Origin of the sequence: Catellatospora vulcania (assembly GCF_009720385.1) — a bacterium.
Classification (GTDB): Bacteria; Actinomycetota; Actinomycetes; order Mycobacteriales; family Micromonosporaceae; genus Catellatospora; species Catellatospora vulcania.
This window is the reverse complement of the sequence record NZ_ML769311.1, coordinates 101,178-151,038: the sequence shown is the minus strand read 5'-3', so window position 1 is coordinate 151,038 and position 49,861 is coordinate 101,178. Positions and strand designations below refer to the sequence as shown.

General features: G+C 71.5%; 50 protein-coding genes and 1 pseudogene. 26 read left to right on the top strand and 25 right to left on the bottom strand.

Annotation, left to right across the window (positions count from 1 at the left end):
* Positions 1-124 precede the first annotated feature (124 nt).
* Positions 125-1,387 carry an FAD-binding protein gene (locus F6W97_RS19250; RefSeq protein WP_155371759.1) on the top strand — a complete coding sequence of 421 codons (1,263 nt, stop codon included), beginning with the start codon at positions 125-127 and terminating at the stop codon, positions 1,385-1,387.
* A 51-nt stretch (positions 1,388-1,438) separates the two neighbouring features.
* On the opposite strand, the gene F6W97_RS19245 is transcribed toward F6W97_RS19250, so the two are convergent.
* A complete protein-coding gene (locus F6W97_RS19245) occupies positions 1,439-2,305 on the bottom strand; it encodes an NAD-dependent protein deacetylase (RefSeq protein WP_196279231.1) in 867 nt (288 codons plus the stop codon).
* A gap of 230 nt (positions 2,306-2,535) precedes the next feature.
* On the opposite strand from F6W97_RS19245, the gene F6W97_RS19240 reads away from it, so the two are divergent.
* The 3 genes from F6W97_RS19240 (at position 2,536) to F6W97_RS19230 (ending at position 5,988) form a co-directional block, all read left to right on the top strand.
* Complete coding sequence (locus F6W97_RS19240) at positions 2,536-4,215, top strand: glycosyl hydrolase family 18 protein (protein ID WP_155371757.1); 1,680 nt, start codon at positions 2,536-2,538, stop codon at positions 4,213-4,215.
* A 154-nt stretch (positions 4,216-4,369) separates the two neighbouring features.
* On the top strand, positions 4,370-4,789 hold the full coding sequence (locus tag F6W97_RS19235) for a hypothetical protein (RefSeq protein WP_155371756.1): 420 nt from the start codon (positions 4,370-4,372) through the stop codon (positions 4,787-4,789).
* 329 nt (positions 4,790-5,118) lie between these two features.
* Positions 5,119-5,988 carry a flagellar basal body-associated FliL family protein gene (locus F6W97_RS19230; protein ID WP_155371754.1) on the top strand — a complete coding sequence of 290 codons (870 nt, stop codon included), beginning with the start codon at positions 5,119-5,121 and terminating at the stop codon, positions 5,986-5,988.
* A 70-nt stretch (positions 5,989-6,058) separates the two neighbouring features.
* Here F6W97_RS19230 and F6W97_RS19225 read toward each other — a convergent pair whose 3' ends face one another.
* Both F6W97_RS19225 and F6W97_RS19220 read right to left on the bottom strand, forming a co-directional pair.
* On the bottom strand, positions 6,059-6,802 hold the full coding sequence (locus tag F6W97_RS19225; RefSeq protein WP_155371752.1) for an alpha/beta hydrolase: 744 nt from the start codon (positions 6,800-6,802) through the stop codon (positions 6,059-6,061).
* Between the two features lie 54 nt (positions 6,803-6,856).
* On the bottom strand, positions 6,857-7,831 hold the full coding sequence (locus tag F6W97_RS19220; protein WP_155371749.1) for a GlxA family transcriptional regulator: 975 nt from the start codon (positions 7,829-7,831) through the stop codon (positions 6,857-6,859).
* A gap of 71 nt (positions 7,832-7,902) precedes the next feature.
* Here F6W97_RS19220 and F6W97_RS19215 point away from each other — a divergent pair, with 71 nt between their 5' ends.
* Entirely contained in the window at positions 7,903-9,198 is a 1,296-nt protein-coding gene (locus F6W97_RS19215; RefSeq protein WP_155371747.1) for an APC family permease, read from the top strand.
* Positions 9,199-9,356: 158 nt separating this feature from the next.
* On the opposite strand, the gene F6W97_RS19210 is transcribed toward F6W97_RS19215, so the two are convergent.
* The 4 genes from F6W97_RS19210 to F6W97_RS19195 all read right to left on the bottom strand — a co-directional run bounded on the left by F6W97_RS19210 (position 9,357) and on the right by F6W97_RS19195 (position 12,702).
* The gene (locus F6W97_RS19210) at positions 9,357-10,199 is read right to left on the bottom strand and encodes a hypothetical protein (protein ID WP_230686807.1); all 843 of its coding nucleotides are present in this window, start codon (positions 10,197-10,199) and stop codon (positions 9,357-9,359) included.
* Positions 10,200-10,301: 102 nt separating this feature from the next.
* Positions 10,302-10,793 (bottom strand): ribonuclease FAU-1 family protein, encoded by a 492-nt coding sequence (locus F6W97_RS19205; protein ID WP_155371744.1) that lies wholly within the window; start codon positions 10,791-10,793, stop codon positions 10,302-10,304.
* Between the two features lie 102 nt (positions 10,794-10,895).
* Positions 10,896-11,855: a hypothetical protein gene (locus F6W97_RS19200; RefSeq protein ID WP_155371743.1), complete on the bottom strand. Its 960-nt coding sequence runs from the start codon at positions 11,853-11,855 to the stop codon at positions 10,896-10,898.
* Positions 11,856-11,919: 64 nt separating this feature from the next.
* The gene (locus F6W97_RS19195; protein ID WP_155371742.1) at positions 11,920-12,702 is read right to left on the bottom strand and encodes an SGNH/GDSL hydrolase family protein; all 783 of its coding nucleotides are present in this window, start codon (positions 12,700-12,702) and stop codon (positions 11,920-11,922) included.
* A 156-nt stretch (positions 12,703-12,858) separates the two neighbouring features.
* Here F6W97_RS19195 and F6W97_RS19190 point away from each other — a divergent pair, with 156 nt between their 5' ends.
* On the top strand, positions 12,859-13,458 hold the full coding sequence (locus F6W97_RS19190; RefSeq protein WP_155371741.1) for a putative glycolipid-binding domain-containing protein: 600 nt from the start codon (positions 12,859-12,861) through the stop codon (positions 13,456-13,458).
* A 1-nt stretch (position 13,459) separates the two neighbouring features.
* On the opposite strand, the gene rnhA is transcribed toward F6W97_RS19190, so the two are convergent.
* Both rnhA and F6W97_RS19180 read right to left on the bottom strand, forming a co-directional pair.
* On the bottom strand, positions 13,460-13,924 hold the full coding sequence (gene rnhA, locus F6W97_RS19185) for a ribonuclease HI (RefSeq protein WP_155371740.1): 465 nt from the start codon (positions 13,922-13,924) through the stop codon (positions 13,460-13,462).
* Between the two features lie 167 nt (positions 13,925-14,091).
* The gene (locus F6W97_RS19180) at positions 14,092-14,544 is read right to left on the bottom strand and encodes a DoxX family protein (RefSeq protein WP_155371739.1); all 453 of its coding nucleotides are present in this window, start codon (positions 14,542-14,544) and stop codon (positions 14,092-14,094) included.
* Between the two features lie 287 nt (positions 14,545-14,831).
* Here F6W97_RS19180 and F6W97_RS19175 point away from each other — a divergent pair, with 287 nt between their 5' ends.
* Together F6W97_RS19175 and F6W97_RS19170 are read left to right on the top strand one after the other, a co-directional pair.
* Positions 14,832-15,110 (top strand): hypothetical protein, encoded by a 279-nt coding sequence (locus F6W97_RS19175; protein WP_155371738.1) that lies wholly within the window; start codon positions 14,832-14,834, stop codon positions 15,108-15,110.
* Between the two features lie 112 nt (positions 15,111-15,222).
* A pseudogene (locus F6W97_RS19170) lies at positions 15,223-18,447 on the top strand (S8 family serine peptidase); the annotation flags it as partial.
* 1,011 nt (positions 18,448-19,458) lie between these two features.
* On the opposite strand, the gene F6W97_RS19165 reads toward F6W97_RS19170, so the two are convergent.
* From F6W97_RS19165 to F6W97_RS19135, 7 genes are all read right to left on the bottom strand, one after another.
* Complete coding sequence (locus tag F6W97_RS19165; protein WP_155371781.1) at positions 19,459-20,784, bottom strand: wax ester/triacylglycerol synthase family O-acyltransferase; 1,326 nt, start codon at positions 20,782-20,784, stop codon at positions 19,459-19,461.
* Positions 20,785-20,969: 185 nt separating this feature from the next.
* Entirely contained in the window at positions 20,970-21,206 is a 237-nt protein-coding gene (locus F6W97_RS19160) for a CsbD family protein (RefSeq protein WP_155371736.1), read from the bottom strand.
* Between the two features lie 71 nt (positions 21,207-21,277).
* Positions 21,278-21,703, bottom strand: coding sequence for a cytochrome c oxidase subunit 4 (locus F6W97_RS19155; protein WP_155371735.1), 426 nt, complete (start codon positions 21,701-21,703; stop codon positions 21,278-21,280).
* Between the two features lie 95 nt (positions 21,704-21,798).
* Positions 21,799-22,164 carry a hypothetical protein gene (locus tag F6W97_RS19150; RefSeq protein ID WP_155371734.1) on the bottom strand — a complete coding sequence of 122 codons (366 nt, stop codon included), beginning with the start codon at positions 22,162-22,164 and terminating at the stop codon, positions 21,799-21,801.
* 15 nt (positions 22,165-22,179) lie between these two features.
* Positions 22,180-22,962: a metallophosphoesterase family protein gene (locus tag F6W97_RS19145; protein WP_155371733.1), complete on the bottom strand. Its 783-nt coding sequence runs from the start codon at positions 22,960-22,962 to the stop codon at positions 22,180-22,182.
* Positions 22,959-23,219: a BON domain-containing protein gene (locus F6W97_RS19140; RefSeq protein WP_407924588.1), complete on the bottom strand. Its 261-nt coding sequence runs from the start codon at positions 23,217-23,219 to the stop codon at positions 22,959-22,961. The genes F6W97_RS19145 and F6W97_RS19140 overlap by 4 nt, the downstream gene beginning before the upstream one ends.
* Positions 23,216-23,866, bottom strand: coding sequence for a nucleotidyltransferase family protein (locus F6W97_RS19135; RefSeq protein WP_230686806.1), 651 nt, complete (start codon positions 23,864-23,866; stop codon positions 23,216-23,218). The genes F6W97_RS19140 and F6W97_RS19135 overlap by 4 nt, the downstream gene beginning before the upstream one ends.
* Before the next feature lie 62 nt (positions 23,867-23,928).
* On the opposite strand from F6W97_RS19135, the gene F6W97_RS19130 reads away from it, so the two are divergent.
* From F6W97_RS19130 to F6W97_RS19100, 7 genes are all read left to right on the top strand, one after another.
* A complete protein-coding gene (locus tag F6W97_RS19130; protein ID WP_230686805.1) occupies positions 23,929-24,609 on the top strand; it encodes an NAD(P)H-binding protein in 681 nt (226 codons plus the stop codon).
* Positions 24,610-24,707: 98 nt separating this feature from the next.
* A complete protein-coding gene (locus F6W97_RS19125) occupies positions 24,708-25,163 on the top strand; it encodes a GNAT family N-acetyltransferase (RefSeq protein WP_155371731.1) in 456 nt (151 codons plus the stop codon).
* Positions 25,164-25,200: 37 nt separating this feature from the next.
* Positions 25,201-25,776 carry a YdeI/OmpD-associated family protein gene (locus tag F6W97_RS19120; RefSeq protein ID WP_155371730.1) on the top strand — a complete coding sequence of 192 codons (576 nt, stop codon included), beginning with the start codon at positions 25,201-25,203 and terminating at the stop codon, positions 25,774-25,776.
* Positions 25,777-25,837: 61 nt separating this feature from the next.
* Positions 25,838-26,239, top strand: coding sequence for an OsmC family protein (locus F6W97_RS19115; RefSeq protein WP_155371729.1), 402 nt, complete (start codon positions 25,838-25,840; stop codon positions 26,237-26,239).
* Positions 26,240-26,447: 208 nt separating this feature from the next.
* Positions 26,448-26,855, top strand: coding sequence for a DUF1622 domain-containing protein (locus F6W97_RS19110; protein ID WP_155371728.1), 408 nt, complete (start codon positions 26,448-26,450; stop codon positions 26,853-26,855).
* Entirely contained in the window at positions 26,852-27,130 is a 279-nt protein-coding gene (locus tag F6W97_RS19105) for a DUF1622 domain-containing protein (RefSeq protein WP_155371727.1), read from the top strand. The genes F6W97_RS19110 and F6W97_RS19105 overlap by 4 nt, the downstream gene beginning before the upstream one ends.
* Before the next feature lie 45 nt (positions 27,131-27,175).
* Positions 27,176-27,712, top strand: coding sequence for a hypothetical protein (locus tag F6W97_RS19100; RefSeq protein WP_155371726.1), 537 nt, complete (start codon positions 27,176-27,178; stop codon positions 27,710-27,712).
* Positions 27,713-27,798: 86 nt separating this feature from the next.
* Here the strand turns inward: F6W97_RS19100 and F6W97_RS19095 are convergent, their stop codons facing one another.
* Positions 27,799-30,540: a glycoside hydrolase family 3 N-terminal domain-containing protein gene (locus F6W97_RS19095; RefSeq protein ID WP_155371725.1), complete on the bottom strand. Its 2,742-nt coding sequence runs from the start codon at positions 30,538-30,540 to the stop codon at positions 27,799-27,801.
* A 199-nt stretch (positions 30,541-30,739) separates the two neighbouring features.
* On the opposite strand from F6W97_RS19095, the gene F6W97_RS19090 reads away from it, so the two are divergent.
* The 7 genes from F6W97_RS19090 to F6W97_RS41280 all read left to right on the top strand — a co-directional run bounded on the left by F6W97_RS19090 (position 30,740) and on the right by F6W97_RS41280 (position 37,621).
* Complete coding sequence (locus F6W97_RS19090; protein WP_230686804.1) at positions 30,740-31,792, top strand: Dyp-type peroxidase; 1,053 nt, start codon at positions 30,740-30,742, stop codon at positions 31,790-31,792.
* Positions 31,793-31,944: 152 nt separating this feature from the next.
* On the top strand, positions 31,945-32,754 hold the full coding sequence (locus F6W97_RS19085; protein WP_155371723.1) for an SDR family NAD(P)-dependent oxidoreductase: 810 nt from the start codon (positions 31,945-31,947) through the stop codon (positions 32,752-32,754).
* Positions 32,732-33,130 (top strand): hypothetical protein, encoded by a 399-nt coding sequence (locus tag F6W97_RS19080; protein WP_155371722.1) that lies wholly within the window; start codon positions 32,732-32,734, stop codon positions 33,128-33,130. The genes F6W97_RS19085 and F6W97_RS19080 overlap by 23 nt, the downstream gene beginning before the upstream one ends.
* 68 nt (positions 33,131-33,198) lie before the next feature.
* Complete coding sequence (locus tag F6W97_RS19075) at positions 33,199-33,708, top strand: SigE family RNA polymerase sigma factor (RefSeq protein ID WP_230686803.1); 510 nt, start codon at positions 33,199-33,201, stop codon at positions 33,706-33,708.
* Positions 33,695-34,882, top strand: a complete 1,188-nt coding sequence (locus F6W97_RS19070; protein ID WP_155371720.1) for a hypothetical protein — start codon at positions 33,695-33,697, stop codon at positions 34,880-34,882. The genes F6W97_RS19075 and F6W97_RS19070 overlap by 14 nt, the downstream gene beginning before the upstream one ends.
* Positions 34,883-35,096: 214 nt before the next feature.
* Positions 35,097-36,491: a family 2B encapsulin nanocompartment shell protein gene (locus tag F6W97_RS19065; protein ID WP_330164978.1), complete on the top strand. Its 1,395-nt coding sequence runs from the start codon at positions 35,097-35,099 to the stop codon at positions 36,489-36,491.
* Between the two features lie 92 nt (positions 36,492-36,583).
* Positions 36,584-37,621 (top strand): family 2 encapsulin nanocompartment cargo protein polyprenyl transferase, encoded by a 1,038-nt coding sequence (locus tag F6W97_RS41280; protein ID WP_155371718.1) that lies wholly within the window; start codon positions 36,584-36,586, stop codon positions 37,619-37,621.
* 125 nt (positions 37,622-37,746) lie between these two features.
* Here the strand turns inward: F6W97_RS41280 and F6W97_RS19055 are convergent, their stop codons facing one another.
* The 5 genes from F6W97_RS19055 to F6W97_RS19035 all read right to left on the bottom strand — a co-directional run bounded on the left by F6W97_RS19055 (position 37,747) and on the right by F6W97_RS19035 (position 42,262).
* Positions 37,747-38,286 carry a DUF1697 domain-containing protein gene (locus tag F6W97_RS19055; RefSeq protein ID WP_196279230.1) on the bottom strand — a complete coding sequence of 180 codons (540 nt, stop codon included), beginning with the start codon at positions 38,284-38,286 and terminating at the stop codon, positions 37,747-37,749.
* Positions 38,283-39,095, bottom strand: coding sequence for an Fpg/Nei family DNA glycosylase (locus tag F6W97_RS19050; protein ID WP_155371716.1), 813 nt, complete (start codon positions 39,093-39,095; stop codon positions 38,283-38,285). The genes F6W97_RS19055 and F6W97_RS19050 overlap by 4 nt, the downstream gene beginning before the upstream one ends.
* A 72-nt stretch (positions 39,096-39,167) precedes the next feature.
* Positions 39,168-40,400 (bottom strand): acyltransferase family protein, encoded by a 1,233-nt coding sequence (locus F6W97_RS19045; protein ID WP_155371715.1) that lies wholly within the window; start codon positions 40,398-40,400, stop codon positions 39,168-39,170.
* Positions 40,390-41,709, bottom strand: coding sequence for a glycosyltransferase 87 family protein (locus F6W97_RS19040; RefSeq protein ID WP_155371714.1), 1,320 nt, complete (start codon positions 41,707-41,709; stop codon positions 40,390-40,392). The genes F6W97_RS19045 and F6W97_RS19040 overlap by 11 nt, the downstream gene beginning before the upstream one ends.
* Positions 41,710-41,800: 91 nt before the next feature.
* Positions 41,801-42,262 carry a MarR family winged helix-turn-helix transcriptional regulator gene (locus F6W97_RS19035; protein WP_155371713.1) on the bottom strand — a complete coding sequence of 154 codons (462 nt, stop codon included), beginning with the start codon at positions 42,260-42,262 and terminating at the stop codon, positions 41,801-41,803.
* 92 nt (positions 42,263-42,354) lie between these two features.
* Here F6W97_RS19035 and F6W97_RS19030 point away from each other — a divergent pair, with 92 nt between their 5' ends.
* The 4 genes from F6W97_RS19030 (at position 42,355) to F6W97_RS19015 (ending at position 46,162) form a co-directional block, all read left to right on the top strand.
* The gene (locus F6W97_RS19030) at positions 42,355-43,131 is read left to right on the top strand and encodes a pirin family protein (protein WP_155371712.1); all 777 of its coding nucleotides are present in this window, start codon (positions 42,355-42,357) and stop codon (positions 43,129-43,131) included.
* 180 nt (positions 43,132-43,311) lie between these two features.
* A complete protein-coding gene (locus F6W97_RS19025) occupies positions 43,312-44,568 on the top strand; it encodes a GDSL-type esterase/lipase family protein (RefSeq protein ID WP_155371711.1) in 1,257 nt (418 codons plus the stop codon).
* Between the two features lie 383 nt (positions 44,569-44,951).
* On the top strand, positions 44,952-45,701 hold the full coding sequence (locus F6W97_RS19020; RefSeq protein WP_155371710.1) for a DUF2071 domain-containing protein: 750 nt from the start codon (positions 44,952-44,954) through the stop codon (positions 45,699-45,701).
* 113 nt (positions 45,702-45,814) lie between these two features.
* Positions 45,815-46,162 (top strand): MazG nucleotide pyrophosphohydrolase domain-containing protein, encoded by a 348-nt coding sequence (locus tag F6W97_RS19015; RefSeq protein WP_155371709.1) that lies wholly within the window; start codon positions 45,815-45,817, stop codon positions 46,160-46,162.
* A 209-nt stretch (positions 46,163-46,371) separates the two neighbouring features.
* Here F6W97_RS19015 and F6W97_RS19010 read toward each other — a convergent pair whose 3' ends face one another.
* Genes F6W97_RS19010 through F6W97_RS19000 form a run of 3 tightly spaced genes read right to left on the bottom strand, consistent with a single transcriptional unit; the run spans position 46,372 to position 49,727 of the window.
* Entirely contained in the window at positions 46,372-47,823 is a 1,452-nt protein-coding gene (locus tag F6W97_RS19010) for an MGH1-like glycoside hydrolase domain-containing protein (protein ID WP_155371708.1), read from the bottom strand.
* The gene (locus F6W97_RS19005) at positions 47,820-48,731 is read right to left on the bottom strand and encodes a carbohydrate ABC transporter permease (protein ID WP_155371707.1); all 912 of its coding nucleotides are present in this window, start codon (positions 48,729-48,731) and stop codon (positions 47,820-47,822) included. Before F6W97_RS19005 ends, F6W97_RS19010 begins: the two co-directional genes overlap by 4 nt.
* A 27-nt stretch (positions 48,732-48,758) precedes the next feature.
* Complete coding sequence (locus F6W97_RS19000) at positions 48,759-49,727, bottom strand: carbohydrate ABC transporter permease (protein ID WP_155371706.1); 969 nt, start codon at positions 49,725-49,727, stop codon at positions 48,759-48,761.
* Between the last annotated feature and the right edge of the window lie 134 nt (positions 49,728-49,861).

Sequence of the window (49,861 nt, the reverse complement as noted above, 5' to 3'; positions counted from 1 at the left end):
CGCGCCATCAGGGGCGTCCTGATGGCGCGACTCTTTAAGAGTTGCGCCGGGGGGGTCGCGGGGTGGGGGCCGGATGTGGGCGGACGTTCACGGGGGCGGGGGATGTGATCTAGGCTCACGTGTCATGGCCACCGACGGGACCAACTGGGCCGGCAACGTCACCTTCAGCGCGGCGCGGCTGCACCGCCCGTCCACGGTGGACGAGCTGCGCGCTGTCGTGGCGGGGGCCCGTCAGGTGCGGGCGCTGGGCACCGGGCACTCGTTCAACCGCATCGCGGACACACCCCACGACCTGGTCACCGTCGCTCGGCTGCCGCGGGTGGCGGAGCTGGACCGCGAGCGCTCGACGGTGCGGGTCTCGGCGGGCACCCGCTACGGCGAGCTCGCGCCGTACCTGCACCGGCACGGGTACGCGCTGCACAATCTGGGGTCGCTGCCGCACATCTCGATCGCCGGGGCGGTCGCCACGGGTACGCACGGTTCCGGGGACCGCAACGGCAACCTGGCCACCGCCGTACGCGGTCTCGAACTCGTCACCGCCGACGGTGACCTGATCACGGTGGACGCGGCCGACCTGCCGGGCAGCGTGGTGTCGCTGGGCGCGCTGGGTGTCGTCACCGCGCTGACGCTCGACGTGGTGCCGACGTTCGACGTGCGGCAACACGTGTACGAGGGCCTGTCCCGCGCCGCGCTGGAGGAGCACTTCGACGAGGTGTTCGGGGCGGCGTACAGCGTCAGCCTGTTCACCCGCTGGCGCGGGCCGGACATCGAGCAGGTGTGGCTCAAGCAGCGCGCCGACGCCTCACCGCTCGGCGCGGACCTGTTCGGGGCGCGGCCCGCCGACGGGGCGCGGCACCCGATCGTCACCATGTCGCCGGTGCACTGCACGGCACAGCAGGGACAGCCCGGCCCGTGGCATGAGCGGTTGCCGCATTTCCGGCTCGACTTCACCCCGAGCGCGGGCGACGAGTTGCAGTCGGAGTACTTCGTGCCGCGCTCGCAGGCCCTGGCCGCGTTCGCCGCGCTGGACGAGATCGCCGACCGGATCGCGCTGGTCGTGCAGGTGTCGGAGGTCCGCAGCATCGCCGCGGACGAGCTGTGGCTCAGCCCCGCCTATGGCCGGGACAGCATCGCGTTCCACTTCACCTGGATCGCCGACGAGGCGGCAGTCGCGCCGGTCGTCGGCGCCGTCGAGGACCGACTTGTCCCCCTGGGCGCCCGCCCGCACTGGGGCAAGGTCTTCGGCGTCGAACCGGATCTGATCGGCGCCCAGTACCCCCGCCTGCCCGACTTCACCGCCCTGGCCACCCGCCTGGACCCCGCGGGCAGGTTCCGCAACCGCTTCCTCGACCGCCACCTCCCGCAGACCGGCTCCCCCTTGCGCTGATCATGAAGTTGTGGACATGACACACCGCTGACCCGTGCCATAAGTTCATGATCAACCCGAGAGGGCGGTTTCGGTGAGGCGGCGGCCCGCCAGGTGGTGGACGAGGGTGGGGAGGACCTGGCCGAGGGGGGCGTCGAGGGTGAGGGTGGCCTGGTCGTCGGAGCGGGTGGTGCCGCGGTTGACGATGGCCACGGGGATGCCGAGTTTGACGGCGCGGATGACGAAGCGGCGGCCGGACATCACGGTCAGGGATGAGCCGAGGACCAGCAGGAGGCGGGATCTTTCGACCAGGTCGAAGCATTGCTGTACGCGGGCGGCCGGCACTGTCTCGCCGAAGAAGACGACGTCGGGTTTGAGCATGCCGCCGGCGCAGCCGGTGCAGTCGACGGTGCCGAAGCCGGCCAGCTCGTCGTCGCCGAACTCGACGTCGCCGTCGGGGTGCACGGCGGTGATCCGGGCGGAGAAGCCGGGGTTGGCGCGGTGCAGGCGGCGGTGCAGGTCGGCGCGGGGGGTGATCTCGCCGCAGCCGAGGCAGATCACGCGGTCCAGGCTGCCGTGCAGCTCGATCACGCCGTCGGCGCCCGCGGCCTGGTGCAGGCCGTCGACGTTCTGGGTGACGATGCCGGAGAGCAGGCCGTGGCGCTGGAGCGCGGCGACCGCCTGGTGGCCGTTGTTGGGCGAGGCGCGGGCGATGGTCCGCCAGCCGAGGTGGCTGCGCGCCCAGTAGCGCACCCGGGACTGCGGCTCGCGGGTGAAGGCCTGATAGGTCATGGGCGCGTGGCGGCGCTGCACGCCGTCCGGGCCGCGGTAGTCGGGGATGCCGGACTCGGTGGACAGCCCGGCGCCGCTGAGCACGGCGACGCCGCCCTCGGCCATCATCGCGGCGAGCTCCGCGACGCGCTCGTTCAACGCTTGCACCCTGTCATGCTGCCCTGTCCGGGCAGCCGATGACCACTGTCGATCACTGCACGGCGGACGCAGCGTAATGAATCATTGAAGGCCATATTTACTATTAGGTTTCTTTAATTTATGTTGGCGATTACATGAAGTCAGCCTGCACCCCCCAAGGTAGGTGGTAGCTCATGAAACGCCCAGTTCAGAGCCTTCGCACCCGGATACTCGCGGCCACGGCCGCCACCGTTGTCGCGATGGGCGCATCCTTGGCCATTTCCACCGCCGCCTCGGCGGCCAACCTGATCGCCAACCCGGGTCTGGAGACCGGCAGCCTGTCCCCGTGGACCTGCAGCGCCGGGCTCGGCAGCGTCGTCACCACCCCCGTGCATGCCGGCGCCCGGGCCCTGCAGGGCGCGCCCAGCGCCGGCAACCACGCCCAGTGCAGCCAGACCGTCACCGTGCTGCCCAACACCGCGTACGTGCTCAGCGCCTGGGTACGCGGCGGCGGCGGCTACGTGTACCTCGGCTACACCGGCGGCACCGAGACCTGGAACCCCGCCGCGGCCAACGCCTGGACCAAGCTCAGCCTCAACCTGACCACGGCCGCCGGGCAGACCTCGCTGACCGTCAACGTGCACGGCTGGTACGGCCTGTCCGCCTACCAGGCCGACGACTTCTCCCTGGACGGCCCCGGCACCCCGCCGAGCAACCCGCCGACCCCGTCGGCGTCGCCCAGCTCGCCGCGGCCCAGCGCCTCCCCCAGCTCGTCGCCGTCCCCGCCGCAGCCGTCGCCGTCCGGGCCGACCGCGCCGCCCGGCAGCAAGAAGCTGCTCGGCTACTTCGTGAACTGGGGCGTCTACCAGCGCAACTACCATGTCAAGAACATCGCGACGAGCGCGTCGGCGGGCAAGCTGACGCACATCAACTACGCGTTCGGCAACGTGACCAACGGCCAGTGCGTGATCGGTGACGCCTACGCCGACTACGACCGGGCCTACTCGGCGGCCGAGAGCGTGGACGGCGTCGCCGACACCTGGGATGCGGGCGCGCTGCGCGGCAGCTTCAACCAGCTCCGCAAGCTCAAGCGCCAGTACCCGAACATCAAGGTGCTGTGGTCGTTCGGCGGCTGGACCTGGTCCGGCGGCTTCACCCAGGCCGCGCAGAACCCGACCGCGTTCGCAAACAGCTGCTACAACCTGGTCGAGGACCCGCGCTGGGCCGACGTGTTCGACGGCATCGACATCGACTGGGAGTACCCGAACGCCTGCGGCCTGTCCTGTGACAGCAGCGGCGCGCTCGCCTTCCGCAACGTGTCGCAGGCGCTGCGCAACCGGTTCGGCAGCAGCTACCTGGTCACCGCCGCGATCACCGCGGACGGCACCAACGGTGGCAAGATCGACGCGACCGACTACAACGCCGCAGCCCAGTACCTGAACTGGTACAACGTCATGACCTACGACTACTTCGGCGCGTTCGCGGCGCAGGGCCCGACGGCCCCGCACTCGCCGCTGACGTCGTACTCCGGCATCCCCACGCCCGGGTTCTACTCGGACGCGGCGATCCAGAAGCTCAAGAGCAAGGGTGTGCCGTCGGCGAAACTGCTGCTCGGCATCGGCTTCTACGGCCGCGGCTGGACGGGGGTCAGCCAGGCGACGCCAGGCGGCTCGGCCACCGGCGCGGCACCCGGCACGTACGAGGCGGGCATCGAGGACTACAAGGTGCTCAAGAACAGCTGCCCGTCCACCGGCACCATCGCGGGCACCGCGTACGCCAAGTGCGGCAGCAACTGGTGGAGCTACGACACCCCGTCCACCATCGGCGGCAAGATGTCGTACGCCAACACGCAGGGCCTCGGCGGCGGCTTCTTCTGGGAGCTGTCCGGCGACACCTCCAACGGCGAACTGATCACCGCCATGCGCAACGGCCTCGGCTGACGCGTAGACCGTCCCGCCACATCCGAGCGGTAGGCGCCTTTCCCACGGGGCGCCTGCCGCTCTCCCGTCCCCGGTGGACGGTCCACCTGGCCGAACGGTTGGCGTATGGGGCTGCGTACCATCTCGGCAGCCCCTTCGTCACCAGGAGTAGCCGATGTCGACCGCGGAATCCCCGGCCCCGCTGAAGCGGACGAGCACGATCGTCACCATCGTGGCCACCGTGCTGGGCACCGTCCTGGCGTACCTGTCGCTGGCCGCCGCGGTGAAGTGGCCGCCGTTCTCCCCGCCCGCGTCGGTCGCCGTGGTGAAGGGAGCCCACCCGCGCAACGACAACTGCCCCGGATCGTCCTGCGCCTTCGTCAGCGTGCGGCTGGAGAACTTCGCCCCGGGCAGCGTGGTGCGGTGCACGTTCACCAGTGCGGAGGGCGCCGAGTTCTTCGTGCCCTATGACGCCCTGGTCGACGAGGAAGGCAACCACTCCGGTCAGAGCACCAACTACTACGGCACGCCCGGTGGCTGGGTGAGCGCCACGTGTGGCGAGGCGACCGGCTCGCTCAAGCCCTGGGGCAATTGACCGATCCCAAGGGGTGGAAGAAACCGCCCCCAAGGGCGTGATCTCCGCCACTTTTCGCCATTGCCGCCAACCGCGTCACCGACAGTGCCGACAGGTCGATCGGGCGTGTCCAATCTCCACCGGCCGGCGGGCCCAACGATGCGATGACCTGTGCGTGCGCTCCCGCAGCGGACCGCGTTCCGGCAGCATGCCGGGCCGATCCCCGCCGCGCGCCGGGCGTGGCCGCCCGCCACGGCGGCGTCGTCGTGGAGTCGCCTCCGGTGGCGCGGGGACTCTACGGTCCTCAGACGTTGGTTTGAACCCCGCAGATCAGGTGAATGGATTCACACGTGAGCGACCCCTACGCCCCGCCCCCCGGCCAGCCCGACCCGTACCGCGCGCCGAGCGACCCGTACGCCCAGCCGGGCTCACCCCAGTCCGTCCCGCCGTCCTACGGCGCGCCGGGCCAGCAGCCGTACGGGCAGCCGGCCTACGGCCAGCAGCCCTACGGTCAGCCCGGCTACGCGCAGCAGCCGCCGGCCAAGTCCAAGAAGGGCCTCATCATCGGCATCGTGGTCGGCGCCGTGGTGCTGCTGCTGATCCTGTGCGGGATCGGCGTGGCGCTGATCGCCAATGCCGCCGATGACGACGATCCGATCGTGCCGACCACGCCGACGCGCGGCGCGACGCCCGGGAACTCCGCGGCCGCCCCGCCGCCGGGCAACAACAACGCGATCACCGCGGACTCCTCCAGCGACTTCGGCGACGTGTGCCAGGGCGGCTCGATCCTCAACGCGGCCGAGTACACGACCCCGGCCTCGGCCAAGGCGTACGTCTTCGCCAACACGCCGACCCGGAAGACCAGCTGGAGCTACAAGTCCCTCGACTCGCGCGCGTCGTACTACGCGAAGTCGTCGGACTACGCGCAGGTGAGCGTCGTCGGCTGCCTGGCCTACGTCGAGGGCAGCGAGGCCGCCGGCCAGAAGTGCGACATCAAGACCAGCGACGGCACGAAGCTGACCCTGGACTACATGTCCTCGCGTTACACGCTGACCTTCCACAACGCCCGGACCGGCGAGAAGATCGGCGACGGCGGCACCGTCAACGCGCCCGCCAACCGCTGCCCGTCGTTCCTGACCTACAACAAGGAGACGCTGAAGTCGTACGCGTCGCCGGACACCGCCTCGATCGACGCCGCGCTCAAGAAGCAGCTTTCCTGAGCCGCGCCCGCCAGGCCTGACAGCCGCGTCCCGCCCCTGGGACGCGGCTGTCGCGCGTTGGGGGGCGCGGTCAGGCGGTCGCCGCCGCCGGGTCGGCCAGGAACGCCAGCAGCAGCGTGTTCATGGCGTCGTCGAGCAGTCCGACGCCGTGGCGGTAGGAGTCCGGCAGCACCAGCTTCTTGTGCGCCGAGACCGACAGCCCGTGCAGCTCCCGGGCCGCGTCGGCGAACCGGGCCTCGTTCGCGCCCGCCGCGATGATGACCGGCGCGGACAGTTTCGCCACGGCGGCGCGGGCGTCGGCGTCGTACACGGTCGGCGCGGACAGGCTGACCACGCCGTCCACCGGCGGCGTGACACCCGCCGCCGCGGCCAGGGCGATGGTGCCGCCGCGGGACGCCCCCACCACGAAGACCCGCTTTGCCCCGCCGGCGCGCAGGTGGGCCACCGCCGCCTGCGCGAACTCGACCGCGTCCCGGGAGTTGACGTCCACCGACAGGGCGCGGTGGCCCTTGCCCGCCACCAGCCCGGCGAAGCCCGACCACTGGCACAGCCCGGCATCGGCCTGGTGCAGCAGCACGACACCGGTGTCGCCCTGCCCGGTCTGCCAGGCGGCGGTCAGGTCGTGCTTGACGTTCTCGATCGCCACGAGCTGGCCGCGGTCACCGACGCAGGGCGCGTCGGCGTCGTCGAGCACCCGCTGCCGCGCCGCCGCGGCCGGGTCGGGCGGGGACGCCGGCTGCCCGCCGCAGGCACCCGTGCCGATCACCATCGTGGCCAGCGCCACCAGCGCGGCCGTCCTCCATGTTGTTCTCATACCGGCCTCGACCGGGTGAGCACACGATCCCGTGGGGTCCTTTCCTAAAGTTTCCTAACTGTTATCGGCGGACGCCCGGCGGCGGAACGTCTGCCGGTAGGTCTGCGGGGAGATCGAGGTGAATCGGCGGAAGTGCTGGCGCATGTTGACCGCCGTGCCGAATCCGGTGCGCCACGCGACCCGCTCCACCGGCTCGTCGGTGGTCTCCAGCAGCTCCTGCGCCCGGCGGATGCGCTGTTCGAGCACCCATTGCAGCGGGCTGACACCGAGGCTGTCGCGGAACCTGCGGGCGAACGTGCGCGGGCTCAGGTGGGCCTGGCGGGCCAGGTCGGCCACGGTCAGCGGCTGGTCGAGGCGGTCGCGGGCCCAGTCCAGCACCGGGGCGATCTCCGAGCGGGCCTCGCCGCGGGCCAGCGGGTGGGCGAACTGCGCCTGCCCGCCCTCGCGGTGCGGCGGCACGACCATGCGCCGGGCCACCTCGTTGGCCACCGCCGCGCCGAAGTCGTTGCGCACCAGGTGCAGGCACAGGTCGATGGCGGAACCCGTGCCCGCCGAGGTGAGCACGTCGCCCTCGTCGACGTAGAGCACCTCCCGGTCGACCTTCACGTCGGGGAAGCGGTTGGCGAAGTCGACCATGTTCATCCAGTGCGTGGTGGCCCGGCGGCCGTCGAGCAGGCCGGCCGCGGCCAGCACGTAAGCGCCGCTGCAGATGGAGGCGATGCGCGCGCCCCGGGCGTGCGCCTGGCGCACGGCGTCGACGACGGCGGCCGGCGGGCCGCACTGCACCATGCGGTTGCAGGCGGGGACGATCACCGTGTCGGCGTCGGCGAGCCCCTCCAGGCCGTGCTTCGGCTGCACGGTCAGGCCGCCGCGCACCGACAGCGGGCCCGGCTCGGCGGCGCACAGGCGCAGCTCATACCAGGGATCGACCAGATCGGAGCGGTCGATGCCGAACACCTCGCACGGCACCGCCAGCTCGAACACGGGGATGTCGTCGGTCAGCGCCAGGGCGACCACGTGCCGCTTCATGGCAGAATCCTATCGCACAGCGGCATTCCTGCCACTGTCGTGACCACCCCGCACAGGACAGGCTGTAAGGCATGACCGAAACCCTCGCCGGGCCGCAGACCCCCACCGCGGCCGGCCCCGCGCCCGCCGGACGGCTCACCACGGCCCAGGGCGCGGCGCTCTACGTCGGCGCCGTGCTCGGCACCGGCGTCATCGCGCTGCCCGCGCTGGCCGCCCAGGCCGCCGGGCCCGCCTCGCTGATCGCCTGGCTGGGCCTGGTGCTGCTGTCCATCCCGCTGGCCATGACCTTCGCCGCCCTCGGCGCCCGCCACCCCGACGCGGGCGGGGTGTCGACCTACGTCCGGCTCGCCTTCGGACCCCGGGCCGCCGGGGCGATCGGCTGGTGCTTCTACTTCGCGGTGCCTGCCGGGGCCCCCGCCGCCGCCATGTTCGCCGGGGCGTACGTCGAGGCCGCGCTCGGCGGTGGCCAGCGCACCGTGCTGCTCACCGCGGCGGCGCTGATGCTCGCGGTCACCGTCACCAACGTCTTCGGCGTCACCGTCTCCGGCCGGGTCCAGCTCGTGCTCGCGGTGCTGCTGGTCGCACTGCTGCTCACCGCCGTCATCAGTGCCGCCCCGCACGGCGACACGGCGAACCTGCGCCCGTTCGCGCCGCACGGCTGGCTCGCCGTCGCACCCGCCGCCGCGCTGCTGGTGTGGAGCTTCGCGGGCTGGGAGGCGATCACGCACCTGGCCGCGGACTTCCGGCGACCCGAACGCGACCTGCCCCGCGCCGCCGCCATCGCGGTCGCCGTGGTCGGCGTGCTGTACCTGGCCGTCGCCGGTGCGGGCATCCTCGTCCTCGGCCCGGACGCCACCGCGGACGCGCCGCTGGCCCGGCTGCTGGCGATCGGGCTCGGCGGCCCGGCAAGCGCGCTGGCCGCGGCGGCCGCGCTGCTGCTGACCTTCGGCACGATGAACGCCTACTACGGCAGCGCGGCCAAGCTCGGCGCGGCGCTGGGCCGCGACGGCGCGCTGCCCGCCTGGCTGGCCCGCGGCGCGAGCGCCGGCGACGTGCCCCGGCGCAGCCTCGCCGTCACCTCGGGGCTGTCCGCGGTCGCCATGGCCGTGGTCGCGCTGACCGGCACCGGAGCCGAACCGCTGGTGCTGCTGGCGACGGGGGCGTTCGTCGCGGTGTACGCCCTGGGCGCGGCCTCGGCGCTGCGGCTGCTGCCGCGCGGCTCAACCGCCCGCAAACACGCGATGATCGCCCTGATCGCGGTGGTAGGCCTCCTGGCCGCCACCGGCTGGTACCTCCTCTGGCCCCTGCTCCTGACCGCCGCCGCCCTCCTCTACCACCGCCACCGCGCCACCCGCCGCCCAGCCTGACGGCGCAAGATCGCTGTTTCGTGTCAGAAAGTGTGGTCCGACCTCACTTCTCGACACGGAACAGCGATCTTCGCGGAACCAGGGAGATGGGCGAAGCTCCGTCCAGGCCGGGGAGGCAGCCTGGACGGAGCTTCGACTGGGGGCCGCGGGCGGCTCGGTCACTTGCCGAGGGACTCGCAGCCGGTCTCGTCGGGCAGCAGCGGGCGCAGGGTGACGGTCCAGTTCTTGCCACCCGAGGTCCACTTGGTGATCGCGGTCGCCTTGGCGGCCGCCGCGAGCACCGCGGGCGCGTCCTTGTCGGCGACGACGCAGCCCAGGCTCAGGCCCTCGCCCAGCGAGGCGCCCGGCAGCGCCGGACCCGGCCAGGCCACGGCGGGACCGGAGTCGACACCGGCGCCCGGGTCCTGCCACTCGGCGGCGACGGCCGCGACCTTGGTCGCCGTGTACTGCTCGACCGGGCCGACCTTGCCCGCGCCGAGCGAGGTGTCCAGGTCGGTCAGCGCCTTGACCAGGTCGAGCAGCTTGCGCCGCGCCTGCTCCTGGGCGGGGGTGAGCCCGGCGTTGGTCATGTCGTCGAGCAGCGCGTACGCCTCGGTCTTCTTGACGCCGTCGGCGGTGGTGACGATGATCCGGGTGTTCGGCAGGTCGGTGACGCCCGGGGTGCCCAGGTCGGTCGGCTTGCCGACGCCGGCCTCCAGCGCCTTGGCGACCAGCGTCTGCACGTCGCCGCTGGAGATCCGGCGCACCTGGATGTTGGGCAGCGCCCGGCCCGGGTACTCCATGGTGGTGGGACCCTGGGTGATCACGCGGCCGTCGGCGTAGACGCTGACGGCGGGCAGCCGGGTCAGGTTGACCGTGGCGGGCACGAAGCCGCCGACGTGGTCCACGCGGATCGCGACGGTGTCGCCGCCGGGGAACGAGTAGCCGCCGCCGTCGCCGTCGGCGGCGTCGGTCGGACGCCCACACCCGGCAGCCAGCAGCACGAGCGACGCGAGCGCCACTCGGAGTCCAAGAGTCGTAGCCTTCATGCCCCCTGTGACCGCGCCGGATGCGGTTCGGTTCCCGGCCGGGAGGAACTTTTCGGCGAGTCCTCCGAGCGGGTGTCAGCCCAGGTCGGCGAAGCGGTCGGCGGCCAGTTCCTCCAGTTCGGCCAGTGCCCGCCAGGCCTGCGCCGCGGCGTCGGGGTCACGCTCGGTCAGGCCGCTGGCGAGGAATTCGTCCTCGTCCAGGCGCAGCGGCTCACCGCCGTCGGCGGGCACCCACAGGTCGAGGTCGAGGTCCTCGACCCGGAGCACGCCGCCGTGTTGCACCGCCGGCCGGGTCACGTCGCAGTACCAGCCCTTGTGGCCGCCGGACGCGTCGCGCACCTCCTTGACCGCGTACCAGCGGTCGCGCCAGAAGTGCTCGGTGAACACGTCGCCCTGCTCGAAGCGTACGAAGCCGAAGTCACGGGCCTGGGCGCCCGCCCACGGCGCCCGGACGACGAGGTGCCGGCCGTCGTCGGCGACCACCTCCGCGGTGTAGCGGATCTTCTCCCGGTCCTCCTTGCGCAGGATCACCTCGATCCGGTCGCCCACCGCCAGCGCCTGCCCCATCGCCTGTGCTCCCTGCCTGAGGCGGGCCGGTCCGCGGGCCCGCCAGAAATGATCTCCAGCTGACGCAGCGTACCGGCCGCGCGGTGGTGGGCACCGGGCTTTTCAGCGGCCCATGACGGCGTCGACGGTCCGGGCCAGCTCGTCGGCGGTCAGGCCGACGTCCAGCATGGCCCGCATGCCGCCGACGTCGCGGACGTAGAGCTGGTCGACGTCGAGCCCGGCCTCGGCCAGCGCCGAGCGCACCGGCCACAGGTCGACCAGCCGCCGGGCCAGTTCCCGCAGGCCGGGCTCGACCAGCACCTGCGGGATCTCGTCGAGCACGTCGGGGCACAGCGCCACCTGCCGGGTGTACGAGTCGCCCCAGAAGTCGAGGGTCCATCCCGGCCACAGTGCCGGCCAGTCCTCGCGCAGCCCGTGCAGCGGCCGGATGCTCCACAGCCCGGCGGTGCGCTTCGCCGGGTCCAGGTGCAGCCCGGCGCCGGGGATCTCGTCGCACCACTCCAGCGGCTCCCCGTCGGCGAGCCGGTCCAGCAGCGCCGGTCCGGCTCGGAACGGCCGCTCTGCGGCCTGGTCGGGGCTCAGGCCGTACGCCCGGCAGCCGTGCTCGCCCGCGACGGTGACCAGCGCCGCCAGCGGCAGTTCGGGGTCGTGGCCGTCGTAGTGCGGCAGCCGCGGCGTGTCCTGGGCGACCCGGGCCGCGGCGGGATCGCCGCCGGTGTAGGCGATCAGGTCGGCGACGCCGTCGTAGGCCCAGCGGATGTCCCAGCCCGGCCAGGTGCGGCGGAAGGCGTCGAGCACGGCTGCACGGTAGGCGTAGTCGCCGAGCGCGGTGGCGAACAGCAGCAGCACCCGGCGGTCGGTGTCGATCAGCACGCCGCCCGAGCAGTGCGGGTCGGCGAGCCACTCGCCGGTCAGGTGCCCGTCCAGCTGCGCGAGCCACCGCAGCACGATGTCCGGACCCGGCGCGAACAGGTAGTCGAGGCTGTCCCCGGCGCCGCCGTCGTGGCGGTACACCGTGTGTGAGCCGTCGCGGATGACGGCGTAGTTGACGCTGCTGCCCACCCGCGCAGGCTAATCCGGCGTCGTCGGCCGCACCAGCCTGCGCGGGGACACTGTTCGATGAACGTCAGGCGCGCAGCGCGGCCTCCACCACGCCGGCGTACCCGACGTGGCCTGCCTTGTTGGGGTGGTAGGACTCCCCGGTGGGCCAGGACGTGCCGTTGATCCACTCGACGTCGTCGCAGACCGCGTGGCCGGTGAACGGGCCGCGGGCGTCGACGAAACCGAAGCCGCGGGCCGCGGCGCGGGCTTTGATCGTGGTGGCCAGCAGGTCGGCGGCGGCGTTGAGCTCGGCCTGCTCGCCGGGCGAGATCCGGGCGATGGCGTTGCACTCCTCGCCGTTGAACAGCCGCGGGTAGCCGACCACGACCACGGTCGCGTTCGGGGCCAGCGCGCGGATGCGGGTGTAGAGCTGGTCGAGCTGGCCGGGCAGGGTGTTGCGGAGGTAGGCCTCGGCCTTGTCGATGTCGCCCCAGCAGGTGTACGGCCAGGGCTTGGCGCACTGGACGATCACCGCCGACCAGCCGATGTCGTTGCCGCCAGCGCTCACCGTGACGTAGCGGGTGTCGGCGTTGAGGCTGCCCAGCTGTCCGCTGAGGATGGCGGGGATCTTCGCTCCGGCGCAGGCGGCGAAGGTGAGGGTGGCGCCGAGCCGGGCGGCGTCGAGCACCGGGTAGGCGCTGTTCGAGCGCTGGCAGGTCGGGTCGGCGTACTCGCGGGTGCCGGTGCCGGAGGCGTAGGAGTCGCCGAGGGCGGTGTACGCCGGGGCGGCGGCGTGGGCGGGGGTGCCGAGCAGCACGAAGGAGAGCGCCGCCAGCAGGGGTACGGCGGCGCGGAGCGGGAACACCATGTGGGCTCCATCACGAGGGTGGGTGGGTGCGCACATGCTGTCAGAAACATTCACAATCGTGAAGATGACGTGGCGGATTTCTTCACCGGCCGAGCACTGTGGACGCGAACGGGCGAATCCGCCCCACAATCGCCGCCACGTCACTAACCTCAGGGCATGAGCCCGTTGCCGCGCGCCCTGCTGTGGGACCGGATGGTCGAGGTCGGCACCGACATCGCCCTCGTCGATCTGCGCCCCGATAAACTCCTCGCCCACGGCCAGGTGGTCGCCGCCGAACCGGTGCCGCACGCCTGCCGCTACACGCTGACCACGGTGGACGGCTTCGCCACCGACACCATGACCGTCGAGTCCGAGGGCGCCGGCTGGCAGCGCGAGGTGCGCCTGGAACGCTCCGCCAACTCGTGGCGGGTGATCACCAGCGAGCAGGGCAAATTCGGCTCGGTGCAGCTGCCCGGCATCGTCGACCCCGGTCGGCTGTCCGGGGTGCTCGACGTGGACCTGGAGGCGACCGCGCTGACCAACACGCTGCCGATCCGGCGGCTCGGACTGCTCGGGGCCGAGCCCGGCACCACGCACACCGTGCCGATGGCCTGGATCCGGGTGCCGTCATTGCAGGTCATCCCGGTGGAGCAGACGTACACGGTGATCGACGCGGAGACGATCCGCTACTCCTCGGGCAGTTTCACCGCCGACCTGACCGTCGACAAGGACGGCTTCGTGGTGAACTACCCGGGTTACGCCAGCCTGGTGGCCTGAGTCAGCGGACGCCCGAGCGCGCCTGCGCCATGCCCTTGTTGGCCAGCGCGTCGGCGCGCTCGTTGCCGGGGTCGCCGGCGTGCCCGCGCACCCACCGCCACTCGACGGTGTGCCGGGCCACCGCCTCGGCCAGGCGCTGCCACAGGTCGGCGTTCTTGACCGGCTTGCGGTCCGAGGTCAGCCACCCGTTGCGCCGCCACCCGTGCATCCACTTGGTGATGCCGTCGCGCACGTAGGTGCTGTCGGTGTGCAGTTGCACGGTGACCGGCCGGGTCAGCGCCTCCAGAGCCGAGATGGCCGCCGTCAGCTCCATCCGGTTGTTCGTCGTCGGCCCCGGGTCCCCACCGCACAGCTCCCGCTCGTGCCCGCCGTACCGCAGGATCGCCCCCCACCCGCCGGGCCCCGGATTCCCCGAACACGCCCCGTCGGTATAAACCACCACAACCCGCCCGTCACCCTCACCCACCCCGGCACCGTACCAGCCCCCACCCCCGACGATCTTGCGCGAACGGTGGGGACGACACACGCGTACCGGTCATATGCACAACAGTTCGCGCAAGATCGTCTCGATCTTGCGCGAACCGGGGCGGGGCGAACCGGGGTGGGGGGTGGGGTGGGGTGGGACGGGGTGGGTCAGGGGATCGTTTTGGGGCCGTGGGGGGTGGTGGTGGAGCGGTTGGCGGCGATGGCGTGGTCGATGCTGTAGAGGCCGGCGCCGACGGCGGCGAGCAGGAGGCTGCCGACGCCGAGGGCGATGACGAGCTCGGAGCCGCCGGAGTTGACGAACAGGCCATGGCCGATGTGCACGGTGAAGAACGCGCCGAGCATGTCGAGGAAGAGCAGCACGCCCGCGATCGGCACGGCCAGGCCGACGATCAGCATCGCGCCGCCGATGAACTCGACGAGCCCGGCGTACCAGGCGGACAGGGCGGGCAGTGGCACGCCCAGTGCCCGGAAACCCGCTGTGGTGGGGCCGATGCCGATGGTGAACAGCTTCTGCCAGCCGTGGGCGAAGAAGACGATGCCGATGCCGAGCCGGGCGATAAGGATCGCCAGGTCGCGGATCTGCGCGGGAAAGACGAACATCACGTCGCCTCCGGTCGGTCGGCTGCACTGAATGGCATGAACATCACTTTTGCACAGCCTTGTGATGGTTGGCGGTGATATCGGCGATCACCGGCGGCCCGCGACACGCGTTTCGACCACGGATGAGTCGCCCGGGTGCCCGCCGCGTTCGCGGACATGGTGAGATGCGGTGGTGCGTACGGGTCGTGAGGATCGCGCCCGGTTCGCGGAGCCTGTTGGCATCGCTGCCGTTTCGGCTTACCCTGACGTGGCCGTATGAACATCAAACTGGGAGAACGGAGGACCCGATGTCGTCCGATCGTCTGATCAACCGGCGCTTCGAGTACAACGGTCACCACTGCACCGTTGCCGACTACGACGGCGGCAAGCGCCTGGCGATCGTCATGGACGACCAGCCCCACGTGGTCTACTCCGTCAACGTCGATCTCAGCGACCGCAACATCGGCCGCCAACTCGACCTCTACCTGGCCGACGGGCAGTACTACGCCTGGCCCGCCCGCGGCCGCGGCAAGCCCCCCGCGCTGCTCACCCCGGACGCGATGGTCGAGCGCACCAAGGATTCCTGACGGCTCCCGGCGGGCCCGGCCCGTCGCGGGAATTGGCGAACCCCCGCCGTGGCGCAAGCCCGCCACAAGAAGATCTTGCGGACGCCCGACCGTCCGATGAGGCTGCGGAACCATGTCCGCACACAAACTCGGCCGCCTGAGCGCGGCCCTGCTGACGACGACAGCGCTGCTGATCGCCGCACCGGCGGCGAGCGCCGCGCCGAAGCCGGAACACGCCCCGCCCGGCGTGCTCAAGGGACCGGGTTTCTCCAAGAAGGACAAACTCGGCTCGCACGACCGGGAGCTGCTGGTCGAGGCCGTTCGGGACGGGAAGAAGAAGGTCACCGCGATGGTGGCCGTCGCGCCCGGGCAGTTCGACGCAGCCCGCAAGGCCGTCGAGGCGGCCGGTGGCACGGTCGCGGCGGCGCACGAGAAGGTCGGTTACCTGCGGGCGAGCGTGCCCGTAGGTGCGGTCGACACCGTGGCGCAGAAGGGCTCGGTGCTCGCCGTCGATCTCGACGAGGAGATCCGGCTCGCCGACCCGGTTCCGGCGGCGGAGGGCCGGCGCAAGGGCGGCACCGCCAAAGCCCCCGGCGCGAAGACCCCGGCGGCGAATCCGTACCTGCCCACGCAGGAGACCGGCGCGGTCGGTTTCGTCGCCGACCACCGCAGCTGGGACGGCCGCGGGGTCACCATCGGCATCCTGGACTCCGGCGTCGACCTCGACCACCCGGCCCTGGCCACCACCACGACCGGCGCCCGCAAGATCGTCGACTGGGTGACCGCCACCGACCCGCTCACCGAGGGCGACAACACCTGGCTGGAGCTGACCGAGACGGTCACCGCCACACCCGAGTTCACCGTGGGCTGGTCGCGCAAGTACACCGCGCCCGCCGCCGGGGAGTTCCGGTTCGCCGAGTTCTACGAGTTCGCCACCGCGGGTCCCAACGACGTCAACGGTGACGTGAACCGCGACGGCGACGACTGGGACTCGTTCGGTGTGCTGTTCCGCCCGAGCGACAGGGCGATCTGGGTGGACGCCGACGGCGACTCCTCGTTCGCCGACGAGCCGCTGCTGCGGCCGTTCCGCGAGGAGCAGAAGGCGGGCCGGTTCGGCGCCGACGACCCGGCGACCGCGCTCAACGAGTCGATGCCGTTCACCGTCGAGTACCGCCTCGGTGTGGACCTCGCCCCCGCCGGGCGCGAGGGCACGGCGGACTTCGTCAGCATCGGCCTGCCCGAGAGCGCCCACGGCACCCACGTGGCCGGCATCGCCGCCGGGCACGGCCTGTTCGGCGGCAAGATGAACGGCGCCGCCCCCGGCGCGAAGATCGTCTCGTCCCGGGCCTGCACCTGGAGCGGCGGCTGCACCGCCGTCGCCCTCACCGAAGGCATGATCGACCTCGTCGTGAACCGGGGCGTGGACGTGGTCAACATGTCCATCGGGGGCCTGCCCGCCCTCAACGACGGCGCCAACGCCCGCACCCACCTCTACAACACCCTCATCAACGACTACGGCGTGCAGCTGTTCCTGTCCGCCGGCAACAGCGGTCCGGGCCTGAACACGATCGGCGACCCGTCCGTGGCCAGCGACGTCGTCGCGGTCGGCGCGTCGGTGTCCAGCGCCACCTGGGCCGCCGACTACGGCTCCGACGTGAAGACGAAGATGGGGATCTTCGGCTTCTCGTCCCGCGGCCCCCGCGAGGACGGCGGCTTCAAGCCCGACATCGTCGCGCCGGGCGCGGCCGTGAGCACCACCCCGACCTGGCTGCCGGGCTCCCCCGTCACCGGCGTCGGCTACGAGCTGCCGCCGGGCTACAGCATGTTCAACGGCACCTCGATGGCCTCACCGCAGGCGGCCGGCGCGGCCGCGCTGCTGCTGTCGGCCGCGAAAGCGACGAAGGTGGACGCGAAACCCGCGAAGCTGCGCGCCGCCGTCTACGGCAGCGCCCGCTTCCTGCCCGGGGTGGACGCCCACGTCCAGGGCAACGGACTGTTCGACGTCGAGCGCGCGTGGCGGGCACTGGCCGCGGGCGGTCTGGCGACCAGCACCTATTCCTTCGACGCACCGGTCTGCACGCCCATCTCACCGGTGCTGACCACGCCGAACCGGGGCACGGGCCTCTACGACCGGTGCGGTGGCGACATCGCCCGGCTTCAGTCGATCACGGTCACCCGTACCACCGGCCCGGCCGGCGACGCGCTGCACCACATCGGCTGGACCGGTGACGACGGCACCTTCAAGGCGTTCCGCGGCACCGTCCGGCTGCCGCTGAACAAGCCGACCCCGGTGCTGGTGTGGGTGAAGCCGAAGGGCAACGGGGTGCACAGCGCCATCATGACGCTGGACGACCCGGCGACGCGGGGCGTCGACGCCCGGATGATGGCCACCGTGGCGGTCGCCGACACGCTGGCCGCGCCGTCCTACAGCCGCGTGCACAGCGGTCGGGTCGACAAGGCGCAGTCCGCGTCATACCTGGTCACCGTGCCGGAGAAGGCCCGTACGCTGCAGGTGAGGCTGGACGGGGTGGACGCGGGCGACCGGGTCCGGTTCGTCGCGCAGCACCCGTACGGCGTCCCCGTCGAGGACGGCTGCTACACGAACATGGACGCCCAGGGCTGCGACCCGAACCTGCGCAGCTTCAAGGACCCCATGCCGGGCGTGTGGGAGATCGTCGTCGAGGCGTCGCGCACCTCCCCCACCGAGCGCAACGACTACCGGCTCACGGTCGACGTCTTCGGCGCGAGCGCCGCGGCCGAGGCGAAACTGGGCACCCTCGAACTGCACGAACCGGCCCCGGTCAGCTGGGAGGTCACCAACCACCTGGGCCCGGTCCAGCTGGCGGCCTCGACGTCCCCGCTGAGCAGCCGGTTCACCGAGCGGGCCGAGCTGGCCGACCACGCGCAGAAGTCGTACCAGGTGATCGTGCCGGTCGGCGCGGGACGGTTCTCGGCCCGGATCGGCAACCCGTCCGACCCCGCCGCCGACCTCGACCTGATCGTCACCACCGGTGGTGTCGTCATCGGGCAGAGCGCCGACGGCGACTCGGAAGAGTCGGTGGTCATCGACAACCCGCCGCCGGGCTTCTACACCATCTGGGTCGACGGGTACGCCGTGCCCGCGGGCACCACGCAGTTCGACTACACCGACGAGGTGAGCACCACGGCCATGGGCACCGTGCGCACCACGTTCGCCGCGCCGCTGGCCCTGGCCCGCAACGAGACGAAGACGGTCACCGCTCAGGTCACCGCGGCCGGCCTGGCGCCCAACGGGCGCGCCCTCTTCGGCGGCCTGGACCTGGTCAACACCGACGGCGCACTCGTCGGCCAGGCCGGTGTCGTCATCGAGGCGGTGCACGGCCCGTCGGTGCGGGTCGACACGACGTTCGGCCCGTTCGCGGTGTTCTCCGCGCAGGACGGCATCGCCGCCGGGTCGGCGCAGATCGACGCGGTCACCACACCGGCCCGCTGGACGCCCGAGGGCGGCATCAAGGGGTACACCGGATACCAGGGGTACATCTTCGACATCAACCGCCACGGTGAGGGCGTGGGCCAGTCGGAGCACACCGAGACGCCGACCCTGCCGGGTGTCTTCCACGCCGACGGCACGGTCACCGAGCTGCCGATCCCGTCCTGGAGCGCCGACGCGATCTACGGGCGGGCGTTCGCCGTCAACGACACGGGCACGGTGGTCGGCAACATCACGGCGTACCGGCCGGACGACGCGTACCACTGGCACAACGACCCGTTCCGGTGGACGAAGGACGGCGGGTACGTACGCCTGCCGCACCTGACCGCCGACCCGGAGCTGACCGAGCCCATCGGCATCAACAACAGCGGCGTCACCGTCGGCTCGTCCAGCGAGAACGGCCTGGCCACGGCCGTGTGGTGGGACGCCGCGGGCGCCATCCACCGCATCGGCCCGGTGGTCGAGGGCGAGAGCAGCGCGCTGCTGGAGGTCAACGACGCGGGCACCGCGGTCGGTGAGAGCGGCTCGCGGGCCGTGATCTGGACCGAGGCCGGCGGGATCAAGCGGCTGCCGGACTTCGGGTTCCACTCGAAGGCGGTCGGCATCAACGCGTCCGGCTGGATCATCGGCGAGGCGGACGCGGCGCCGTACGACACGCGCGTGGTCGCGTGGGACCCGCAGGGCCGGATGTGGGACCTGACCACGATGGCCGGGTACGACGTGTTCTACGCGGCCGAGGCGGCGGACGTCACCGACGACGGCGGTTTCGTGGCCTACGGCTACCCCATGGACGGCTCCGACAAGAGCCACGTCATCCTGCGCTTCTAAGGCGGGAGAGTTAGGAAGGGCACCTTCTACAACGCATAGCGTTAAGAAGGTGCCCTTCCTTCGCTTTAAGCCCTAAGCGTCGAGTTCGGCTAGGGCGATCGGGAGAGCTTCCGTCAGCTTCTCCATGTCCGGCAGGGCGGCCCCGTCGGCGTAGAGGCCGATGTGGACCCCGTCCCGGTAGCGCGACAGGCCGATGGCCAGGGCGTGGCCGCTGGCCAGCGGGGCGATCGGGTACAGCTCCGCCAGCTGTGCGCCGCCCAGGTGCAGCGGCAGCGGCGGCAGCGGGACGCTGGTCACCACGATGTCGAACAGCAGCGGGGCGGCGTGGGCCGCGAACGGCGCGGCGAGCCGGTTGAGCGCCGAGGGCAGCATGCCCGCGAGCACCGGGATCGCGCCCGCGCCCCGGCGCGGTCCGGCGGCCTTGTTGCGGTCCATGGCCTCGCGGACCAGGGCCAGCCGGCGGGCCGGGTCGGGCTCGCCGACCGGGAGGTCGCACAGGTACGCCGAGAGCTGGTTGGCGTCGTCGCTGCCGCCCGAGCGCATCCGCTGGCTCGCCGGGATCAGCGCGCGCAGCACGTCGACCGGCCGGTCGTGGCCGATCAGCCAGTGCCGCAGCGCCCCCGCGACCACGGCCAGCAGCAGGTCGTTGAGCGTGCCGCCGTGCTTGCGGCGGATCCGCTGCAGCTCGCGGGTCTCCAGGCTGACGAACGCCGCCCGGCGCGTGCCCGACGGGGCCGCCAGCAGCGGCGACGGGGCTGGGGCGCGCACCCGCCCGACGATCGCCGAGGCGATGTCGAACATCGTGCTCGCCCGGCCGACGACGTCGCCGACCACGTGCTCGGGACGGCTGATCAGCTCAGCCCCCTGGCGGGCCAGCGCCGACAGCGGCGACGGCGTGGCCGGGCGAGCCTGCGGCGGCTCGGCGGCCAGCAGATCCCCGCCGTCGAGCAGGCCGAGTCCGATCCCGACCGCGCCCTGCCCGTCGCACAGCGCGTGGTGCATCTTGGCCAGCAGCGCGAAGCGGCCCCCGGCCAGCCCGCTGACCAGGTGCAGCTGCCAAAGCGGGCGGTTGCGGTCCAGCGGGTCCGTCATCAGGTCGGAGACCAGGGCGGCCAGGTCGTCGCGGCCGCCGGACTCCAGCCGGTGGTGGAAGATGTGGTTGCGCGCGTTGAAGACCGGGTCCTCGCTCCACGCCGCGCCGCCGAGCACCGTGGGGCCGACCTTGCGCCGCATCCGGGGCACCCGGCTCGCCCGCTCGGCCAGCATCCTGACGAGCAGGTCCGGGCTCACCTGTGCCGTCGGGTGGAACACCGCGACCGCGCCCAGGTGCATGGGCGAGGCGGTGTTCTCCAGGCACAGAAACGACATGTCCAGAGCGCTGAGCCGCCCGTCCTCCATGGTCACCCTCGCGTCGTCGTCGTGGACGTGGTCGGTCCGCCGAGTGGCTGCTCTGCCGCGTCGAGGCGACCTGACCTTGATACAACGTCTGAGACCACGTTAAGGCTGCGGTTTGTCGGCGCTGTTACAGGCCTGTATTAAGGTGTCGCCGGACACCCCCGGTGCGCATCATCGCTGGTGGATTGCTAGGCGTCGTCGCGGCGCTCCAGGCGCAGCCGCTCGTCGCGGCTGATGTGCCCCGCGGCCTCCTGCGCCTTGGCGACGTCCTTGGCCTTCTGCCGGGCCGTGTCCTCGTCGACCGCGGCCACCCGGGCCCGGCCCTCCTGCTCCCAGCGCTGGTTGTGGGTGACCTTGCCGGCCACCTCCTCGGCCCTGCCGACCACCCGCTGGCCCATGTTGTGCAGCTTCTCGTCGAATCCCATGGCCCCCGCCCCCGCTCCGCGCACCACCGGCGCGACTGCGTCACACCTACGATTGTCGCGCGTTCCGGGCATCAGTGCTCGGCTGTCCGCCGAGTGCCCGTGTAGTACTCGAACAGCAGCGCCGACGCCGCCACGATCGTCGCGACGATCCCGAGACCGATCAGCCACCACATCCAGAACACCAGCCCCAGTGATGTGACCAGAGCGGCCAGCGCGATGCCGAACGGCCAGTAGCTGCCGGGGCTGAAGAAGCCGATCTCGCCCGCGCCCTCGGCGATGTCGGCGTCGACCCGGTCCTCCGGGCGCAGCTCGATGCGGCGCGAGACGAACCAGAAGTAGCCCCCGCACATCAGGCACAGCAGGCCGCTGAGGGTCAGTGCCGTGGTGCCGATCCAGTCGTACTGCGCCAGCGCCGCCCCGCTCCAGAACCAGTACACGACGGCGGTCACGAACAGGAACGCGGCCACCCCGAGGAACAGCCGGTACTCGGTCTTCACAGTGGTCCCCCGAAGAACGTCAAGGCGGGTGCGGGGGGCGTCTGCAACGTAGCATCGGCCCACCGCACCCGCCCGGGTTCCGGCAGTTCGGCGTGTCAGCCGACGTGCTCCTCCACCTGCTCACGCGGGTGGCTGAGCTGGCGGCGCAGCGAGGCGACCGCCTCGTCGACCGGGTGACCGCGCAGCAGCTCCGCAACCGCGAAACCGGCCAGCACGCCCACGCCTGCGGCAGCCGCGATCCAGCCCCAGCGGACCGGGGCCGGCCGGCCCGCGAGCGCGTCGAGCGCCAGCGAAGCCCGGTGCCGTGCCTCGGAGCCGGTGCCGGACAGCGTCTCCCGCACGCTTCCCGCCTTCTCCTTCGCTCGTTCGGCTGCCACGTCACGGGTGCTGCCCAACCCGTGGAGGAACTCGTTCCAGGTGGCCGAGGCGACACTGTCGTTGTTCCGGGTACGGAGGAACATCATGATCTCCTGACGTCAGACGTCGTGCGACAGCGAGTCGATACCCCGCCCGGCGCCCTGCGAAACTGGCGTTTTCCCCGGTAGGGCCGCCTCGAGCTGGTAGACGCTGTACGCCTGGCGGATCACCGGGTGCGCCACGTTGCGCACGCGCACCCCGCCCGGGGTCACGCCGCGCTCCACGCCCGCGTGCGCGTGCCCGTGCACGGCCAGTGCCGTGGGTGCGGAGTCGATCGCCTGGCCGAGCAGGTACGACCCCAGGAACGGGTAGATCTCCAGCGGCTCGCCCAGCAGCGTGTCCGGCACCGGCGCGTAGTGCGTCATCGCGACGAGCACGTCCGCGTCCAGCGACAGCAGGGCGGCCTGCAGGCGGGTCGCTGCCTTCTCCGTCGTACGCACGAAGTCCTTGATCTCCTGCTCGCCGAACATGGACGCGCAGCGCCCCGCGAAACCGCCGCCGAAGCCCTTGATCCCGGCCACCCCGAACTTCACGTCCCGGCAGCTGATGGTGATGCCCTCGCCCTCCAGCACGGTGATGCCACCCGCGGCCAGCACCTTGGTGACCTCGCGCTGCTGGTCGCTGTGGTAGTCGTGGTTGCCCAGCACGGCCACCACCGGCACCGGCAGGTCGCCGAACTCGCGGGCCACGCACTCGGCCTCGTTGACGGTGCCGTGCCGGGTCAGGTCACCGGCCAGCAGCAGCACGTCGGCCCGCTCGCCGAGCTGCTCCAGGGAGGGGCGGTACCGGCCGAGCACGTCGACGTCCATGTGCACGTCGCCAACCGCCGCCACCCGGATCACGTGATCACCTCGGGTTCGGAAGGACCGGCCACCGCCGTCACCACGATGTCGTTGCACACGGTCTTGTCCGGGAACATCGCGGCCACCCGCTCGCCGATCGCGTCACGGCGGTGTGCGGTCTCGACCTGGCCGCGCAGCAGCACCGCGCCGTCCCGGCGGATCACCTCGATGCCCTGCTCGCAGATCGTGCCGTCCTCGGTCAGCATGCGGTGCACCTCGGCGTCGGCGTACTCGTCAACCACTCGTGGCTCGCTCACCATGCCCCCGTCCTGTCCGCTCCGGCAGGCACCGAGGCCTGCCCGTCGTGGGGTTGCTCCTGCGGTTGCCTCTCCTGCGAGCCGCCCTCGCTCGCCGGCGGGATGATCTCCAGCAGGCTGAGCAGGTAGAGGCAGGCCTCGGCGTACACCGAGTGGGCCGTGTCGCGGCGGACCTGGTCCCAGTCGATCTGCTCGCGCAGCGACCGGGCCAGCGGCAGCGCCCGGGAGTAGTCGCAGTGGTGCTGGGAGAAGGTCAGCAGCTTGTGCTCCATCAGCATGGTCGCCGACAGCACGGGGATGTGCAGCGCGCCGACCGGCACGATCGAGCTCTCCGCCAGGACCTCCTCGGTCACCTGACGCTGCACCGGCCGGAAGATCAGATCCACCAGCCGGTCCTCGTCGTACACCTTCACCAGCCAGTCCTCAGGGGGGCGCTCGGTGCGGAAGCCCTCCTCCGCATAAGCCTCCAGCGTCCGTTCGACATCCTCCTCGCGGATGACGAAGTCCACGTCATGCTCGCTGGACGTGCCGCCACGGGCATAGACGGCGAAGCCGCCCGCCAGCGCGAACGGCACCTCTGCGCGGCGCAGCACGCTGGCCGCACGCTTCATCGTCTCCAGGAGCTCTGCACTGATCTCGCTGAGCATGGGGTCGCTATACCCGAGGCGTGTTCGTCTCACACATGGCCGGGCGCGCTAACCTCGCGGACGTGACCGAACAGGCCGGGACCGGCATGAGGGTGATCTTGTTCGGGGCGACCGGCATGGTCGGCCAGGGCGTGCTGCGCGAGTGCCTGCGCGACGACCGGGTCGCGCAGGTGCTGGCGGTCGGCCGCACCCCCACCGGGCAGCAGCACCCCAAGCTGGCCGAGCTGATACGCGCGGACCTGTCCGACCTGTCGCCCGTAGCCGCCGACCTGGCCGGATACGACGCCTGCTTCTTCTGCCTGGGCATGTCCGCCGCGGGCCTGAGCGAGGCCGACTACACCCGCATCACCTACGACCTCACCACGGCCGTCGCCGGTGTCCTCGCCGAGGTCTCCCCCGGCATGCGTTTCGTCTACGTCTCCGGCAGCGGCACCGACTCCACCGAACGCGGCCGCATGATGTGGGCCCGGGTCAAGGGCCGCACCGAGAACGCGCTGCTCGCGATGCCCTTCGACACCTACCTGTTCCGTCCCGGTTTCATCCAGCCCCGCCACGGCATCACCTCCAAGACCGGCTGGTACCGCACCCTGTACAAGATCACCGGCCCGCTGTACCCCCTCCTCGCCCGCATCCCCGGCCTGGCCACCACCACCGACCAGCTCGGCCGCGCCATGATCGACATCGGCCTCGCCGGCTCCCCCACCCGCACCCTCACCAACCGCGACATCAACGCCCTGCCGTGAACGAAGGAAGGGCACCTTCACATCGCCATACGCGGAGGAAGGGCACCTTCTTAACCCTGCGCCTTGCCGGCCTGCCCCGCCTGGCATGATCGCTTGCCGTGGCAGTCGAGATACGCGAGCGGCGCGACGCCGACCTCGACGGGTGCGTCGCGGCCCTGTCGGCGGTGCACCACGGCGGCGGCGGATATCCGACGCGCTGGCCGGACAGTCCGCACCGGTGGCTCAGCCCGCCCGACGCCGTACGCAGCTGGGTCGCCGCCGACGGACCGGCGGTCGTCGGACACGTCATGGTCCGCGTCGACGAGCACGGCACCGCGGAGATCAGCCGCCTGTTCGTCGCCCCCGCGGCCCAGGGCGTGGGCCTGGCGAAGGCTCTGCTCGCGCAGGCCCGCGCATTCGCCGCCGAGCGCGGCCTGAAGCTCACCCTCCAGGTGACCACCGGGCAGGACGCCGCCATCGCCCTGTACGAGCGCACCGGCTGGCGCCGCACCGGCACCGCCTTCGGCTGGACCACCCCGGCCGGTGACGTGTACCTGCACCAGTACACCGCGTGACCGCGCCGCTGTCGGGCCCCTGTGTTTGACTGGCCCGATGGCCGCCGAAGCCCCCACCCTGACCTTCCCTGACGCCGACGCCTTCGAGCAGTGGCTCGCCGGCCAGCCCGCCGACAGCGCGGGCGTGTGGCTCAAGCTGGCGAAGAAGGCCTCGGGCGTGCCGTCGGTCGACTACCCGCGGGCACTCGACGTGGCCCTGTGCCACGGCTGGATCGACGGACCGAAGGCCGGCGTCGACGAGGTGTACTGGCTGCAGAAGTTCACCCCGCGCCGGGCCCGCAGCCGCTGGTCGAAGATCAATCGCGACCGGGTGGCGTCACTGATCGAGCAGGGCCGGATGCGGCCCGGAGGGCTCGCCGAGATCGAGCGGGCCAGGGCGGACGGGCGATGGGACGCGGCGTACGACAGCATGAAGACCGCCGAGGTGCCCGACGACCTCGCGCAGGCGCTCGCCGCCAACCCGGATGCGCAGCGCTTCTTCGCCGCCGTCGACCGGCAGAACCGGTACGCGGTGCTGCACCGGATCCAGGAGGCGAAGCGGCCGGAGACCCGGGCCAGGCGAATCGCCCAGTACGTCGCCATGCTCGCCGAAGGCAGGAAGATCCACCCCTGAACCGGTCGGCCCTCCGGCCGACGCGCACCCGTGCCGCGGGCTCGCCGGTAGCATGGCGATCATGGCAACGGTAAGGGTCGAACGCACCGACGACGGTTTCATCGCCACCAACGAGCGCGGGGCCTCGGTCGCCGTGGGCAGTTCCGATCAGGACGGCGTGTTCTCGCCGGTCGAACTGCTGCTCGCAGCCCTGGGCGGCTGCGAGATCGTCACCGTCGAGCCGCTGACCGCCAAGCGCGGGCACCGCCTGGTCAAGCTGGCGGTGCGCGTCGACGCAGAGAAGGTCGCGCCGACCAAGCTCGGGCCGATCACGACGACGTACGAGATCGAGCTGCCGCCCGGCGACGACAAGGCCGCCGAGGTGTTCGAGTCGGTGGCCCATCGGGTCCACGAGAACCACTGCACCGTCGGCCGCGCGCTGCGCGACGGCACCGAGACCCTCCAGATCCTGCCACCCCGCTGACGCCGGCGCCTGCGGCGAACGCCGCATGATCGTCCGACTGCCCGGCACCGGTGCGTATCTTGACCCCGCTTACGCACGTCTGCCAGCCAAGTCGGACGATCAACGCAAAGCGCGGTCGCGCGAGGCGCGGCGGATGTCCGGTTCCGGGGTTCTCGTCCCGGGATGCGGCGTAGCGTGAGGGCACAAGGGACCGGCGGCAGGGGCGGTCATGGAGCACCCGTGGGGTCAGGCCGCGCTGGCCGGCCTGGTCGATCTGCTCGTCACGCTGGTCGAAGCGGCCGGCGCGGTGGTCATCTTCATCGGGGCGAGCGTCGCGTTCGTCCAGTTCGTCGGCGCGGCGATCCGCGGGCGGCACACCGTCGACTTCGTGCCGATCCGGCTGGGACTCGGCCGCTTCCTCACCCTCGGCTTGGAGTTCCAGCTCGCCGGTGACATCCTGCGCACCGCGGTCGCGCCGACCCTGCGCGAGATCGCCGAACTCGCCGCCATCGCCACCATCCGCACCGCGCTGAACTACTTCCTCAACAAGGAGATCCAGGAGGCCCGCGCCGAGCTGCGCGGCATCGGCGAGGTCACCGCACCCGGGCCGGGCGGCGCGGCGCGGGGCACGCCGTGACCCTGCTGCCCGAAGCGGTGGTACGGGGCGCGGCCCTGCTCTGCGTCGCGGCGGGTGGCGTCGCCGGGGCGCTGATGTTCGCGCGGTCCCGGTCCGGCCGGTCGGCCCTGGCCGTGGCGCTGGACTTCTGGCTCGCCGCGGGCCTGCTCACGCTGTCACTGGCCACGACGTGGACGGCGATCCTGGCCGCGGCGGCGATCGTCGGGCTGCGCCGGATGCTCGCCCTGGCCCTGGCCCAGGAACCGCCCCAGGCGGCCGGAGACCGGCCGGGCTGAGTCACGCAGCGGCGACTGACAGGGGTCGCCGGTACGGTGCCCCGCATGCGTGATCAGGACCTGCTGCGGCAGATACAGGACGAGGCGTGGATCGCCGAGCTGCTCGTACGTTTCGACTTCGACCTCCGCCGGGTGGAGAACGGGCCTGTCGAGGGGGTGCGGCTGCCCGACGGCGGCGCGCTGGAGATGATCGCCGGGGACGCCTCCGGCGGCGCGTTCCTGCTGGCCGGGCCGCCGGCCGACAACCGTCCCGTCGTCTACGCCGGTTCCGAGGGCGAGGGCGGGCTGATCGCGGCGGACCTGCGTACCGCGCTGGCGCTGGTGGTCGGTCTGTCCAGCCTGCACGACGCCACCTCGAGGCCGCTGGGTGACGGGGCGGCGCTGCGGGACTGGCTGGCCTTCGCCGACGACGAGATCCGCGAGGACTGGCCCGAGCTGGACGACGACCGGGCCCGGCTGCGGGCCGCCCTCGACCTGCCCGAGGCGGGTGGCCTACTGGCCGGGCTGCACGCGGCGGCGGCCGACGAGCGCTACCTGCCGGTCAGCGAGCACGGCAACGTGTACGAACCGCTGACCCGTTAGCCCTGGCCACCGGCCGCAGGGCGTTGGGAAGGGCACCTTCTACATCGCGTAGCGATAAGAAGGTGCCCTTCCTTCGCTCGTCCCGGTTAGGCGGTGCAGGGCGTGGTGTTGAGGGTGAAGGCGGTGGGGGTGGGGTTGGTGGCGGTGTAGGTGCCCTGGAGGCCGAATTGGGCGTTGGCGGTCGGGGGGATGACGGCGTTCCAGCCGCCGTCGCGGGCGGTGACGGTGGCGCCGGATTGGGTGACGGTGGCGTTCCAGGCGCTGGTGACCTGCTGGTTGCCGGTGAAGGTCCAGGTCAGGGTCCAGCCGTTGATGGTGGTCGAACCGGTGTTGACGATGGTGACGTTGGCGGTGAAGCCGTTGCCCCAGCTGTTCGGGGTCCAGGTGACCCGGCAGCTTGCGCCGGTGCCGCCGCCGGTCGTCGTGACGACGACGGTGTTGGAGTTGCCGGAGACGTTCCCGGCGGCGTCACGGGCCCGGACGTGGAACCGGTACGTGCTCGACGCGGACAGGCCGGTGAGGGAGAAGGTGGCGCCGGTGGCGGTGCCGGCGAGCGTGAACGTGCCGCCGCTCGTGCCGGGAGCCTGGAAGACCTCGTAGCCGGTGACGGCGACGTCGTCGGTGGAGCCGGTCCAGGTGAGCGTCGCTCCGGCGCTGGTCACGTTGGTGGCGGCCAGGTTCGACGGGGTGGTGGGGGCCTGGGTGTCGCCGCCCGCGGCGGTGGTCACCGCGACCGTGCCGGAACGCGCCGAGCGGTTCCCGGCGGCGTCCTTGGCGTACACCGCGAACGTGTAGGCGGTCGAGGGCGTCAGCCCGGTCAGCGACGCGCTGTTCGTGGCCGGCGACGACACGGCCGTCTCCGTCGAGCCCTGCACGCGGACCACGTCGTAGCCCGTCACGGCGACGTTGTCGGTGGCGGCGGCCCAGGACAGCGCGACCGACGACGCGGTCACGCCGGACGCGGCGGGCGTGCCGGGCGTGGACGGCGGGGTCGTGTCGGCCGGGGTGCCGCCGTAGGTGAGGCCGAAGCCGTACGCGAACAGCGGGGTCTTGCCGTCGCCGTCGTTGATCGGCTGCTGGCTCGCGCTGCTCATCCAGGTCACCGGCAGTTTGCCGGTCGGCTGGACGGCCCCGAACAGCACGTCGGCGACGCCCTGCCCCTCGGTGCCGGGCAGCCAGGCGGCGACCAGGGCGTTCCAGTTCGGCAGCTGCGCTGCGATGTCCAGCGTGCGGCCGGAGACGAGCACGACCACCACGGGCACGCCGGAGTTGCGCAGCGTGGTGAGGGTGTTGAGGTCGGTGGAGTCCAGGCCCATGCCGCTGGGGCGGTCGCCCTGGCCCTCGGCGTACGGCTGCTCGCCGACGACCGCGATCGCCACCCGGTAGGAGCTGTCGATGCCGCTGCCGCCGCTGTTGTAGGTGACGGTGGCGGCGGAGCCGACGGTGTTGCGGATGCCCTGCAGGATCGTGGTGCCAGGGGTGGTGTTGCCGGACGCGCCCTGCCAGGAGACGGTCCAGCCGCCGCTCTGCAGGCCGATGTTGTCGGCGTGCCGGCCCGCGACGAAGATCTTGCCGCCGGTGGCCGGGATGGGCAGCACGTTGCCGCTGTTCTTCAGCACGACCTGCGACTTGGCGACGGCCTGGCGGGCCAGCGCGCGGTGTGCGGTGCCGCCGAACGAGGACAGGTAGGAGCGGTCGGCCAGCGGCCGCTCGAACAGGCCGAGTTCGAACTTCTTGGTCAGGATGCGGCGCACCGCGTCGTCGATCCGCGAGGTGCTGACCCGTCCCGCGTTCACCTCGGCCCGGAGCAGGTCGAGGAAGCTCTTCCAGGCGGTGGGCGCCATCACCATGTCGATGCCCGCGTTGACCGCGCTGCGTACGTCGGTGGCGCTCATGCCGGTGGCGCCGTCGATCTGGTCGATGCCGTTCCAGTCGGACACGACGATGCCGGAGAAGCCCAGCTCGCCCTTGAGCACGGTGGTGATGAGGAACTGGTTGCCGTGCAGCTTCGCGCCGTTCCAGCTGCTGTAGGAGATCATCACCGAGCCGACGCCGCGCTGGATCGCGGCCTGGAAAGGCGGCAGGTGGATCGCCCGCAGTTCCGCTTCGGACAGCTGGGTGTTGCCCTGGTCGGTGCCGTTGGCGGTGCCGCCGTCGCCGAGGTAGTGCTTGGCGGTGGCGAGCACGGAGGCCGGGCCGCCCAGCGTGGCGCCCTGCAGGCCGGTGACGATGGTCGCCATCGAGCCGACGAGGTCGGGTTTCTCGCCGAAGGACTCGTAGGTGCGGCCCCAGCGGTCGTTGCGGGCCACGCACAGGCAGGGGGCGAAGTCCCAGTCGACGCCGGTGGCGGTGACCTCCTCGGCGACCGCCCGGCCGATGTTGCCGACCAGGGCCGGATCGCGGGTCGCGCCGAGGCCGATGTTGTGCGGGAAGATCGTCGCGCCGACCACGTTGTTGTGGCCGTGCACGGCGTCCGCGCCGTACAGCAGCGGGATCTTCAGGGGTGTGGCCGACGCGGCGTGCTGGAAGCCGTCGGTCATGTCCGCCCACGAGGTGGCGTTGTTGGACGAGGGTGCGGAGCCGCCGCCGGACAGCAGCGAGCCGAGCCGGTACTGCGTGATGTCGCCGCTGGTGACCGAGGCCCGCTCGGCCTGGGTCATCTGGCCCAGCTTCTCGTCCAGCGTCATCCGCGACAGCAGGTCGGCGACGCGGGTGGCCACGGGCAGGGCCGGGTCCTGGTAGGGGAAGTCGGCGGCGACCGCGGGCGGGGCGATCGCGAGGGTGGCGACCAGCAGGGCCGCGGGCACGGCCAGGCGTAGCAGTTTCATGATCCAATCCCGTCTGGAGTGGTGGGGGAAACGTCCGGCGATGCCCGGTCTCGCCTTTGGGAGCGCTCCCGCGCCGAGCTTACGGGACATTCATCGACTTGAAAAGAAGCCGCAATACTGTGCGGTATGCCGGAATTCCGGCGATATGGCGGCAGGTGCCGTGGCACGATTCCGAGGAGGAGGCTTCCGGGAGGTCATCGTGGGCAGCGTCGAGTCGCAGCCGGTGCTGACGGGCCTCACCGAGGCCGCCGTCTTCCTGATCGTGACAGTGCGCGAGGGGGCCGAGGACGACGTCCGGGACCTGCTCGGCGACGTCGCGAGCCTGGCCCGCGCCGTGGGCTTCCGGGTCCCCGACGGGCAGCTCCAATGCGTGGTCGGCATCGGCTCGCTGCTGTGGGACCGGCTGTTCGGCGGCCCGCGCCCGGCGGGCCTGCACCCCTTCCGCGAGATCACCGGCCCGCGGCACGTCGCCGTCGCCACCCCGGGCGATCTCCTGTTCCACCTGCGGGCCCGCCGCATGGACCTGTGCTTCGAGCTGGCCAAGCAATTCATGGCCCGGCTGGCGGGCCGGGTCGACGTCGTCGACGAGACGCACGGCTTCAAGTACTTCGACGAACGGGATCTGCTCGGTTTCGTCGACGGCACCGAGAACCCGACCGGTAACGCGGCCGCCACGGCGGCACTGGTCGGCGACGAGGATCCCGGCTTCCTCGGCGGCAGTTACGTGATCGTGCAGAAGTACCTGCACGACATGGCCGCCTGGAACGCGATCTCGGTGGCCGAGCAGGAGCGGGTCATCGGCCGGACCAAACTGGACGACATCGAGTTCCCCGACGAGGCCAAGCCCGCCGACTCGCACCTGACGCTGAACACGATCGTGGACGCCGAGGGCGCCGAGCGCAAGATCGTGCGCGACAACATGCCGTTCGGCTCGGCCGGCGAGGGCGAGTTCGGCACCTACTTCATCGGGTACGCGGGCCGGCCCGAGGTCACCGAAGAGATGCTGCAGAACATGTTCGTCGGCAGGCCGCCCGGCACCACCGACCGCATCCTCGACTTCTCCACCGCGGTGTCCGGCAGCCTGTTCTTCGTGCCGTCCGCCGACCTGCTCGACGACCTGCCACCGCCCGCCGGGGCTGCCGCCGCCGAGCCGGCCGAGGCTGCGCCCGCGGCATCTGCGGCGGTGGAACTCGGGCCGGTCGGGATTCCGGGTGCCGTGGCCGTGACGCCGGGCGCGTCCCACGACGCGTAGGAGGCGCGGCTGTACTTCCAGGAGTCGCTGACGTTCTTCGTGCAGACCACCGAGGCGGGGGTCGAACTCACCGCCGGGTGACCGCCGGACTGCCCCCATTCGGGGGCGCCGAGGCCTTCTGACGTGGCACGATTCCGGTGAGGAGGCGTGCGGTGACGCGCCCGCGTGAGGGGACGACGATGATGCTCTCCGGCAAACGCGCCCTGGTGTTCGCCGCCGACGAGCGGCTCGCCGAGACCGTGGCCAGGCACCTGGGCAGACTGGGGGCGCAGGTGTGGGTCAGCGGCCTGGACACCGAGGCCGTCGAGGCGCTCGCTGAGAAGATCCACGCCGACGGCGGCGAGGCGCATCCGGCCACCGTCGACCCCAGCGACCCCCACCACGTACGCGAATACGTCTCCGCCGTCGCCGCGAAGGGCCCGGTCGACGTGTGCTTCAACGGCTTCGAACTGCCGGCCCACTCCTCCGGCGTCGGGGTGCCCTACCGCGACCTGGACCCCGCCCTGCTCGTCGAAGCCCTCGGCGAGGTGATCGGCGCACAGTTCCTGACCGCGCGGGAGGCGGCCCGGGTGATGGTCCCGGCCGGGCGCGGCTCGATCGTCACGGTCGCGTCGACCAACGGCAGCAGCGGCCGCCCGCACACCGGCGCGCTCGGCGCGGTGGCCGGCGCGCTGGAGGCGCTGGCCCGCAGCATGGCCACCGAGTACGGGCCGTCCGGCGTACGGGTCAACCACGTGCGGGCCACCCGGCTGTCCACCGGCCCGATGTACTACGAGAACGCGCTGGGACGGCCGGTGACCGTGGACGAGGTCGCCGGGGCCGTGGCCTGGCTGTCGTCCGAGGCGTCCGGGGGCGTCACCGGACAGGTGATCGAGGTCAGCGGTGGGGAGCACGGGCTCAGCGAGGCCGTGGCCGCCCGCGGGCCGAGGAAGGAGCGCCATGTCGAACTCGATCTACCATGACGAATACGGCACCATCAGCCGCGACGACGGCCGCGGGGTGCTGGAGCTGACCTGGTCCCCGGCGACCGACCACATCAGCGACGAGGACTTCAAGGCGCTGATGGCCCGCTTCGCGCAGACCGCCGAGCAGCTGCCCACCCGCTACCTGGTGGTCGACGCCCGCGACCTGCGCCACCGTCCGGACGCCGACTTCGACAACTGGTGCGACCAGCACCTCATCCCCTGCTACAACCGGGCCGGGGTGGCCAAGCTCGCATACCTGATGCGGCCCGCCGAGGCCGCGGAGGCCGAGCCGGCGCCCGAGGGCCCGGCCACGTTCCCGACCGCGTACTTCGACTCGATGGAGTCGGTGCAGGATTGGCTCAAGACCGGCTGAGAACGATGGCGTGAGGGTGCAACAGGCCGCCTCCGTCCGGCGTAGATACCGGGTGGAGGTGGCGACTGGTGCCGGATCATTCGTTCGACGACTTCGTCCATGCCGCCCTGCCCGCGCTCAGCCGCTACGCGTACGCCCTGACCGGCGAACGCGCGGCCGGTGAGGACCTGATCCAGGACACCCTGGTCAAGGTCGCCGGAGCGTGGCGGCGGGTGCACCGCGACGGCAGCCCATTGGCGTATGCGCGCACGACGATGCTCAACACGTACCTGAGCGCGTGGCGGATCCGCCGCAGGCGGCCGGCCAGCGTGCCGCTGGAGGTGGACTGGCCGGGGCCTGACGCGTACGGCCCGGTCGATGTCCGTGATCAGCTGCGCCGCGCGCTGGACGCGCTGCCGCGAGCCCAGCGGGCGGTGCTGGTGCTCGGTTTTCTCGACGATCTGTCCGATGAGGAGATCGCCGTGATGCTGGACCGCCGCCCGGCCACGGTGCGCTCGCTGCGCCACCGGGGCCTGGCGGCGCTGCGCCGGCAGCTCGACGGCGACCAGGTGGAGGGCGATCCGTATGCACGACGTTGAGCGGCTCCTGCGCGACGAACTCGGCCGGCGGTCGGCGCTGCCCGCGCCCTCGGCGGCCGCGGTCGTGACCGCGGTGCACGGCCTGCGCCGCCGCCGCCGGATCACCACGGCTGCGCTGTGCGCGGTCGCGGTGCTGGCCACGCTGGCCGGGACGGTCTCCGTGCTGCGGCCCACGGCTTCCGCGCCACCCGCGTTCCCGCCGCCGGTCGTCGGCCCGGTGTCGCTGACCCTGCCGCCGGACGTCCGTTTCGCCGACGCCGACCACGGGTTCGCGCTGGCCCGGTCGTGCCTGGCGGACTCGTGCCAGCTCTACCTCGCGGCGACCACGGACGGCGGCGCGTCCTGGCAGCGGCACCCCGTGCCGGGCGAGACGTTCCCCGCGGAGCAGGGCGGGCAGGTCGGCCTGCTGGTGCTCAGCGCCACCACGGTCGCGCTGGACGCCTTCGACGGCACCCGGCGCAAGTTCACCACCGACGGCGGCCGGACCTGGACCAGCCCGCCGATGGAGCCGCAGGGCACAGTGGCGGAGATCCCCGACGGCGGGAGCGGCGAGATCCGGTCGAACCCCGGCCAGCCCATCGACATCGTGGTGCTGCGCCCGGACGGCACCTCGGCGCTGCTCGCCACGCCCCCCGTGACCAGGCCGCTGACGTCGATGGCGACGCACGTGCAACGCGCGGACGACGGCAGCGACTGGGTGTACGGCGGTGACGACACCAGGACCTGGCTGTGGGTCAGCCGCGACCGCGGCCGCACCTGGCGGGAGGTGCCGCTGCCCGGTGACGCCGCGGCGCCGGGCGGGGGCCAGGGTCCGCACCTGGAGCACGGCCGGATCGTGTACGTCGTGGAGACGTCCCCGAAGCGCCGGGTGTGGCGCAGTTTCGACGACGGCGCGCACTGGGCGGACCTCGGCAAGGACCTGCCGCCGGACCCCGACGGAGAGGCCGGGCTGGGCGCGGTGGTCGCCTTCGACGGCACCCTGTTCGTGTACGAGCCGGCGACCGGTGCCGTCTACCGGGCCATGCCCACCGAGCAGCGGCTGGGCCGGGTGGGCGACGTGCCGATCTGGCACCGGGCGGGCAGCCGTTACCTGCGCGGCGCGGGGCCCAAGGCGTCCGACGGACCCTTCGAGCACTCCGCCGACGGGCTGACCTGGACCGAGCTGAGCCTGTAGCCGTACACCGATCAAGGCTCCGTGCACGCCGCTCACCCGGCGAGGACGGAGCCTTGGTCATGTCCGGGGCAGGCCGCACCCTAGCAGAGGACGATCCCCACTTCCAGACCTTTCGTTCATACCACTTGAACACTAAGAATTAGTGCGAACCGGACACACCGGCGGGAGAACTCCCGCCGGTTCGTACTACCAGAGGTGGGTGATGGTGGTGTCGGTGGATTCCTCCACGGAAGTCGAGAGTGGACAGGCACGATCGAGTCTGGCCACGGCGGCGGCTCGCAACCTGGCGACGACGACGAAGTCGGCGCCGCAGATGCAGGAGATCTCGTCCCGGTGGCTGCTGCGCATGCTGCCGTGGGTACAGGTCAAGGGCGGCACCTACCGGGTCAACCGGCGGCTGAGCTACGCCGTCGGCGACGGCCGGGTCAGCTTCACCACGATCGGCGCGCAGGTCAAGGTCGTCCCGCCGGAGCTGTGCGAGCTGCCGCTGCTGCGCGACTTCGAGGACCTCGGGGTGCTGGGCGCGCTGGCCGACCGGTTCACGCAGGCGGAGTACTCCCCCGGCGACGTGATCGTCGAGGCCGGCCGCCCCGCCGACCAGGTGCACCTGATCGCGCACGGCAAGGTCAACAAGCTGGGCACCGGCAAGTACGGCGACCGGATCGTGCTCGGCGTGCTCGCCGACGGCGAGTACTTCGGCGACCAGTCGCTGACCAAACTCGGCAGCACCTGGGACGTCACCGTCAAAGCGGTCACCAGCTGCATCGTGATGTCGCTGAGCCGCGGCGCGTTCGACGAGGTGGTCGGGCAGTCCGAGCTGCTGCGCGACCACGTCCGGCGGCACCAGGCCAACCCGGTGCCGCCGCAGAACAAACACGGCGAGGCCGCGATCGAGATCTCGGCCGGCCACATCGGCGAGGCCCAGCTGCCCGGCACGTTCGTCGACTACGAGCTCACCCCCCGGGAGTACGAGCTCAGCGTCGCGCAGACCGTGCTCCAGGTGCACACCCGCGTCGCCGACCTCTACAACGAGCCGATGAACCAGATCGAGCAGCAGCTCCGGCTGACCATCGAGGCGCTCAAGGAGCGCCAGGAGCACGAGCTGATCAACCACCGGGAGTTCGGGCTGCTCCACAACGCCGACCTCAAACAGCGGATACACACCCGCTCCGGGCCGCCGACCCCCGACGACCTGGACGAGCTGCTCAGCCGGCGGCGCAGCTCGCACCTGTTCCTCGCCCACCCGCAGGCCATCGCCGCCTTCGGCCGCGAGTGCACCCGCCGCGGCCTCTACCCGCAGGGCGTGGAGATCAACGGGAACACCGTGCCCGCCTGGCGCGGAGTCCCGCTGCTGCCCTGCAACAAGATCCCGGTGAGCCCGAACCGGACCACCTCGATCCTGGTCATGCGCCTCGGCGAGGCCGAGCAGGGCGTCATCGGCCTGCACCAGACCGGCCTGCCCGACGAGTACCAGCCGAGCCTGTCGGTGCGCTTCATGGGCATCAACGACAAGGCGATCCTGTCGTACCTGGTCAGCGCCTACTACTCGGCCGCGGTGCTGGTCCCCGACGCGCTCGGGGTGCTGGAGAACGTGGAACTCGGCCACTGATTCCGCCGCCGGGCACCTTGCGGGCGTGTGCGCACGTTGGACAGGGTGCCCGGCGTCCTTGTCGTAAGCCCTTCGGGAGAGGTGGGACCACCATGAGCACTGTGGAGATGGCACGCGGTCAGTCCGCACGGGACGTGCTGGCGTGGAGCCGTACGCTCGTCGACCCCGCGTTAAGAACCGCGGTCGGCACGCTGCGGCCCTCGATGCGCCGCATTTCGGGGTACCACTTCGGCTGGTGGGACGCCGACGGCACGCCCGCCTCCGGCGACGCCGGCAAGGCCATCCGGCCCGCGCTGGCGCTGGTGGCGGCCGAGGCGGTGGGCGGCGACGCGGCCAAGGCCGTGCCCGCGGCGGTGGCCGTGGAGTTGATCCACAACTTCTCGCTGCTGCACGACGACATCATGGACGGCGACGTCACCCGGCGGCACCGGCCCACCGCCTGGACGGTGTTCGGGCAGGCCCCCGCCATCCTGGCCGGTGACGCCCTGCTCGCCCTGGGCTTCGACGTGCTCGCCGGCTGCGGGCACCCCGCTGTGCCCGAGGCCGGGCGGCTGCTCAACAGCGCGGTCCAGGAGCTGCTCGACGGGCAGAGCGCCGACCTGGAGTTCGAGGAGCGCGACGACGTACGCCTGGCCGAGTGCCTGTCCATGGCCGAGTCGAAGACGGCCGCGCTGCTGGGCGGGGCGTGCGCGCTCGGCGCACTGCTCGGCGGCGGCAACGCCGACCAGGTCGCCGCGCTGACCGAGTTCGGCCGCCGGATGGGGCTGGCCTTCCAGTTCGTCGACGACCTGCTCGGCATCTGGGGCGACCCCGCGGTCACCGGCAAGTCGATCCACTCCGACCTGGCCAGCCGGAAGAAGTCGCTGCCGGTGGTCGCCGCGCTCACCTCCGGCACCCCCGCCGGGCACGAGCTGAGCCTGCTGTACCAGCGCCAGGGCCCGCTCGACGGGCCGGAACTGACCCGCGCCGCAGAGTTGGTCGACGCCGCCGGGGCCCGCGCCTGGGCCCGCGCCCGCGCGGACGCCCTGCTCGCCCAGGCCCTGCGCCGGCTGCACGCCGCCGACCTGGCCCTGTCCCCCGCCTCCCAGCTGCACGCCCTGGCCCGCCTGGCCACCCACCGCCAGCACTGACGCCGCCGCGCCCTGGCGCACCCGCCTGACGTAGACGTCGGCCTATCTGGATGAGTTCGATCGCCGAATTCTCATCCAGATAGGCCGACGTCTATGACAAACGGGGCAGCGCGGGGCGGTGGGGGTCAGGAGAGGAGGGCGGAGAGTTTGGTGACGGTGTTCCAGTTGCGGGCGGTGGCGATGGTGACGCCCAGGCGCTTCTGGAACATCGTGTGGGTCAGCTTGGTCTCGCCCGCGCCGTCGGGCAGCCACATGTGCACCTCGCGCTCCCCCGCCACGAGCCGGTCGCCGGGCCTGGCCAGCGCGTCGAGCTCGGCCAGTTTGGCGGCGTCGACGGGGCCGGACAGGAACACCACGAACTGGCGGGACGGGTTGTCGGCGACCTCGGCGAGCGGGTTGGCCTTGATGATGCGGGCCAGGTCGGCCCCGTCGCGGACCAGGCAGCCGACGGACATGCCCAGCTCGGCCTCGATCGCCTTCTCCAGCTCCTCGGCCAGCGCCGCCTGGTCGGACTTCGCGCTGCCGAAGACCACGTTGCCGCTCTGCAGCAGCGTCTTCACGTCCTGGTGGCCCAGGCTTTCGACCAGCTTGCGCAGGTCGGCCATGGCGATCTTCTTGTTGCCGCCCACGTTGATCCCGCGCAGCAGCCCTGTGTAACGCTTCACGAGGCACCTTTCTGACAGTTCGCGCACCAGTACGAATTTCGCCCGGCCAGCTCACCGCGGCTGACCTCGGCGCCGCAGACCAGGCACGGCAGGCCGGGACGGCGGTACACGTAGACCTCGCCGCCGTGGCGGTCGACCCTTGGCGGCCGGCCCATCGCCTCGGGCTCGTGCTCGGGGCGGACCGTGTCGATCCGGCCGCTGAGCACGGCCTTGCCCATCAGGTCGACCAGGTCGGCCCACAGCTCCCGCCAGCCGTCGGCGGTCAGCGTGCGACCGGGGGCTGTCGGCGCGAGACCGGCCCGGAACAGCGCCTCCAGCACGAAGATCAGGCCAGTCCCGGCCACGATCGACTGGTCCAGCAGCAGCGCCGCGAGGGAGTTGCCGCTGCGGCGGATGCGCTCGTACGCCTGTTCGGGCTTGGCGTCGGCACGCAGCGGGTCGGCGCCCAGGCGGGCGCGCAGCGCGTCGACCTCCGGCGGGTCGAGCAGCTCGCACGCGGTCGGGCCGCGCAGGTCCAGCCAGTGCCGGGGGTTCTCCATGTGCAGCCGCACCTGCCCGACCGGGGGCGGGGCCGGGCAGTCGCCATCGGCGAACTTGCCGTAGAGCCCCAGGTGCACGTGCAGGGTGAGGTCGCCGTAGTGGTGCAGCAGGTGCTTGCCGTACGCCTCGGTGTCGAGCAGGACGGCGCCGCTGATCCGGGCCGCGCCCTCGGCGAACCTGCCCTGCGGGCTGGTGACGGTGACGGGCTGTCCCGCGAACAGTTCACGGTGCCGGTCGGCGAGCCGGCGTACGGTGTGTCCCTCGGGCATCGGTACACGATAACCGCCCGGCCGGGCGGCGCCGGACCGGGAACACGGACGGGTGGTGCGGGCCGCCGCGGCTCAGCCGGCCGCCCGCAGCTGGCGGAACGAGTCGCCGAGCCGGCGCTTCATCCACCGGGACACCGGGCGTTCGACGAGCCGGTGGATGAGCCAGGCCAGCACCAGCAGGCCGGCCACCAGGGCGGCGATGAGCAGCCACGGCGAGACGTAGGTGTGGGCGCGCTCGATGACGGCGAGTCCGGTGGTCTGGTGGATGAGGTACAGCGGGTAGGTCAGCGCGCCGGCGGTGGTGACCCAGCGGGCGGTCACCCAGGAGAACAGTCCCAGCGCCACCGCAGCCATGACCATGAAGAACACCGTGACGATCGCCGCCGACACGGTGAAGGAGACGCCCCGCGACATGGCCAGGCCGGGCAGCTTGACGAGCGCGATCAGCCAGGACAGTCCCACGATCGACCAGAGCAGCAGGTTCTGCCCGAACCGGTGGATCAGGTAGAAGGCGATGCCGGCGACGAAGTAGGCGAAGTGGTTGGCGACCACGACGGTGCCGAGCCACGGGCTGCCGAACTTCGGCGCGGCCAGGGCCACGACGGTCCAGATCGCGCAGAAGGCGACGACGCGCCGGTAGGTCAGTCCCCTGGCCACGACGATCGCGAAGAAGATGTAGAAGATCATCTCAACGGCGAGGGTCCAGTAGGACAGGTCGAGGTGCCGGACGCTCAGGAACTCCTGCATCATGGTCAGGTTGGCCAGCACCTCCTTGCCCCCCGGCGCCGCGGCGGGGCCCACCACGAGCACGCCTGCGGCGAGCACCACGGCCAGCCAGTACGCCGGGTAGAGCCGGACGACGCGGGAGACGAAGAAGTCGCCGACCGACCGTCCCCAGGTGCTCATGCAGATGACGAAGCCGCTGATGATGAAGAACAGCTGCACGCCGAGGAAGCCGTACGTCGACGCGGTGTGCACCGGGCCGAAGATGTTCTCCGCGGGCTGCTGCCACGCGCCGGTCTTGTCCCCGATGAGGTGGTAGGCGACCACCATGAGCGCCGCGCCGAGGCGCAGCGCGTCCAGAGCCAGCACGCGCGGGGGCCGCACGGCGGCCGGGGCGCCCGGCTGCGGGGTCACCGGCTCGGCAGAGCGCTGCGCCGGGATCTCGGGTTGTTCCAGAAACGCCCGGTCGGCCACTGCCCCGTTGCTCGCGCGGTCGTCCGTCGTCTGCGTCACCGACGCCTCCTCGTCCTCGTCCTCGTCATGCTCGTGCTCGTGCTCGTCACGGCCGGAATCAGCCCGCATCGGCCGCAGGGCCGGTCGGGACCGCGGCCTGCGCCGCCTTGCGGGTCAGCCGGTACAGCCAGACCGCCGCGAGCGCGAACAGCAGCAGCGCCGCCGGCACGTACGGGTCGACGAAGAGCCGGCGGGTCAGCCCCTGGGTGTTCCAGGCTCCCCAGATCAGCCCGGTCGGCAGGAACTCGCCCGACCGGTCGTGGGTGGGCCACAGGGCGAACGGCAGCAGCACCGCGAGCGCCACCGCGGCGGGGATCAGCCGGGCCCGGCCGCTCACCCGCCGTACGACGTCGATGAGCACGACCGCCGCCGGGCCGATCCACAGCCAGTAGTGCGACCAGCTCACCGGCGAGATGAGCAGCGTGGTGAAGCCGACGATGATCATCGCCATGGCCTCCTCGCCGCGGCGCTGGACGGCGACCGCCAGGGCCATGCCGGCGACCGCCACGACGAGGGCCGACAGCATCCACCAGATCGTGTTCTGCTCGTTGGTGCCCAGCAGGCGCGCCGTGAAGCCCTGCAGCGACTGGTTGCCGCCGTAGCGCGGGCCGGGGCCCATCAGCACCCGGCTCGTGTCGAACGCGCGGCCGTCGATCCAGTAGTCGACGGAGCCGCCCGGGTCGACGGCGAAGCCGATGAGGGTGAGCCCGAGGAACGTGCCCGCCGCGACGAAGGCTGCCCGGATACGCCGGGTCAGCAGCAGGTACACGACGAACAGTCCCGGCAGCAGCTTCACCGCGGTGGCCGCGCCGATGCCGATGCCCTTGAACCGGCTGCGGTCCGACAGCGCCAGATCCGCCACGACCAGCAGCATGACCAGCACGTTGATCTGGCCCATGTTCATGTTGCGGTACAGCGGCTCGGACCAGAGCACGGCCGCGCCGATCGCGGCGACGATGCCGACCCGGCCGGCGGTGCCGCGGAAGCCGACCATCCGGGTGGTGAGCCACACCGCGGCGAGCATCGCCGCGAAGCTGACCGCGTTCATGCAGTACAGCGCCGTGCGCTCGTCGATCCAGGTCGCCGGGACCAGGAACGGCAGCGTCACCGGCGGGTACGTGTACGGCAGGTGCAGCCCCGTGTACCCGAGCTGGTAGACGGGCTGGCCGTCGAGGAAGGCCCGCGCCGCTCCGACGTACATGCTGAAGTCGGTGCCGGAGAACCGGTGGTCACGCAGGAAGAGGACGAACAGTGCGAGCGCGCCCGCGAGCACCGCCAGGCCGGGCACGAGCAGCCAGGCGGGCACCGTGACCCGGGGACGTTCGGTGTGGTCGACGGCCGCATCGGCGGCGAACTGTCGCAGGCGCTGGATGACCATAGTGGCGCGAATCCTAGCCGCCGCGAGCGCGGTTCGCTTTACGCGGGGCGGGCGGGGCCCGGCTCCCCGAGGTCGGTGACCTGCGCCGCGCTCACGGCGTGGGGCGCAGGTGCGCGCGCATGCGCGCGTAGGCGTCCTTGATGTGGGCGCGGTCGGCCGGGCTGAGGTGGTCGAACATGTGCTCGCGCACCGCGCCGACGTGGCCGGGGGCGGCCTCGGCGAGCTTCGCCGCGCCCGCCTCGGTGAGTTCGGCGTGCATGCCGCGCCGGTCGTCGTCGCACTCGACCCGGCGCACCCAGCCGGCGTCCTCCAGCCGGGTCACCGCGCGGGTCACCCCGCTGCGGGAGGTGAAGCTGGCGTCGGCCAGGTCACGCATGCGCAACCGGTGCCCGGGTGCCTCGGACAGGTGGACGAGCAGCTCATAGTCGGTGAAAGAGACCCCGGAGTCCGTTTCGAGCTGCCGGTCGAGTGCCTGGATCAGCAACCTGGTGCCCTCCAGGTAGGCCCGCCAGGTCTCCTGCTCGTCGTCGTCCAGCCAGCGCGTCTCAGCCATGCGTTCAGTCTAGCGGGAATAGTTGACCGAGCAACAATGTCATGTATGCTGCACTCGTTGACAACGCAACGACCTGATCGAAAGGCACGGCCGTGAAGACCTCCACCGCCAAGCCCCGCCGCGAGCTCATCGACGTCCGGTACGCCGACGAGCGGGCCAAGACCCGCATCGGCTGGCTGGACTCCAAGCACTCGTTCTCGTTCGGTCGCCACTACGACCCGCGCAACACCCACCACGGGCTGCTGCTGGTCAACAACGACGACATCGTCACACCCGGCTTCGGCTTCGAGACGCACCCGCACCGCGACATGGAGATCGTGACCTGGGTGCTGCGCGGCTCCCTGGTGCACCAGGACTCCACCGGGCACTCCGGCGTCATCTACCCGGGCCTGGCCCAGCGGATGAGCGCGGGCACCGGCATCATGCACTCGGAGAAGAACGACTCCTGGCGGTTGCAGGGCGACAAGCACACCGACCCGGTGCACTTCATCCAGATGTGGGTGGTGCCGGACACCGACGGCATCACGCCCGGCTACGAGCAGCTGGAGATCGACGACGAGCTGCTGCGCGGCGGCCTGGTGACGGTCGCCTCCGGCATGAAGCAGCACACCGGCGCCTCCGCGATCCGGATCAAGAACCGGCACGCGGCGCTGCACGTCGCGCGGCTGCAGGCGGGCGACAGCGTCGAGCTGCCGAACGCGCCGTACCTGCACCTGTTCGTGGCGCGCGGCGCCGTGTCCATGGAGCAGGCGGGCACCCTGGCCCAGGGCGACTCGGTGCGGCTGACCGGCAGCGGCGGCCAGCGGATCACCGCGAGCGCACCGGCTGAGGTCATGGTCTGGGAGATGCACGCCACCATCGCCGGCTGACGGCCCCACAGCCGCCGGACCCCCGACCCTGCGCCCCAAACGCGGCCGGGGGTCCGGCCACCACGACCGAGCCCTCGGATGATCGACGTATTGACGTACGTGTCCTGACCGGACTTTGATGACCTTCTACCCGGACACCGCGCGACGTGGCGCACCGTCCCGCCTGGAAGGTCGATGTCCGTGGCCAACCCCTCGCAGCGGCGGGTCGTCGTCGCCGCCGTCGTGCTCGTCGCCACCGTGCTCACCCTGGCCGTGGCGTGGGGCAGGGCCGGCGACCCGGCCGAGGCCGCACCGGGCGAGGGCTGGGTGGGCACCTGGGCGGCGGCCCTGGCCCCGGCCGGCGGCGGCATCGCCGGCAAGGGCTTCACCAACCAGACGGTACGCATGACCGTGCGCACCTCGGTCGGCGGCGACGAGACCCGCATCCGGCTGTCGAACGCGTTCGGCGCCCAGCCGCTGACCGTCGGCCGGGCGACGCTGGCCCTGCCGGTCGCCAACGACACCCCGCAGATCCAGCCGGCCACCCTGCGCGAGCTGACCTTCGACGGACGCCAGCAGGTCACCGTGCCCAAGGGCGGCCAGGTGCTCAGCGACCCCGTGCCGATGCCCGTGCAGGCTCTGCAGGAGCTGACGGTCAGCGTGTTCCTGCCGGTGGCCACCGGGCCGGTGACCTTCCAGTTCAACGCCCGCGAGCCGGCCTACCTCGGCGCGGGCGACCAGGCCGCCAAGGCCGAGTACACGGTCACCGACAGCCGCAACTACTGGTTCTTCCTCAGCGGCGTGGACGTGCGCACCCGCCACGCGGCCGGGGCCGTGGCGGTCCTCGGCGACTCGCTGACCGCGGCCAACGGCTCCACCCTGGGCCTGCACCGCCGGTGGACCGACTACCTGGCCGCGCGGCTGCACGACGAGGCCGGCGAAGCCGACCCGGCCGTGCTCAACCTCGGCCTGGCCGGCAACGCGCTGACCCACGACGGCTCCGAGATCGGCTTTCCCGAACTGGGCGTCAACGGGCTGGCCCGGTTCCTGCGCGACGGCCCCGGGCAGACCGGCGTGCACACGGTCGTCGTCGAGCTGGGCATCAACGACATCCAGATCTACGACGACTCCCCCGAGCGGATCATCTTCGGCCTGCGGCAGCTCGCCACCCAGGCCCGCGAGCTGGGCCTGCGGGTGCTGGCCTGCACGCTGGGGCCGTTCCAGGGGTTCAGCTCGTGGACGCCGGGCAAGGAGAACACCCGGCTCGCGGTGAACGCCTACCTGCGCGACAGCGCGCAGTTCGACGCCGTGCTCGACCTCGACGCCGTGCTGCGCGACCCGGACGCGACCGGCAAACTGCGGGCGGCGTACGACAGCGGCGACCACATCCACCCCAACGACGCGGGCAACGAGGCGATCGCGAAGGCCGTACCGCTGGATCTGTTATCCGGATCGTAATCAATTTAAATATATAGGTGCTTGACACGTAGTTGCACGCGCAGGAAGCTGAGTTCACGCACGTCAGGCAGTCCTCGGAAAGGTGGTGTTCGCCATGTCCGCATTGGAGTTCGCACTCGAGTACGCACTGGAGTTCGCTCTCGAGTAGGCCGCTCAGGCCTCTGACAGAAACAGCGGCGGCGCACCCTTCCGGGGGTGCGCCGCCGCTGTCGTACGAAGGAAGGGCACCTTCACATCGCCATAGGTAGAGGAAGGGCACCTTCTTAACGCTCCAGCCACGGTGAGCTGCCCCGTCGGCTGCACCACAAGCGTCTTGAGCATCTGCTCAACTTGGCCTACAGTGCCAGTTGAGCAGATGCTCAAATGATGAAGGAGCTGCCGTGATGCTGCCGCGTGTACAGAGCGAGATCCAGCGCCGCCTGCTGGTGAACTACCGCGCCGACGCCGACCTGGTCGCCCGCCTGCTGCCCGAGCCGTTCCGGCCGCAGCTGGTCCACGGCGCGGCCGTGGTCGGCATCTGCCTGATCCGGCTCGGCGGCACCCGGCTGCCCGGCATGCCGCGGGTGGCCGGGCTGCGTCCCACCGAGAACGGCGCGCACCGGATCGCCGTCGAGTGGGACACCCCCGACAGCGTACGCACCGGCGTCTTCATCCCCCGCCGCGACAGCCACTCCCGCGCGACCGTCGCGCTCGGCGGACGGCTCTACCCCGGCTGGCACCACCGCTCCGTGTTCACCGTCGCCGAGACAGACACCGACCTGCGGGTCGCCTTCCGCTCCACCGACGACGAGGCGTACGTCGACGTGCACGCCCGGATCACCGACCGCCTGGCCGGCAGCGCACTCTTCGCCGACCTCGACGAGGCCTCACGTTTCTTCCGCACCGGCGCGGACGGCTACTCGGTGTCCCGCCACCCCGGCGTACACGAGGGCCTACGCCTGGTCTCCCCGCGGTGGGACGTGGAGCCCGCCCAGGTCCTGCACGCCCGCTCGTCGTTCTACGACGACCGCCGCCTGTTCCCGCCCGGCTCCGTCGAACTCGACGGCGCGCTGGTCATGCGCCACATCCCGGTCACCTGGCAGGCCCTCCCCCCGCTGGAAAGCAAGGGCACCTTCACATCGCTATACGTATAGGAAGGTGCCCTTGTCAACGCTCCACGCGCGCCCACCTGCATTCCACCGCCCCCACCCGGGCACGGCGGCGCGATAGCCTACGACGCCACGACGGAGGAACCGGGGAGACGACGATGGCGGAGCTGGAGCGCCTGCAGGAGCGTGCGCTGCAGATATGCGGGCTGTACGACGAACTCAACCTGCGTACCCGGGGCCGTGCCTGGACCCGGGAGGACCTGATGCTCGGCTTCGTCGGCGACGTGGGCGACCTGGCCAAGCAGGTGATGGCGGCCGAGGGCCGCCGCGAGATGCCCGGCGGCCGGGAGGCGCTGGCGCACGAGCTGGCCGACTGCCTGTGGTCGGTGCTGGTGCTGGCCCGCCGGTACGACTTCGACCTCGCCGCCGAGTTCACGCGGACCATGGACCAGCTCGAAGGGCACGTCGCCGCCAAAATGGCCGAGCTGCCCACCACCGAAGCCTGACCAGCGCCGACGGCCGGTCCCTCGAACGCGCCGGGTCGACCGTGCGCCCCGGCTCCATCACCGGCCATGTCTGCCACGACACCGCGACAACCCAGGAGTTGTGGCCACCACTCCTGGGTTGTCCCGTGTGACGCGCGCCCAGCCACCGTCCGACGTTAAGAAGGTGCCCTTCCTCTACGTATAGCGATGTGAAGGTGCCCTTCCTTCGGTCAAAGCGTGTGGTGGCCGGGGGGCAGGGGGATGGTGCGGTCGGGGAGGGTGAGGGTGATCGGGCCGTCGGTTTCGATGGTGAGGGTGGTGTTGTCGGCGAGGATGGTGACGCGGGTGTCGCCGACGCGGAGGTTGCGGATGCCGGTGCGGCCGGGCAGGTGGCGGCGGTAGTGGACGGTGCGGGTGAGGGCGTCGACGCGGAAGCCGAGGACGTGCTCGATGAGCATGGAGATGGGGGCCAGGGCCGACCAACCGCAGAAGTCGGGGCGTACGGGGGTGCGGTCGTCCTTGGCCGTCGACGGGGCGGGGCGGGTGGGCGAGTACGCCTCCCAGATGGTCGCGGGCGAGTACTGCGACCAGGTGCGGGCCATGTGGCGGATCAGGTCGTGGGAGGCGCGGTGGGCAAGGTCGGCGTGGCCGGAGTCGGCCAGGGCGCGGGCACTGGCGTAGGCGACCGGGATCCAGACGCCGCCGCGCCAGTACATGCCGTCGGGGCGGAACTCGGGGTCGTCGCGGGCCACCGACGGCCAGGGCACCGGTCCGCCGAAGCACGTCGGGTCGGCCAGCGCCGCAGCCAGGGCGTCGGCCTGGCCGGCGTCGCAGGCGCCGGCCAGCAGCGGCCAGTACACCGCGGGCGTGCGCACCCGGTGGAAGTTGTACGGCTCCTCGGCGAAGCGGTCGAAATACGAACCGTGCTCGGCCGACCAGAAGTCGTTCACCAGCGCGACGAGCCGCGCGTGGTGGGCGTCGTACTCCTCCGCGAGCGCGGTCTCGCCGATGAGCCGGGCCAGCCTCGCGATCGACCGCGCGGACAGGGCCTGCTGGGCTGCCACGTCGAACCACAGGATGTCGCCCGAGGTGCCGTGCTCGCCCTGGATCGGCGCGCGGGGCGTGTTGTCCATGCCGCTGGTGACGCCCTCCCACAGGTAGCCGCGCGGCACGCGCTCCACCGTGGTGGCGATGTTGCTGTGCGGGAAGCGGCTGCCCGCCGGGGTGCCCTCCATGAACGCGAAGTGCTGCTGGAGGTAGGCCTTGTCGCGCAGCAGCCACCGGACCCGGTCCAGGTCGCCGGTGTGGCGGACGTACTCCTCCTCGGACCAGGCGAACAGCGGCGGGTTGTCCGGGTGGTGGATCTTCAGGGACGTCGGCTCGGCGTCGTACATCGGGCGGTAGAAGTTGTCGAAGCTCTCCACCCCCGGGAACAGGTCGGGCGCGTACTTGCAGAAGTGCGCCATGAAGCAGGTGTCCCAGATCCAGATCGTGTCCGGATCGAAGCCCTCGTCCATGTACGGCGAGCGCGGCGCGCCCTCCCGTTCGACGACGTGGTCGTAGGCCAGCTGCCAGGCGGCCCAGTACAGGTCGACGAGTTCGGGTTCGGCGTCGAGCACCGGCACGGGCAGGGCCGACCGGTCCAGCGGGATCCGGGTGGCGACGGGCTGAGGGGCGTTCATTTGATCTCCGCGATGGCGACGCCCTTGTCGATGTACTTCTGCCCGAGGGCGTACAGGACGACGGGTGGGATGAGCGAGATGACGATGGCCGCCATGAGCATGGGCAGCGACGAGCCGAACGGCGAGGTGAAGTACAGCAGGCCGAGCGGCAGGGTGCGGTTCTCCTCGCCGGTGAGGTAGATCAGCGGGCCGAACAGTTCCCGCCAGCTGCCCAGGAACGTGAACACCGCGACCACGATGATGACCGGCTTGGACTGCGGCAGGATGATGTGCCACCAGGTGCGCAGGGTGCCGCAGCCGTCGATGCGGGCCGCCTCGTCGATCTCGCGCGGCAGGCTGAGGAAGAACTGCCGGAACAGGAAGATCTCGAAGGCCGCGCCGAACAGCTTCGGGATCAGCAGCGGGTAGAAGGTGTCGATCCAGCCGATCTCGCGGTAGAAGCGGTACAGCGAGATGGTCATGACCTGGCCGGGCAGCATCATCGTGGCGAGCACGACCATGAACAGCGCGTTGCGGCCGGGGAAGCGGAAGCGGGAGAAGCCGTACGCCACGAACGACGACGCCAGGATGTTGACGACCACGGCGTACAGGGCGAGCCACAGGCTGTTGCCGATGTAGTGCAGGAACTCGTACTTGAAGATGACGTCGGTGAAGTTCTCCCAGCGGAACGGGCTGGGGATCCACTCGAACGGCACCGCGAAGTACTGGTTGGTGTCCTTGAGCGACTGCGACACCAGCCACACGAACGGGAACAGCAGCAGCAGGCAGAACATGCTCAGCGCGGTGATCCGCGCGGTCAGCTCCCAGCGCGCCCGGTTGTTGCGCCTGCGCCGCACGGTGACGGGCGGCTCGGCGGGGACGGCGGAGAGCGCGTCGCCGCGCCGCGGCTTGTCCAACACGTCTTGCATGACAATCCTCCGGTGGGTGGGCCGCGGTCAGTTCTGGTCGGCGTCGCCGTACGCGGTGAAGCGCCGGGCCAGCCAGAGCACCAGGCCGGTCAGCACGAGGGTCGCGGCGAACATGATGAACGCCAGCGCCGAGGCGTAGCCCATGTCCTGGTAGACGAAGCCCTTGACGTACAGGTAGGTCACGAAGGTGCCGAGGCTGTTCTCGTAGCCGAGCGGGTTGCCGGTGGCGACGCCGCCGCTGTTGGCGAACGCGAGCGGGGTCTCGAAGACCTGGATGTGCCCGATCAGCGCCATGACCGTGTTGAAGACGATGACCGGTGACAGCAGCGGCAGGGTGACCTTGCGGAACATCTGCCACGGCCCGGCCCCGTCGACGCGGGCGGCCTCGAAGTAGCTGGCCGGGATGCCCTTCAGGCCGGCCAGGAAGATCAGCATGGTGCCGCCGGCGAACCACACGTTGACCAGGATCAGCGCGACGAGCGCGAGCCACGGCTTCTCGGAGTCGCCGAGCCAGTTGACCGGCTCGGTGCCGAAGATGCTCAGGAACATGTTGGCCAGTCCGACCTCGCCGCCCCGGAACACCTGCTTGAACAGGTACGCGGTGGCGATGCCGACGAGCAGGCTGGGCACGTAGATCAGGGTGCGGAAGACGTGGTTGCCGCGGAAGTCCTTGTACAGCAGCAGCGCCAGCGCCAGGCCGAGGCCGATCGAGATGACGGTCGACCCGATCACGTAGATGAGCATGTTGCCGGCGATGGTGGCGAACACCGGGTCGTCGGTGAGGATCTTCTCGTAGTTGTCCATGCCGACGAAGCGGATCGTGCGGAACACGTTGGCCTTGGACAGGCTGGTCAGGAACGCGGCGATGAGCGGCGCCACGCCGAACATCAGGAAGCCCAGCAGCCACGGGCTGATGTAGAGGTAGCCCTGTACGCCCTCGCGCCGCCACCAGCGCCGCTTGGGGCGTGGCCGCTGCTCGGCCGAAACCATGGTCATGCTGTACGCCTCCGGTCGGAAAGCACTGGGACGGCAGGGAACGGGACTTTCGGGTGGCCGGGCCGCCCCCGTGGCGGCCCGGCCCGGCCGGGGGGGCCCCCCGGGGGGCCACGGGGGCGCCCCGGCCCGGCAGG

What these genes read in the sequence shown, in the direction of transcription:
- F6W97_RS19250 (WP_155371759.1), top strand. Translation starts at nt 125, where the DNA reads ATGGCCACCGACGGGACCAACTGGGCCGGCAACGTCACCTTCAGCGCG.
- F6W97_RS19240 (WP_155371757.1), top strand. Translation starts at nt 2,536, where the DNA reads ATGGGCGCATCCTTGGCCATTTCCACCGCCGCCTCGGCGGCCAACCTG.
- F6W97_RS19235 (WP_155371756.1), top strand. Translation starts at nt 4,370, where the DNA reads ATGTCGACCGCGGAATCCCCGGCCCCGCTGAAGCGGACGAGCACGATC.
- F6W97_RS19225 (WP_155371752.1), bottom strand. Translation starts at nt 6,802, where the DNA reads ATGAGAACAACATGGAGGACGGCCGCGCTGGTGGCGCTGGCCACGATG.
- F6W97_RS19220 (WP_155371749.1), bottom strand. Translation starts at nt 7,831, where the DNA reads ATGAAGCGGCACGTGGTCGCCCTGGCGCTGACCGACGACATCCCCGTG.
- F6W97_RS19215 (WP_155371747.1), top strand. Translation starts at nt 7,903, where the DNA reads ATGACCGAAACCCTCGCCGGGCCGCAGACCCCCACCGCGGCCGGCCCC.
- F6W97_RS19205 (WP_155371744.1), bottom strand. Translation starts at nt 10,793, where the DNA reads ATGGGGCAGGCGCTGGCGGTGGGCGACCGGATCGAGGTGATCCTGCGC.
- F6W97_RS19195 (WP_155371742.1), bottom strand. Translation starts at nt 12,702, where the DNA reads ATGGTGTTCCCGCTCCGCGCCGCCGTACCCCTGCTGGCGGCGCTCTCC.
- F6W97_RS19190 (WP_155371741.1), top strand. Translation starts at nt 12,859, where the DNA reads ATGAGCCCGTTGCCGCGCGCCCTGCTGTGGGACCGGATGGTCGAGGTC.
- F6W97_RS19180 (WP_155371739.1), bottom strand. Translation starts at nt 14,544, where the DNA reads ATGTTCGTCTTTCCCGCGCAGATCCGCGACCTGGCGATCCTTATCGCC.
- F6W97_RS19175 (WP_155371738.1), top strand. Translation starts at nt 14,832, where the DNA reads ATGTCGTCCGATCGTCTGATCAACCGGCGCTTCGAGTACAACGGTCAC.
- F6W97_RS19165 (WP_155371781.1), bottom strand. Translation starts at nt 20,784, where the DNA reads ATGGAGGACGGGCGGCTCAGCGCTCTGGACATGTCGTTTCTGTGCCTG.
- F6W97_RS19160 (WP_155371736.1), bottom strand. Translation starts at nt 21,206, where the DNA reads ATGGGATTCGACGAGAAGCTGCACAACATGGGCCAGCGGGTGGTCGGC.
- F6W97_RS19150 (WP_155371734.1), bottom strand. Translation starts at nt 22,164, where the DNA reads ATGTTCCTCCGTACCCGGAACAACGACAGTGTCGCCTCGGCCACCTGG.
- F6W97_RS19135 (WP_230686806.1), bottom strand. Translation starts at nt 23,866, where the DNA reads ATGCTCAGCGAGATCAGTGCAGAGCTCCTGGAGACGATGAAGCGTGCG.
- F6W97_RS19120 (WP_155371730.1), top strand. Translation starts at nt 25,201, where the DNA reads ATGGCCGCCGAAGCCCCCACCCTGACCTTCCCTGACGCCGACGCCTTC.
- F6W97_RS19115 (WP_155371729.1), top strand. Translation starts at nt 25,838, where the DNA reads ATGGCAACGGTAAGGGTCGAACGCACCGACGACGGTTTCATCGCCACC.
- F6W97_RS19110 (WP_155371728.1), top strand. Translation starts at nt 26,448, where the DNA reads ATGGAGCACCCGTGGGGTCAGGCCGCGCTGGCCGGCCTGGTCGATCTG.
- F6W97_RS19100 (WP_155371726.1), top strand. Translation starts at nt 27,176, where the DNA reads ATGCGTGATCAGGACCTGCTGCGGCAGATACAGGACGAGGCGTGGATC.
- F6W97_RS19095 (WP_155371725.1), bottom strand. Translation starts at nt 30,540, where the DNA reads ATGAAACTGCTACGCCTGGCCGTGCCCGCGGCCCTGCTGGTCGCCACC.
- F6W97_RS19080 (WP_155371722.1), top strand. Translation starts at nt 32,732, where the DNA reads ATGTCGAACTCGATCTACCATGACGAATACGGCACCATCAGCCGCGAC.
- F6W97_RS19070 (WP_155371720.1), top strand. Translation starts at nt 33,695, where the DNA reads ATGCACGACGTTGAGCGGCTCCTGCGCGACGAACTCGGCCGGCGGTCG.
- F6W97_RS41280 (WP_155371718.1), top strand. Translation starts at nt 36,584, where the DNA reads ATGAGCACTGTGGAGATGGCACGCGGTCAGTCCGCACGGGACGTGCTG.
- F6W97_RS19050 (WP_155371716.1), bottom strand. Translation starts at nt 39,095, where the DNA reads ATGCCCGAGGGACACACCGTACGCCGGCTCGCCGACCGGCACCGTGAA.
- F6W97_RS19045 (WP_155371715.1), bottom strand. Translation starts at nt 40,400, where the DNA reads ATGCGGGCTGATTCCGGCCGTGACGAGCACGAGCACGAGCATGACGAG.
- F6W97_RS19040 (WP_155371714.1), bottom strand. Translation starts at nt 41,709, where the DNA reads ATGGTCATCCAGCGCCTGCGACAGTTCGCCGCCGATGCGGCCGTCGAC.
- F6W97_RS19035 (WP_155371713.1), bottom strand. Translation starts at nt 42,262, where the DNA reads ATGGCTGAGACGCGCTGGCTGGACGACGACGAGCAGGAGACCTGGCGG.
- F6W97_RS19020 (WP_155371710.1), top strand. Translation starts at nt 44,952, where the DNA reads ATGCTGCCGCGTGTACAGAGCGAGATCCAGCGCCGCCTGCTGGTGAAC.
- F6W97_RS19015 (WP_155371709.1), top strand. Translation starts at nt 45,815, where the DNA reads ATGGCGGAGCTGGAGCGCCTGCAGGAGCGTGCGCTGCAGATATGCGGG.
- F6W97_RS19010 (WP_155371708.1), bottom strand. Translation starts at nt 47,823, where the DNA reads ATGAACGCCCCTCAGCCCGTCGCCACCCGGATCCCGCTGGACCGGTCG.
- F6W97_RS19005 (WP_155371707.1), bottom strand. Translation starts at nt 48,731, where the DNA reads ATGCAAGACGTGTTGGACAAGCCGCGGCGCGGCGACGCGCTCTCCGCC.
- F6W97_RS19000 (WP_155371706.1), bottom strand. Translation starts at nt 49,727, where the DNA reads ATGACCATGGTTTCGGCCGAGCAGCGGCCACGCCCCAAGCGGCGCTGG.